Consider the following 57503-nt stretch of genomic DNA (forward strand, 5'->3'; position numbering starts at 1 on the left):
GGCTGCCGGAAAGCCCAAGCTGGTCGCCTTGATCGCCGTCGCTCGCAAGCTGCTCACAATCCTCAACGCCATGCTCAGGACCAAAACGCCATGGCAACCCGCTTGACAGCCAACACAGTCGCTCACCCCAACCCTCTCCCATCGAAGTCGGATTTATCCGACTTCGAAAGTTGAACATGCCCAACTCGGGTAAACCCGAGTTGGGTGGGAGAGGGAGCACACTTTTGTTGCAGGAAGAGCTCGAATCTAACTTCATCGCGCTTTAGCCCTTCCAGTGCAGCACGCAGATCAGCGTGAACAGCCGGCGGGCCGTTTCGAAATCGATCCGCACCTTGCCTTTCAACCGTTCCTGCAGGGTGCGCGAGCCTTCGTCGTGAATTCCACGCCGGCCCATGTCGATGGCCTCGATCTTGTCTGGGGTCGCGGTACGGATCGCCTCATAGTAACTGTCGCAGATCATGAAATAGTCCTTCACGATCCGCCGGAACGGCGTCAGCGACAACAAATGCGCCACGACCGGCGCGCCGTTCTCGTGGCGGATGTCGAAGACGAGGCGGTTGCCGGTGATGCTGATGTGCAGCGTGAACGGGCCGTCGTTGACGCCCTCGGGCGCGAACAGATTCTGCTCGATCAGGTCATAGATGGCGATCGCGCGCTCGTGCTCGATATCCGGCCCCGAACGTCCGATCGACTCCTCGTCGAGCGTCACCGCGACGATGCGGTTTTGCGTGTCGTCCCCTGGCGGCAGTTTGGTCATGACAGATTGAGGCGCAGTCCGATCGAACGCGCGTGCGCCTCGAGGCCCTCGGCCTCGCCCAGCGTCATGGCCGCCGGGCCGAGCGAGCGGAGCTGGTCGGGTCCGCATTTGAGCACCGAGGTGCGCTTCATGAAGTCGAGCACGCCAAGGCCGGATGAGAACCGCGCCGATCGCGCCGTCGGCAATACGTGGTTGGAGCCGCCGACATAATCGCCGATCGCTTCCGGGGTGTGGGGTCCGAGAAAGATCGCGCCGGCATTGCGGATTTGCTCCGCAAGCGATTCCGGGTCCGCCGTCATGATCTCCAGGTGCTCGGCGGCGATCGCATTCGCCAGTTCGATCGCCTCGCCGATAGTGTCAACCAGAATGACGGCGCCGAAATCGTTCCACGAGGCGCGCGCGATACGAGCGCGCGGCAGGAGCGAAAGTTGCACCTCGATCGCGCGCTCGACCTCACCCGCCAGCGCCGCATCGTCGGTGATCAGGATCGACTGGGCGTTGACGTCGTGCTCGGCCTGCGCCAGTAGATCGGCGGCGATCCAGTCTGCATTGGCGGTCCGATCGGCGATGACGAGCACCTCTGAAGGTCCGGCGATCATGTCGATGCCGACCTTGCCGAACACCAGCCGCTTGGCAGCCGCCACATAGGCATTGCCGGGCCCGACGATCTTGGCGACCGGCGCAATGGTCGCGGTACCGTAGGCGAGCGCCGCCACCGCCTGTGCGCCGCCGACGCGATAGATTTCGGATACGCCGCCAAGATGCGCCGCCGCGAGCACCAGCGGATTGAGCTTGCCGTCGGGCGAGGGCACCACCATCACCAGGCGGGGAACGCCGGCGACCTTGGCCGGCACCGCGTTCATCAGCACCGAGGACGGATAGGCGGCGGTGCCGCCGGGAACGTAAAGGCCGACCGATTCGATCGCGCTCCAGCGCCAGCCGAGCTCGACACCGAGCGCGTCGGTGAAGCGTTCGTCCTTCGGCAATTGCCTGCGGTGGAAAGTCTCGATCCGTTCGCGGGCAAGCTCAAGCGCCTCCATCGTCGTCCGGTCGCAAGCCTTCACCGCTGCCGCGATTTCGTCCGTGCCGATGCGCAGGTGCTGTGCATCGAGATCGAGCCGATCGAATTTGCCCGTCGCCTCGATCAACGCCCCATCGCCGCGCCTGGCGACATCCTCGACGATGGCGCGGGTGGCGGCCTCGATATCAGCGGCAACCTCGCGTTTCATCGCGAGGAATTCGGCAAATTCCCTGGTGAAGTCGGCGCTGTTTCTGTCCAGTCGAACAGGCATGGTGGCTTTCCGGCGGCGGTCCAAAGCATGATTCCGAAAGGCGGAACCGGTCTTCCCAAAAGACCATGCTTAGACAACAAATTAAAGCGCGATCGCGATTCGACGCAAAAACGAGCGCGCTTTGAGGGGCAAGGGCCCTCTGCTCAATGGCGCGACGGCCCATCGCCGTCAACCCTTCGATGGCTGCCGCTAACCGCCCCGCGCCGGCGGCGGCACGTCATTGCCGGAATCGCCGGCACCTAGTGGGAGTGGATTTGATATTCGCTACCCAATGTTAGAATCAGACCACCAGATCGTCGACGCCGAGGTCGCACAGCTCGCATTCCAGGCATTCGACATCCAGCCGCAGCGCCTCGCCGCGGCTGAACATCAGGACCGCGCTGCCGCCGGGCGCCTCGGCCGGGTGAAACTCGATCCCGACCAGTTCCAGCACCTTGTCCGGCGTCGCCAGATCGATATTGCGCGACTTGCAGGCCAGCACGCGATCAAAACGCAGGGCCGCGATCAGGCGGCGCGGCGAGGTTTCGCCGGCCAGCGTCTGTTCCCAGTCCAGCCGGTTCATGCCGATCACCAGCCGCTTCTCGCCCTGGCGCCAGACAATATCGGAGGTCTGGACGCGGGCGTCCTGTACATGGGTGGAAATGACCGCGAGGTCCTCGGTATCGAGGGCGATCAATTTGAGTTGGGGCGACACCGATCCGCCTGCATTTAGTGCGGCGAATTTGAAGTTCCTATCGGTATCGCGGCAGGTTCGTGACAGGAACTTCAAATTCAAGGCCGCTACTCAAATTAATAAGTTGCTAGAGCCTTTTCGGTTCTGATTGAATCAGAACCGAGGCTCTAATCTTTTGTTTTGACGCGCTTTCTTCACGCGAACCGGTATCCACTTCGCTCGAAAACGCTATAGAGCTCCTTTGAATCCGAGGTTCGCATCAGAGGTCGCCGCGATAGCTTGCGAACTTCGGAATCGGAGCTCTAGTCAGTCGCTGATGCGCTCGATGGAAGCGCCGCACGCCGACAACTTCTGCTCCAGCCGCTCAAATCCGCGGTCGAGGTGGTAGACGCGGTTGACCATGGTCTCGCCTTCGGCGGCGAGCCCGGCGATGACCAACGACACCGACGCGCGCAGGTCGGTCGCCATCACCGGCGCGCCGCGCAACTTTTCGATGCCGTGAATGGTGGCGGTTTCGCCGTCGAGCTGAATCCGCGCGCCGAAACGCGCCAGCTCCTGCACATGCATGAAACGATTCTCGAAGATCGTCTCGGTGATATGCGAGGAGCCCGTGGCGCAAACCATCAGCGCCATCAGCTGGGCCTGCAGGTCGGTGGGAAAGCCCGGAAACGGCGCGGTCGAAACCCGCACCGGATTGATGGCCGCACCGTTGCGGGCGACCCGGATGCCTTCGTTGTTGACGGTGACCTCGGCGCCGGCCTGCGACAGCACGTCGAGCGCGGATTGCAGAAGTTCCGCACGCGCGCCGCTGAGCAGGACGTCGCCCCCGGTCATCGCCACCGCCATCGCGTAGGTGCCGGTCTCGATGCGATCGGGAAGCACGGTGTGTCGCGCGCCGTGAAGCCTGCTCACGCCTTCGACCGTGATGCGGGGGGTACCGGCACCGTAGATGCGCGCGCCCATCTTGTTCAGGCAATCGGCGAGATCGAGGATTTCCGGCTCTTGCGCGGCGTTGGTGATGACGGTCGTGCCATTCGCAAGGCTTGCCGCCATCACGGCGACATGGGTGCCGCTGACCGTCACCTTGGGAAAGTCGATCGTTGCGCCCTTGAGACCTCCTGGCGCGCTTGCGACCACATAGCCGCCGTCGATGGCGATCTCGGCGCCGAGCTTTTCCAGCGCCAGGATCAGGAGATCGACCGGCCTCGTGCCGATGGCGCAGCCGCCGGGCAGCGAAACCCGTGCCTCGTGCATTCGCGCAAGCAACGGCGCGACCACCCAGAAACTGGCGCGCATCCGCGATACCAGCTCATAGGGCGCGGTGGTATCGATGATGTTGGCCGCCGAAATATGCAGGGTCTGGCCTTGATATTGCCGGTCGCCGGGCCGCTTTCCCACCGAGGTGATGTCGACGCCGTGATTGCCAAGAATGCGCTGCAGCTGGGCCACATCGGCGAGCCGCGGCACGTTGTCGAGGATAAGCGTCTCGTCGGTCAGGAGCGCCGCGATCATCAGCGGCAGCGCCGCGTTTTTAGCGCCTGAAATCGCAATGGTGCCGTTGAGCTTGTTGCCGCCGACGATGCGAATGCGATCCATGCCGAAACCTGCTCTTGCGATGCATAAAGTATTAGAGGAAGGCATTCTGCCCGCAAAAGCTTCGAAGTTTGCGGCTATTTGATGGGACTGACGGCAAAGGCGATTGATATTTCCACAGCGTGCTGGAATTGGCACAGGCCTGGCGTTAATCGCATCATGATCCCGACCCCGCCGGGGCCCGCGAATGGGCTTTCAAATCGAGCCATTATTCGCGCAAAGCACACCCTCCGCGATGGCTGCCAGGGAGGGTGAGATCGAAAGCGGTCTTACGCCGGGCGGAAGCGCCGCACCGCGCCGATAACCGCGATGACAAAAAATACCAGCACGAGGCCCTGGACGACGGCGAAGGGCGGCTCGCTCGGCGGCACGCTCGGGGCCAGCGCGTGCAGTGGGCCGATCTTGAGGAAGCTCTGGATGACCAGCACGAAGACGTTGAGATAAAGCGCGATCATCGCGGTCAGCGTATAGATCCAGCGCCACGCCCCCGAGAGCTTCATGCCATAAAGCGCGACACAGGCGATGGCGAGCATGACCAGCGAGACGATGCCGACCATGTGCGAGGGTAGCAGCTTGTCGAACGGAAACAGGAAGCCGGTGACGCTGGTCAGTATCGTGGAGAGCAGGAACAGCGCGGTCATGCCGGGCATTCGATGTGAGCCGAAAAGCCCGAACAGAACGATGAAGCCGGTCACAATTCCGATCAGGCTGATGATGACATGCACCATCGTGAAAGCAGACAGGCTCAACCCCAAGACCATGACGCGCTCCCCTCTTCGAATCTCTGACAAATGCTACGGCTGCCGCTCCAAAAAAGCTACACGTGCTGCTCGGAGCAGTGGCGCTCCGTGCGCGGGCATATCCTGATCCGCCACCGGATCATGCTCTAACGGCCAAGAAATTCGACGAGCTTGGGGATTACTTGGTCAGGGGCTTCTTCCATCAACCAGTGCCCCGATCCTTTGACGAGAACGCCTTCGACCTTCGTCGCCACCATCTTGCCCTGCTCGATCAAGAATGGTCCGCTGGCCCTCTCTCCCGAAAGAACCAGCACTGGCATGGTCAGCCTCGTCCTGGCAAAGCCGGCAAAGTCTTCGGCGTCTTTGGCAAAGGCGCGGAAGACCTCCATTCCGGCGGCCATGTGCCCCGGCTGCGCGTAGGCATTCGCATAGATTTCGCGGTCTTCTTCAGACACAGATTTCTGGGGATCGGCGGCGAAGTCGTTCCAGAAATGTTCGAGATAAGTCCGTTCGCGCCCTGTGACCAGCGCCAGTGGCGTCTTGCCGTAGAAATGGAAATGCCAGAGGTCGCGCAGCAGAAACACACTATTCCAGTCACCGACGCCCGGCAAAAATGCTTCTATAAGCACAAGCCGGTCTACGGCCTGCGGATATTGCGCGGCAAGTGCGTAGGCGACCATCAGCCCGATGTCGTGCCCCACCAGGCGAACCCGGTCGAGTTTGAGGCTGTTGAGAAGTGCATGGACATCTTGCGCCATGGCGGCCTTGGTATATCCGTCCGCAGGCGCCGCAGATTGACCAAAGCCGCGCAGATCCGGCGCAATCACGGTGTGTCTGCCCGAGAGTTCGGCGATTAACGGCCGCCACATATGGCTGGTTTGGGCAAAGCCATGCAGCAGTACGACGGGGTCGCCCCTGCCCGCGGCGAGATAATGCAGCCTGATCCCGTTAACGTCGGCGAAATTGCTTTCCATCTGGTGCTCCTTGCCGCGTTGAAAAAGGCGCTTTCAAACATAGCGCGGGATGAGACTCTTGCACGGAGTTTTCGCATCGGCCGATCCAAACGCGGGAGCATCGATTGGCACGGGCTCCGGGCGAGCGACATAACCGGCGCGGAGTCAAAGCGCGGGCTTTGCGGTATCGCCGAGATAGCCGTGCAGCGCGGCAACCACCTGGGCGCCTTCGCCGATCGCACCGCCAACCCGCTTGACCGACCCCGAACGCACGTCGCCGACGGCAAACACGCCCGGCACCGAGGTTTCGAGCGGCGAGGCGATGCGCGCTTCGCTGTTCTTGTCTGGCGCCCCCGTCACCACAAAGCCGGCGCGGTCGACCACAACCCCGCAACCCTCGAGCCAGCCGGTGGCGGGATCGGCGCCGACGAACAGAAACAGGTTGCGAACGTCCAGAAGGCTGTCTTCGCCGGAAAGGCGGCTGCGCCAGCGCACGCGCGTCAGCGAGCCGTCCTGGCCACCCTGAAGGCCAGTGACCTCGGCATTGAACATCAGCTCGATATTCGGCGCCGCCTCGATGCGCTCGATCAGGTAGCGCGACATGCTGGCGCCGAGTCCGCCGCCGCGGATCACCATATGAACCTTGCGGGCATGGCCGGAGAGGAAAACCGCGGCCTGACCGGCGGAGTTGCCGCCGCCGACCAGGACGACCTCCTGCTGGGCGCAAAGCCGCGCCTCGATCGGGGAAGCCCAGTACCAGACACCGCGGCCTTCGAAATCCGAAAGGTTTTCGATTTCGGGCCGCCGATAGCGCGCCCCGCTTGCGACCACGACCGATCGCGCCCGCAACACGTCCCCATTCTCGAGCTTGAGGCCGAAGGATCCGTCGGGGCGCGAACAATCCAGCGCGTGCACCTCGACCGGGATCATGATTTCCGCACCGAATTTCTGCGCCTGGTTGAAGGCGCGCGCGGTAAGGGCGTGGCCGGAAATTCCGGTCGGAAAGCCAAGGTAATTCTCGATCCTGGCGCTGGCGCCGGCCTGTCCGCCGAATGACCGCGTATCGCAAACCGCAACCGAAAGCCCTTCGGATGCGGCATAGACCGCGGTCGACAGCCCGGCGGGACCGCTGCCGACGACGGCCACGTCATAGACCTTGTCCTTCTGTAGCGCGCGCACCATGCCCATCGCGCGCGCGAGCTCTGATTCGCGTGGGTTACGAAGCACGGTGCCGTCGGTCGTGACGACAAGGGGGAAATCGGACTCCACGGGCGAATGGCGCGCGATCAAGGCGGCGGCCTCGCCGTCGGCAACCGGATCGAGCAATTGATGCGGATAGCCGTTGCGGGTGAGAAAACCCTGCAGCCGGACCACGCCGGCCGAATTCGACTGCCCGATCAGGACCGGCCCGCCGGCGCCGCCGCGGATCAGGCTGACCCGGCGAAGGATGAGCGCGCGCATGATGCGCTCGCCGAGATCGGCCTCGGCAATCAGGAGTGCGCGCAGACGCTCCGGCGGAATCAGCAGCGTCTCCACCTCGCCATCGGCGTTACAATCGACCAGCGCGTTGCGGCCGGAGAGTTGCCCAAGCTCGGCGAGAAACTGGCCCGGCCCGTGTTCGATGACAGGCGTGACGCGGCCGAGGCCGTCGCGGCGCGTGATCTCCACATGCCCGGACAACAACACGAACATGCCTGGACCGACCTTGCCGGTCTCGAAAAGTGCTTCACCATCGTTGAAGTTGCGAACCTCACCGAACCGGCGGATCCGGGCGATTTCGTCCGCCGTCAGCGTCGGAAAGGTCTGCTCATAGCGTGGAAATGCGATCTCTGCCGGCGCCTGCTTTTCCGCCTCGTCTGCCATCGATCCGCCCCAACAATTCACTCTCGCCTTCAGGGAAAGGCGGACATTCGAAGATATTCCGCGGCGAGCCAACAGGTCATTTGCCCGGGTGCTTTTTGCCCGATCCCTCGCTTGCGACGTCAGCAGAACTGGACGACGGGTTAGTGAAATCCTCCCGGCCCTTTGCTTGCGACTTTCTCCGCTTGAGATTTTCGCGCAGCGCCTGCTTCAGCCTTTCGTGGCGTAAGTCGCTCGCCGCCTTTCCGGATTTCTTATCCTCGTGATCCTTCATCGTCGACCCGTTCGAATACTGGAAACCCGATCGATCTGGCCCGATCCAGCCCGTTTCGTGGGCGCGTTCCTTGAGCCGCTCTTCTGCTTGCGCGCCTGCGGCCCTTGTGGCAAGGATCGGCCCGCCTTTGTGCGGCCTTTTTGGCCGATTCTCGTCTCAGAAAGCAGGCTGCCGTAGCTCAGTGGTAGAGCACTCCCTTGGTAAGGGAGAGGTCGACAGTTCAATCCTGTCCGGCAGCACCAGCCCGCAAGAAAAATCCCCGCGCCTGAACGAGACTTTGCACCGGGAACTCACGGGTGGTGCCATTCGAATCCCTTGCTCCGTCCCTGTCCAGCCCCGATCGCCACGCGGCAAAATCAAGGCTTCTTTCAGACCTCATTAAGCTTCACTTAAGTACAAAAAATCGTTATCAACCAATGGGTTGGGTTATCGGCAAGTGTGGCCGATGAGTGACAGCTTTTTACGCCAAAGCCGTTTAAGTGCGCGCCCTCAACGCAGAACGCGTCCGTCCTCGTAAGACTGAAAACACTCTGGAGTCCCAACCAATGAAGAAGTTCCTACTGGCAACTGTGGCCCTTGTCGCCCTCGGCGCGACAGTGCCAGCACTTGCAGCCGATCTTCCCGCCCGCCCCTACACCAAGGCGCCGGCCTACGTCGCCCCGCTCTACAACTGGACCGGCTTCTATGTCGGCGGCCACATCGGCGGCGCGTTCAGCGGTGACAACAATTTCGGTGGCCTGACCACGGGCAACAACGACAATGGCCGTTTCCTCGGCGGTCTGCAGTTCGGCGGCGACTATCAGTTCGCGCCCAACTGGGTCATCGGCGGCGAATTCCAGTACAGCTGGCTCGGCAGCAACAACAACGGCATCATCTTCCCGGGTGGCTTCCTCTACACCAATGACCAGCGCGCGCTCGGCTCGGTGACCGGCCGCATCGGTTACACTTGGGGTCCCGCCCTGCTCTACGTGAAGGGCGGCTATGCCTTCGCCGACAATGGCGAATCGCTGATCAACGGCGGCGGCGTTCCCGTCGCCTTCGCACTCACCGGCGATCGTCGCAACGGCTTCACGGTCGGCGCGGGCTTCGAATACCTGTTCACCCAGAACTGGTCGGCCAAGCTCGAGTATCAGTTCTACGACTTCGGCAGTTCAAGCTTCACGATCCCAACCCAACTGGCCCCATTCGGCAGCTTCCGCACCGACGACCACGTCGTGAAGGTTGGCCTGAATTATCGCTTCAACTGGGGCGGTCCGGTGGTTGCGAGGTACTGACTAGCCTCCCATCAGGCGAGTTTGAAAAGGCCGGCTCCAAGCCGGCCTTTTTGCTTTCCGCAAAGCACGACAAGCGCGCTCAGATCATTTTACCTTGCGCGCAGGCGCCTCAAATCCCGATTGTGTTCTGTGTGCCATACGCCGATAGTGATCTGAGAGCAGAAGCAGTTTCATCGGGCAATTTGCGATAGCCAGTGAAGGCGATGCACTCGAAGACACAAGCCGTCCAGTCCACGGTCGAGGCACTTCGTTACCCCTGGGAAAGTCATCCCGGGCCCGAACAGGTCGTGGAGGTGATGCCTGGCCTGTTGTGGGTGCGCCTGAACCTGCCGTTCCGCCTCAATCACGTGAACATCTACCTGCTCGCCGACGGTGACGGCTGGACCATGGTGGATTCCGGCTTCGGCAACGAGGAATCGATCGCCGCCTGGACCGCGCTGTTCGAAGGCCCGCTGGCTCATGTCAGGATCACGCGCCTGATCGTCACCCATTCGCATCCCGATCACGTGGGGCTGGCCGGCTGGGTGGTCGAGCGCTTCGAATGTCCATTGTTCATGTCGCAGGTCGAATATCTGCAGTCGGTCTATTTCCAGAACCGCGGCACCGAGGAGCGCAAACAGGCGCAGCGGCTGTTCTTCCGCCGCCACGGCATGGACGAGAGCCTGACCGACAAGCTCTTGGGCCGCGGCCAGGAATATCTGAAACGGGTTTCGATCCTGCCGCCCGCCTACCGCCGCATCTCGCATGGCGATGAGATTTCGATCGGCGCGCGGCGCTTCAAGGTCATCACCGGCGGCGGCCACGCGCTCGACCAGGTGATGCTCTATTGCGCCGCCGACAAGCTGTTCCTCTCCGCCGATCAGGTGCTGAGCAGGATTTCTCCCAATGTCAGCGTCTGGGCGGTCGAGCCCGACCAGAATTCGCTGGGAGAGTATCTGGCATCGCTTGCAAGCCTGACGACCACGCTACCCTACGACCTCCTGGTGCTGCCCGGCCATGGCGTGCCGTTCTACGGACTGAAGACGCGGATCAAGCAGCTCGCCGATCACCACGAAGAGCGTTGCCGGCGGATTGCGGAAGCGTGCCGGGACAGCTCGAAGACGTCAAAAGAACTGGTTCCGGTCGTGTTCCACAAGCACGATCTCGACGCCCATCAGATGGGCTTTGCCGCCGGCGAATTGATCGCGCATGTGAATTACATGCTGGTCGAAGGCCGTCTCACGGTCGAGGAGATCGACGGCGTGCTTCGCTTTCGCACGACGTGATGTGTTGAGCTTCGATTCGAACCGCGACGCCGGAACGACGGCAAGGAATTGAGGGAGCCGGACGCGCTGCTGCGTCTGATAGCCGGTCAGATTTCCTTGCGCGCGTCGCGGGCGACGGCTTCCAGACCCGCCAGGGCATACCTGAACATGTGACGCGCCAACGCCACCGCATCATCCGGCCCGAGTTTCAAGGCCGGCAGCGCGCGCGCCAGGTGGCGGCGGTCGGCGAGGATCAGCATGCAGATCGGCGCCATCAGGCTGACGCATCCACGCGCAACCGCCGGATGATCCTCCGGCAACTTCATCAGTTCGGCGATAAATTGCCGCAACAGACGCGCTCTCGGGAGGATCACCTTGTCCTTTGTCTCGAGCATTGCCGGCGAGGGCGCGACCAGTTCGCGGCCAAGTACGCGAAATTCCCATGATGAAGAAAGAGGCCCGGTCAGCGCTTCGGCGACCAAATCGAGAATCGCCTCGAGCTTGGCCTTTGGATCACTTTTTCCGGCCACCGCAGCCGCAATGGCGTCGGCCGAGAAGAGACGATTGCGAGCTTCCTCGAGCACCGCCACGTGCAGGCCTTCGATGCCGCCGAAATAATAGTTCACCGCCGCGGTGTTGGTGCCGGCCCGCTCGCATATTTCTTTCGCGGTGGTCCGGTCAAAACCTCTTTCTGCAAACTCTTGGCCTGCGGCCTCCAGCAATTGCAGCTGGGTCCTCTGCCGATCTTCGGCCGGTTTTGACGAGCTCGAGCGGCCGCGGTATGTCCCTCCCCGTTTCATCAGGTTTCGAACCCTCAACGTTTGCCTTTCCGTTGAAACTTTAATTTCAAATTCGGATTTGGCAAGCGTCGCGTAGCCTCACGCCTCGAGATTGAACAGCTTCGCGGCGGTGCGGCCGAGAATATCGGCCTTCTCCTCGTCGCTGAGCGAGGCGGACGCAAGGATGTGGTCGACGGGATTGAGCTGCCAGGGATAGGGATAGTCGCTGCCGAGCACGATCTGGCCGGCGCCGACCTGCGCGGCCAGATGGCGGATCGCCTCGGGGGTGAACACCAGCGAATCGAAATAGATCTGCTTGAGGTACTCCGAGGGTCGTTTCTTCAGCTTGACATCTGCAGTGCAGCCCTTGGGTCCCACCATGCAGGCGTGATCGGAACGATCGGCATAGGACGGCAGATAACCGCCGCCATGGGCCGCGATCACCTTCAGCCCGGGAAAGCGATCGAGCGTGCCCTCGAAGATCAGGTGCGACAGCGCGATCGTCGTGTCGAGCGGATTGCCGATGGTGTTGTCGAGCCAGCCATTGCCCGCGAAGCGCTTGTTCAGCTCGGGTATGCCGCGAGGATGGATGAAGAGCGGCACCCCCAGCTCTTCGGCCTTGGCCCAGACCGGATGGAATTTCTGGTCGGAGAAATCGACGCCGTTGACCGAGCCGCCGATCGCAGCCCCCTTCAGACCCTGTTTCCTCACCGCGGTCTCAAGTTCCTGCACCGCCCGATCGGGCGCCTGCAAGGTGAGCGAGGCAAACGCGGCGAAGCGGGTGGAATTGGCAGCGCAGAATTCGGCCAGCTTTTCGTTCTGGAGCTTTACGATTTGTGCGGCAACATCGCGTTCGCGGTTGTACCAGAATGGATTGATCGACAGGATCTCCATGTCGACCGCCTGGGCGTCCATGGCGGCGAGCCGCTGGGAAAGGTCGATATAGGTCTCCGTCGCGCCATTGATCGCGGAAACCTGCAGTTTGAATCCTTCTTCGCCGAGCAGCGCGCCCGCTTCGCGAAAATGGCAATGCGCGTGCACGTCAACGGTCTTGACCCGCTTTCCATTGACCGTGACCGGCAATTTCGCCCGCGAGTCCTGTTGGGCATGGGCGCTCTTCGAGAGGCCGCAGCTGCAAAACACAATTCCGGTCGCGGCAGCGGCCGCGCCCGCCTTCAAAAAATGACGGCGCGAGCTCATGGCGATTTCTAGCAAGGCGATTTCCCCCAAAGCTTTTTTTGATGTGGCGAGGTGGCTGTCGCCACGCGCGCCGGTTTTCCGAGCCGGCTGCGATCGCGGACAAGGTGGGGGCAGATCGTAGGACAGGGCAGCGGATGCCAGCAAGATGGCGCCGGGCGAGAAGCGCGCAGCCGCTCGCCGCTGGCGTGCGAATGCGGGCAATCGGCGATCGAGCCTCGCAGGCAAGAGCTCAAAATGCCGTCCGCGTATTGATCGAAATCAAATGGTGATCCGCGTTTGCAGCAACCCCCTGCCCCGTCGTTCACGCTTCCGCGAGCCAATTCCGGCTCGACATTAAACCTGGAAAAGTTCTAAAAAGGCACCGTCGCTCCGGCCTCTCCTGCCAGGTCCTTGCAATGGATTATAACAAATACTTCCACACCGCGCTCAACCGCCTGCATGAGGAGCGGCGTTACCGGATTTTTGCCGACCTCGAACGCATCGCCGGCCGCTTCCCCCACGCGGTGTGGCATTCGCCGAAAGGCAAGCGCAACGTCGTGATCTGGTGCTCCAACGACTATCTCGGCATGGGGCAGCACCCGAAAGTGGTGGGAGCGATGGTCGAGACCGCCACCCGTGTCGGCACCGGCGCTGGCGGCACCCGCAATATCGCGGGAACCCATCACCCGCTGGTGCAGCTCGAGCAGGAACTCGCCGATCTCCACGGCAAGGAAGCCGCCCTGCTGTTCACCTCGGGCTATATCTCCAACCAGACCGGGATTGCCACCATCGCCAAACTCATCCCGAACTGCCTGATCCTGTCGGATGGGCTTAATCACAATTCGATGATCGAGGGTATCCGCCAGTCCGGCTGCGAACGCATCGTGTTCCGCCACAGCGACACGGCGCATCTGGAGGGCTTGCTGCGCGCCGCGGGTCCGGATCGGCCGAAGCTGATCGCGTGCGAGAGCCTGTATTCCATGGACGGCGATATCGCACCGCTGGCCAGGATCTGCGATCTCGCCGAGCGATATGGCGCGATGACCTATGTCGACGAGGTTCATGCGGTCGGCATGTATGGCGCGCGCGGTGGCGGCATTGCCGAGCGCGACGGCGTCATGCACCGCATCGATGTTCTGGAAGGAACGCTGGCCAAAGCCTTCGGTTGTCTGGGCGGATATATCGCCGGACGCGCCGAGATGATCGACGCGGTGCGTTCCTATGCGCCCGGTTTCATCTTCACCACCGCACTGCCGCCGGCGATCTGCTCGGCTGCGACGGCTGCGATCCGGCACCTCAAGACCTCGAACTGGGAGCGTGAGCGTCACCAGGAGCGCGCCGCCCGCGTCAAGGCGATCCTGATCGCTGCCGGGCTGCCGGTGATGTCGAGCGACACCCACATCGTGCCGCTGTTCGTCGGCGACCCCGAAAAATGCAAGCACGCCTCCGATCTGCTGCTCGAAGAGCACCATATCTACATCCAGCCGATCAATTACCCGACGGTCGCCAAGGGTACCGAACGCCTGAGGATCACGCCGTCGCCCTATCATGACGACGCCCTGATCGATCAGCTCGCCGAGGCGCTGGTCCAGGTCTGGGAGCGGCTCGGCCTGCCGTTGAACCAGAAATCACTGGCCGCGGAATAACCTTAACCCGTCATCGGCTCGATCAGGCCCGACTCGAAGGCCGGCGTAACGTGCTTTGCCGGCGCCTTCCGGCTATACTCCCCTGCGCGGGATCTTTACGGAGCAAGCAGCGATGCTGCACGACTGGAGCGTGATCGCAGCCGCGTTCGCCTACATCGGCTTCCTGTTTTTGGTGGCAAGTTACGGCGACCGCCTGTCGCCGACGCAGCGCGGCCGCGCCAGCGCGCTGATCTATCCGCTATCGCTCGCGATCTATTGCACCTCCTGGACTTTCTTCGGCTCGGTCGGGTTCGCCAGCCGCACCAGCGTGGACTTCCTTGCGATCTATGTCGGTCCGATCCTGATGATCGGGGTTTGCACGCCCTTGCTGCGCCGCGTGATCAGGCTTGCGAAATCGCAAAACATCACCTCGATCGCCGATTTCATCGCCGCGCGCTACGGCAAGAGCCAGGCGGTCGCCGCATTCGTCGCGCTGATCGCCATCATCGGATCGATTCCCTATATCGCCCTCCAGCTCAAGGCGGTGGCCTCTTCGCTCGAGACCATTCTGAGCGAAGACGAGGCGTTTTCCTCAATTCCGATCATCGGTGACATTGCGCTGATCGTCACGCTGGCGATGGGAGCTTTCGCCGTGCTGTTCGGAACCCGCCAGGCGGACGCGACGGAACATCAGCACGGGTTGATGCTGGCGGTGGCCACCGAATCCACCATCAAACTGGTCGCCTTCCTCGCCGCCGGCGCATTCGTGACCTTCTGGATGTTCACGCCGGTCGAACTGGTCGAGCGGGCGATGAAGACGCCGGAAGCGGTACGTGCCATCGAGTACACGCCGTCGGTCGGCAGTTTCCTGACCATGGTGCTGCTGTCGTTTTGCGCGATCATGCTGCTGCCGCGCCAGTTTCACGTCAGTGTGGTCGAGAACTCCACCGACGCGGAGGTTGGCCGCGCGCGCTGGCTGTTTCCGTCTTACCTGGTGGCGATCAATCTGTTCGTGATTCCGATCGCACTCGCCGGACTGGTGTCGTTTCCGTTCGGCGCGGTGGACAGCGACATGTATGTGCTGGCGCTGCCGATGGAGGGAAACGGGCAGCTGCTCAGTATCTTCGTCTTTCTCGGCGGCCTGTCCGCGGCAACCGCGATGGTGATCGTCGAGTGCGTGGCGCTTTCCATCATGGTCTCGAACGACATTGTGACTCCGCTCGTCCTGCAGCGCGGACGCCAATCCCGTGCGGGACGGAATTTCGGCCGCTTTCTGCTCGGGGTTCGCCGCTTCGCGATTTTTGCCATCATGGCGATGGCCTATCTCTACTATCGCGCGCTGGGCAATGCCCAATTGGCGGCGATCGGCCTGTTGTCCTTCGCCGCCATCGCGCAGCTTGCGCCCGCGTTCTTCGGCGGCCTGTTTTGGCAGCGCGCAACCGCACGAGGCGCGATCGGCGGCATGCTGATCGGCTTTGCGATGTGGACTTACACCCTTTTCCTGCCGAGCTTTCTCGAAGGCACATCCGCCGGCCTCTTTTTGTTGCACCACGGCCCGTTCGGTGTCGAAGCCTTGCGGCCGCAAGCCCTGTTCGGCGCCGATCTGCCGCCGCTTCTTCACGGCGTACTCTGGTCGCTTTCGCTCAATCTTTTGACCTATGTCGTGCTCTCGCTCGCGCGCCAGCCGTCCTCGATCGAACGCCTGCAGGCGGACCTTTTCGTACCCCGCAGGCTGGCGCCGATGGCCCCGCCATTCAGGCGCTGGCGCACCACGGTGACGGTCCAGGACATTCAAAGCACGGTTGCGCAATATCTTGGGCCCGATCGCGCCCGCGATTCCTTCGACGCCTTCGCCGCCACCCACAACGTCCATCTCGACCTGGCGGCGCCGGCGGACTTCGAATTGCTGCAGCACGCCGAGCACCTGATCGCATCCTCGATCGGGGCCGCATCTTCGCGCCTCGTCATGTCGCTGCTGCTTCGCAAGCGCGCGGTCTCGGCCAAGGCGGCGCTCAAACTGCTCGACGATTCCCATGCCGCGCTGCATTTCAACCGCGAGATATTGCAGACCGCGCTCAACCACGTGCGGCAGGGCATCGCCGTGTTCGACCCGGACCTGCAGCTGATCTGCTCCAACCGGCAATTCGGCGAAATCCTCGGATTGCCGCCGCACCTGGTGCAGATCGGCATTCCCTTGACGGAGATTCTGGAATTCATGGCGTCGATCACGCCTCTGGCATCCGGCGGCGACAATGATCAGGTGACGGAGAAGCGGCTCGCCGCCTATACCGCGGAGGGCGAGCCCTATCTGGAGCGGCTGCCGGACCGCCATATGGTGATCGAGGTCCGCTCCAACCGGATGCCGGGCGGCGGACTGGTCATCACCTTCTCCGATGTCACGCCGTCCTTTGAGGCTGCCGAAGCGCTGGAGCGCGCCAATGCCACGCTGGAAAAACGCGTGCGGGATCGCACCGAGGAGCTGACGCGGCTGAATTCGGAATTGGCGCGCGCCAAAAGTGCTGCCGAAGACGCCAACGTCTCGAAAACACGTTTCCTGGCCGCGGCAAGCCACGACATCCTTCAGCCGCTGAACGCGGCGCGGCTCTATGTGACGAGCCTGGTCGAGCGCCAGAACGGCGGCGAGGACTCAAGGCTGGTGGAAAACATCGACGATTCGCTCGAGGCGATCGAGGAGATCCTCGGAGCACTTCTGGACATTTCAAGGTTAGATGCCGGCGCCATGACGACGGCGGTCACGAGCTTCAAGATCGGCGATCTGATGCGCTCGCTGGAGATCGAATTTGCGCCGATCGCACGCGCAAAGGGCCTGAAGCTTACCTTCGTGCCCTGCTCGCTGCCTGTGGAATCGGATCGCCTGCTGTTGCGTCGGCTGTTGCAGAACCTGATCTCCAACGCCATCAAATACACCCCGCGCGGGCGGGTCCTGGTCGGATGCCGGCGCCGCGGCCAGTCGCTGCGGATCGGGATCTACGACACCGGCGTCGGCATTCCGGTTCTCAAGCGCGGCGAAATCTTCAAGGAGTTTCACCGGCTGGAACAGGGCGCGCGGATCGCGCGCGGGCTAGGCCTCGGCCTGTCGATCGTCGAGCGGCTCGCGCGCGTCCTCAATCACGGCATCGCGCTTGATTCCAACGCCAGCGGCGGCTCGCTCTTCTCGGTGACCGTCCCCACCGCGAAGGACGTCAACCACACCGCCGCGGTGACCAGCGCAACGCCGCTTTCCAGGACGCCGATGAGCGGCTCGCTGATCGTGTGCATCGAAAACGACGCGGCGATCCTGGACGGGATGAAAACCCTGCTGACCGCCTGGAACGCCGAGGTTATCGCGGTAGCCGATCCCGAAGCCGCGATCGAGGCGATCGAGGCCGCTCGCAAGCGCGTCACCGGTCTGTTGGTGGACTATCATCTCGACCGCGGCAATGGAATCGCCGCGATCAGGGAGATTCGCCGCCGCTTCGGCAACAGTATTCCGGCGATCCTGATCACCGCCGACCGCAGCCCGCATGTGCGGGCGGCCGCGCGGGAGGAGAACGTCGCCGTGCTCAACAAGCCGGTGAAGCCGGCTTCGCTGCGCGCCCTGCTGGGGCAGTGGCGCACCCAGCAGATGGTGGCGGCCGAGTAGGCGTTCGAATTCCCGCCAAAGCTATTGCTGCGACGGCGTTCCCTGACGCCACTGGTCGCCGGCGATTTTGGCGGCCGCGATCACCGCCTGGGTGCGGCTTTCGACGCCGAGCTTTTGCAGGATCGCCGACACGTGCGCCTTGATCGTCGCCTCCGACACCCCAAGCTCGTAGGCAATCTGCTTGTTGAGAAGGCCTTCCGACAACATCATCAATACCCGGACCTGCTGCGGTGTCAGCGTTACGAGCCGGTCGCGAAGGCGCGCCAGCTCGGGATCGGTTGCCGATGACAGGTCGGTGTCGGGCGGAATCCAGACATCGCCGTCCATCACCTTCATGATGGCGTCGCGCAGCGTGTCGACCCCGAAACGTTTCGGAATGAAACCGGAAGCGCCGAAATCGAGCGACCTGCGGATCGTGCCGCCGTCGTCGCTGGCCGAGACGATTACCACCGGGATCGCCGGATATTGCGCGCGCAGATAGATCAGGCCGGAAAAGCCGGAGATTCCGGGCATGGTCAGATCGAGCAGGACCAGGTCGACATCGGAATCCTGCTCGAGCAAGGCGGTCAGTTCGTCAAACGATCCGGCTTCGTCGATCCTCGCCGAAGTCACGACACTTGCCACCGCCTGCCGCAGGGCATCGCGAAACAGCGGGTGGTCGTCGGCAATCACCAGGTGGGTATCGGCGGCGGCAGTCATCTACTTCTTTGCAAGAGGCTTGAGGTAGCGTTCCCGTGGCCTCTGGAAGCGAATTCTCCCCCGGTGAGCGAGCGCATGCAAGCGCACAATCCAGCCATGCGAAATACAGGTTAATCGGCGGCGTCTTTGTGCGCCGCAATAGGGCAAAAGCGCGCAGATGAGCGGTACCTGGACCACGCGGAACTACCGACGCGACGCGGCGCAGGGCCGAAAGTCTTATTGGGCGAGGTTTCACGGCGATGTTACCGTGACCGCAATCTCGTGCCCAACGCATGATCGGCGCGTGGGACGAGTTGGCGACAACGATTTCGGGGAGCGATCAACGATGTCAATAGCAGCGACAGCGGGCGAAATCCGCACCAGCGGTGGAATGACCGCCGCAGAGCGAAAGGTGATTTTCGCCTCCTCGTTGGGTACCGTGTTCGAGTGGTACGACTTCTACATCTACGGAACGCTCGGCGCTTTCCTTGCGAAATACTTTTTCTCCAACGTACCGCCAAACGTTGCCTTCATCTTTACCCTGCTCGCATTCGCGGCGGGCTTTGCGGTCCGGCCGTTCGGCGCCCTGATCTTCGGTCGTCTCGGCGACATGATCGGCCGCAAATATACCTTCCTGATCACCATGACGCTGATGGGCGTAGGCACCTTCTTTATCGGCCTGCTGCCCGGCTACGGCACCTGGGGCATCGCCGCCCCGATCGTGCTGATCGCCTTGCGCCTGGTGCAGGGCCTTGCGCTCGGCGGTGAGTACGGCGGTGCAGCAACCTACGTCGCCGAGCATGCGCCGAGGAACCAGCGCGGCTACTACACCTCCTGGATCCAGACCACCGCAACGCTTGGGCTGTTCCTGGCGCTGTTGCTCATCCTGGGCATTCGCACCGCGATGGGCGAGGAATCTTTCGGTGACTGGGGTTGGCGTATCCCGTTCCTTCTCTCCGGCATCCTCCTGATCGTCTCGATCTGGATCCGCCTGAGCCTGAACGAGTCGCCGGTTTTCCAGAAGATGAAGGATGAAGGCAAAACCTCGAAGCGGCCCCTGAGCGAAGCCTTTGGCGAATGGGCGAACGCCAAGATCGCAATCCTTGCGCTGCTCGGCGCCACCGCCGGCGAAGCCGTGGTGTGGTACGGCGGGCAGTTCTATGCGTTGTTTTTCCTGACCCAGACGCTGAAAGTGCCTGGCGTCCCCGCGCAGATCATGATCGTGGTGGCGCTGGCGCTCGGCACGCCGTTCTTTGTCTTCTTCGGCTGGCTTTCCGACAGGATCGGCCGCAAGCCGATCATCCTGGCCGGCTTCCTGCTCGCGGCGCTGACCTATTTCCCGATCTTCAAGGGCATCACCCACTTCGCCAATCCCAAGCTTGAGGCCGCTCTGGCGTCAGCGCCGGTGACGGTTATCGCCGATCCGTCCGAATGTTCGTTCCAGTTCAAGGCCACCGGCACCGAGAAATTCACCACCGGTTGCGACATCGCGACATCCTCTCTGGTGAACCTCTCGGTGAATTATCAAACCCAGAATGCAGCCAAGGGAACGCCGGCGCAGGTCAAGGTCGGCGAGCAGACGCTGAGTGCCACCGCGACAGACTTCGCCAAGTCGCTGGCGGCGGCCATCAAGAGCCACGGTTATCCGGCGTCGGCTGATCCCGCCGACATCAACTACGTGATGACCGTGTTGTTGCTGTGGGTGCTGGTGATCTACGTGACGCTGGTCTATGCGCCGATTGCGGCATGGCTGGTCGAACTGTTCCCGAGCCGCATCCGCTACAGCGGCATGTCGCTGCCCTATCACATCGGCAACGGCTGGTTCGGCGGCTTCCTGCCGGCGACCGTGTTCGCGATCGTCGCCTGGACCGGCAACATCTACTCGGGCCTCTGGTATCCGGTGGGTGTCGCCTTAATGAGCCTTGTTATCGGCTTCCTGTTCCTGCCTGAAACCAAGGACGTCGACATAACAACCAACTGAGTGGTAAAAGACAACAAAGGCGGATCGACAGCAAACCGGTCGCGGATCATTCCGCGGCCGGTTTCATTTTGGGTCTGAACCATTTGAGTTTGCCGCTCCGATATACTGGAGCACGATCTCGCGGCGATGCGGGCGCTGCCTGTGCTCGATCAGGTAGATCGCCTGCCAGGTTCCCAATGCGAGTTTTCCGTTGAGGACCGGGACTTGCAGCGAGGTCGTCGTCAGCAGGCTCTTGACATGAGCCGGCATGTCGTCGGGTCCTTCCGTATCGTGGGTCCATCCGGCGTCCTCCGGCGCAAGGCGATCGAGCGCGGTCGTCAGATCGTCGAGCACCGAGGGATCGGCGTTTTCCTGAATCGTGAGCGAGGCCGAGGTGTGGCGAACGAACAGCGTCACGACCCCCTCGACCGCAGCGGTCCCCGACACGAAGGATGCTATCTCGCGGGTCAGATCGACGAAGCCAGGTCCGGAAGTTTCGACGGCAAGCAGTGAGCTTGCGAGCGTATTGGCGCTGATCCTGGAATGGGCGGTGCGGGAGATGGATTTGGATGACCTCATGGCGATCTACCTGTCGTCATCACCGCGAACTCTGGCGACGACCCGCTGATTGACCGGTCGCGCGGTCAAATCCTGCCGTTAATGTCCTTCTGCACCCGGTTCGCCATCTCGATCAGACGCCGCCACGCCCGTTCAAGGAACGACATCACACGATCCATGTCGCGATCGCTCGGCAATGGAATTTCGAATTTGCGCTCACCCTCGTCGACCTTCGAATCAGGTTTCCGAAGCGAGTCCGATTTTGGCAAGGTCCCTTCGATCTTGCCGTTGACCGTGGCCTCGCGCGAGGCCAGTTCGGCCTTGAGCTTCTCCAGTTCGGTTTTTGTTTTGTCGATTTCCGTCTGAAGCCGGCCGATTTCCGCATCGAGCGCCGCGCGCTCGTCAGGTACGGCGTAACAGGCCCACCCTGTGCCCGGATTGTTGCAGGTTGAAACGGCGCCGGTGCGGGTATCCAGCCTGACCACGCCGTCGGCGACGGGCGACATCGTATACCGCCCGTTCTCGCTGTCGGGCAGCGATTGCGCGGCAACGCCGACCATTCCGCCAACAAACAACCCCGCAACGGCAATAGCGATTCTGGAAGGCGATGTCGCTGTGCTCATGGGATGCTCCGCCTTGAGGCCGAACCGGTGCTTGCTGCTTCTATCCTGCTCCGGCTCCTAGTGGTCCGATTCCGACATTCGCATCCCGTTTTCGCAGAGTCTGCGGCCAGGTGGGTAGCGAATGTCAAATCACTACACTAGACCTGCGAACGATAGGGTGGGCGACCCGTTTTCAACGCGTCGACCAGCAATTCGATGCGATCCTGCCCCCAGAATACCTCGCCGTCCAGCACATAGGCGGGGGAACCGAAGACGTCGGCCGAAAGCGCATCTTGTCGGTTCTGCTCATAAATCTTGCCGATCTCCTCGGTAGCTGAACGCTCCACCAATTGTTTCCCGGCAAGCCCGGAATCGTCGGCCAGCTTGATCAGCGTCGCGGCGTCCGCGAGATTGAGCTCCCCTTCCCATACCGCCGCAAAGGCACGGCGCAGGAACGGATCCGGATCGTGACCAGCCTCGATGGCGGCGAGCACCAGCCCATCGGCGAGCCGCGCGTTGAAGGGCCAGTTCGCGGGCTGCAGATGGAAATTCAGGCCGCGCTTGTCGCGCCAGCGCTGCAGTTCGACCATGCGATAGCGCTGCCGCACCGGGTGCCGCTTCAAGAGAGGCAGCCCGCCGGTTTCCGAGAACAGATCGACGAGCACCACGGGCTTGTGATTGACTTTGAGATCGTAGGTACTGACGACCTCCCGGAACAATTTGTGTCCGATATAGGCCCACGGGGATTGCAGCGAGAAATAGTAGTCGATCTGACGCGGCATGCGCTCTCCTGACTTCGACTCCAATCAATATCCCAACAGACCCGCCGGCACGATGCAAGGTCGATCGGCGGCGGTCCTCAAGTCTGACGCGCTGCGCGGAGGCACGCCAGAATGGGTTTTGGCAGTGCGCACGGAATCTTTGTGAAGCCGCAAGACGAGCTTTCGATCTTGCCCTGCGCGCGCACGCTTTCGAATGTGCGTGGGTTCCAGAACGGCCAGATCTGTTGCGCAGGCCAATCGCCACTCGAGGTTGAAATCTGCTGATCGCGCCTCTGGCTATTGCAGTGCCGCGACCGGCCCGCCGCCAGTCGGCGCTTATGCGAATAAACTTCAGAGAATCAACGAGCTAGAGGGCTGGGAGGCAATCTTGACTTGGTTAGGTGCGCTCAGTATGGTCCGCGCGGCTTTTAAGGGTGACGGGGCGCCGTTTCTATCGACCGCAAGCATCGTTTCGGGTCTCCGCAGCATGGCGCAGGGCACGAATGACAGCGAAGATGGAAGCGGCAACAAATCGTCCTCCGACGAAGCCGCGCGTTCCGCAAGGCTCGGAAGCCTGAATCAGCGGTTGTCCGAAATTCGGGACGGCCGAAGAACCAGGACTGACCAACCCGGTGATGGAAGTGGAGACGGCGCTGCCCGAGCTTCGGCGATCGCACGCGGTTTCCGGCTGTCTTCGGAGTTGGTCGCCGGCGTCGTCGTCGGAGCGCTGATTGGCTGGGGTTTCGACCGTTTGCTGTCGACGTCACCTTTCGGGCTCATCGTGTTCTTCCTGCTTGGCTTTGCGGCCGGCGTGCTGAACGTGGTCAGATCGGCGGGTGCCGGTCAGGACAGGACCGATCGCTGACGGAAAAGCCCGACGGTTTGATTGCAGAGCGCCGGCGTGGCCGGCAGTACGTAAGAGATGTCGCGCGGATGATCGATCCGATCCATCAATTCAACATCGACAAGATCTTCACGATCGGCCATATCGGCAATCAGGAGATCGCCTTCACCAATTCGTCGGCCTACATGTTCGGCACCGTCGCCCTGATCTCGCTCCTGATGATCGGCGCCGGGCGCAAGCTGGTGCCTGGCCGTTTTCAGTCGATGGCGGAAATCAGCTACGAGTTCGTCGCGAACACGCTTCGAAGCAACGCGGGCGCGGAAGGCATGAAGTTCTTCCCGCTGGTGTTCTCGCTTTTCATGTTCATCTGCGTTTCGAACATTGTCGGGATCATTCCGTACACCTTCACGATATCCAGCCACATCATCGTCACGGCCGCGCTGGCGCTGCTCGTATTCTTCACCGTGCTGATTTATGGCTTCTACAAAAACGGCCTGAAGTTCTTCAAGCTGTTCGTGCCTTCCGGCGTTCCGATAGTGATCCTGCCGCTGGTGGTGGCGATCGAGATCATCTCGTTCCTGTCTCGCCCGGTCTCGCACAGCGTGCGTCTGTTCGCCAACATGCTCGCCGGCCACATCACGCTGAAAGTGTTCGCAAGCTTCGTCACCATGCTGGGCGCGTTTGGCATTGCCGGCTGGTTCGGCGCCGTACTGCCTTTGGCCCTGACGGTGGCGTTGACCGCGCTGGAGTTGCTGGTCGCGTTTCTGCAGGCCTACGTCTTCGCCATCCTCACCTGCATCTATCTCAATGATGCTCTTCATCCGGGCCACTGATCCGGCCTCACAACCAAACCTCGAGAAGGAGTTCGTTTCATGGATCCGATTGCCGCGAAATACATTGGCGCTGGGATTGCCTGCATAGGCATGGGTGGCGCCGGCGCCGGCGTGGGCATCATCTTCGGCAACTATCTTGCAGCCGCGGTGCGCAATCCTTCGGCCGCGCAAGGCCAGTTCGGCAACCTGATTTTCGGCTTCGCGGTGACCGAAGCGCTCGGCATCTTCTCGCTGCTGGTCGCGCTGCTCCTGCTGTTTGCGCTCTAACTTCACCACCGACCTGGCCGATGAGACTTTCGGAAGTGAATGTCATTGGCCGAACAGGAGAAGAAACCTGTGGCTGAAAGTCATGGCGACGCCAAGGGCGCGACAGCCCACACCGAGGCAGATGGCGGCCACAAGGCCCCCTTCCCGCCGTTCGAGAGGAATACCTTCGCTTCCCAGCTGGTGTCGCTGCTGATTGCATTCGTCGCGCTGTATCTGATCGTCTCGCGCATCGCCTTGCCGCGCGTCGGCAAGACGATCGACGATCGTCAGAACAAGATCGAGGGCGACCTGGCCGAGGCACAGAAGCTGAAGGACGAATCCGACAATGCGCTGCGAGCCTATGAAACCGACCTGGCGGCGGCGCGCTCCCGCGCCCAGGCGATCGGTGCCGAGACCCGCGAGAAGCTGAACGCAGCGTCGGAAGCCGAGCGCAAGGCGCTGGAAGAGCGCTTGTCGCACAAACTGAATGAGGCCGAGAAAACCATAGCAGCCACGCGCCAGAAGGCGATGAGCAACGTCCGGGGCATTGCCGCCGATGCCGCTGCCGCCCTCGTGCAGCGGCTCATCGGCGTTGCGCCCGACGGCAAGTCGGTCGAGCGCGCCGTCGACTCGTCCTTGAAGGGATAACTCCGATGTTCGCCCAACCGGAATTCTGGGTCGCGGTCGCCTTCGTCATCCTGATGGGCCTGTTCGCCTATATGGGAGTTCACCGGACCATACTGACCACGCTCGACCATCGCAGCGAGCGCATCAGGTCCGAACTCGAAGACGCCCAACGTCTCAAGCAGGACGCTGCAAAACTGCTCGCCGAATACGAGGCGCGTCGCGCCACTGCGGAGCGCGAGGCGGCGGACATCGTCGCTTCGGCGAAGACGGAGGCCGAGCGGATCGCGGCCGAAGCCAAGGCCAAGATGGAGGACTTTGTCGCGCGGCGCACCAAGACCGCCGAGAACAAGATCGCGCTTGCGGAAGCCCAGGCACTCGCCGATGTGCGGGCGGCTGCCGCCGATGCGGCGGTCGCGGCCGCTTCCACCATCCTGTCGCAAACGGTGAAGGGTGAGCTCGCCGAAGACCTGCTGGCCAAGGGTATCACCGAAGCCCGTGAAAAACTGAACTGACGATCCTGGCCGCCTTCTACTTTCTCCGTGAAGGCTTCGGCTCCGGCGTGACCGCCTGCGGATCGAAGCCGATGTAAAAGATGTAGTTCTCGCTGGTGAGGCCGGGCAACATCGCATAGGTCAGATCTTCCCCGACGATGCTGAACGGGGCGTTTGTTTCCTCCGACATCGATACCGTGGTCCGGTAGACCTTGGTGGAGATGACCTTCTCGTTGACACCGGCCTGTACGACCGCGACACGGAGGGGGATTTCGACAGTCGCAGGCGCACCCGCCGGACCCGCGATGACGCGGCCCTGAACGCCGATCCGGGCGATGATCTGACCGGACGATCGCCTGCAGTCGCGCGCGGTCCGCGAAATGGTCGCCTGATAGCGCAGTTCGCTGGCTACTGGCTCCTTGCCGGGTGGTGCCACCGCGTAGGTCGAGGCTCCCGCGCGGATTTTCACGACCGGACAATCCAGTTCGGCGCCATCGGGCGCCGCGGCTAACTCGCCGGCCGCCTGCGATTTCCCGCCGAACAATTGACTGAACCTGTCGCCAATCGTGGGGAGGGGTTCGGCGGGAGCGGTCTGAGAGCTGAAGGGATTGTTGGTCGCGCCGCATGCCGATAGCAGTCCAGCCGCCAGAGCCAGTGCGAACGCGGCACGCCCTGTCCGACCAGCAACCCTCATCCGCCCGTCCAGCCTGACTCGTATCAATCCGGTTGTCCCCGCCAGAATTCGCCTGCTCCTGCAGCGCCTTGCAAGGGCGCGCGGCAGCTTATATCAGCGCAATGGCGGCAAACCCAAGGCGTGGGTCAGAAAACCCAAGACGCTCGCCGAATCAAGGTTAGCCGCGGAAATCTTCATGGAGCAAGCCAAACAGCAGGTGGTCCTGCCAAACCCCGTTGATGCATAGGTAGCGCCGCGCCAGGCCTTCGCGGGTAAAGCCGCACTTCTCCAGCACCCGGATCGACGGCGCATTGGTGGGGATGCAGGCGGCTTCGACGCGGTGCAGGTTGAGTTCGCCGAACAGCACAGGCAACAGCACGCGCAACGCCGCGGTCATGTGGCCGCGATGCGCATAGGGCTCGCCGACCCAGTAGCCGATCGTGCCGGCCTGGACGATACCGCGGCGAACATTGGCGAGGGTCACGCCGCCGATCATCGCTCCGTCGGACTCCCGGAACACGATGAACGGGTAGGATCTGTCGGCTGCAATATCCTCCGCATAGCGGCGCAAGCGCCGGCGAAAGCCGGCGCGGGTGAGATCGTCCGACGGCCAGATCGGCTCCCACGGCGTCAGATAATTCCTGCTGGTTTCGCGCAGATGCGCCCACTGCAGGAAATCCGACATCTGTGGGGCACGCAGCAGCAGGCCACTGCCGCGCGGGGCAAGCGCGGCCGGGCCGCTTGATGGCAATCGAAACAGGGCCATGCGTCAAATTCCCCGATCCTTGAACCTTCAGCCGGTCGTCCCTCTGCTCTGACAATCGCAAAATTACTCGTTCCGGAGCCAATGCGACGCCAATCTCGGACCAAGAGTTGGCAGTCTTCAATGAAGGCGCGCCTTGGCCTTCGACTGGGTCAATCCTTCCGCAAAAGCGACCGCCGTGTCCAGCCCCCTTCCGCTGCCAAGGGCCACCACCGCCGGCCGGCTGCGCGATAAAAGGGCGCGCGCGGCGTTCCGCGTCGATTCCACGCTCACGGCATCGATCCTTGCCACCAGCTCCTCGACGGTCAACGGGCGGCCATAGGCCAGCACATGGCGCGCAAGCTGTTCGGCGCGGGAGCTGCAGCTCTCGAGCGCCATCAGCAGTCCTGCCTTCATCTGTGCCTTGGCGCGCGCGATCTCGGTATCAGTCAAGGTCTCGACGGCCTCATTGATCACATCGACGATCACTTCCATCATCTCGGGCGCGTCGCCGGGGTCGGTGCCCGTGTAGAGCCCGAACAGTCCGGTATCGGCATATGGCGCATGGAAGGTGTAGATCGAATAGCAAAGGCCGCGTTTCTCACGAACTTCCTGGAACAGCCGCGACGACATTCCGCCGCCGAGCGTATTGGTAAACACCTGCAGGGAAAACAGCGACAGATCGGTCTGCGGCACCCCTTCGAGCGCCAGCGTCAGATGCGCTTGTTCGAGTTCACGATGCACCACACGCGAGCCGCCCTTGCCGAACATCGCCGGCTGCGGCTTCGGCGCAGGCGCGTTGTTGAAGCGTGCAAATCGTGCCTCGGCCTCTTCAACCACCCGCCTGTGATCGACGGCGCCGGCTGCCGCGACCACCATATCCGGACCCCGGTAATGCGTCGAAAGGTAACCGCGCAGCATCTCGCGGTTGAAGGTCTTCAACGTCTTTGCCGTTCCGAGCAAGGAACGACCCATGGGCTGATCCGGATAACACAGTTCGTTGAGATGCTCGAACACGACGTCATCGGGCGTATCCTGCGCCGCGCCGATCTCCTGCACGATCACGCTTTTCTCGCGCTCCAGCTCGTCCGGCACGAAAGAGGGATCGGTAAGAATGTCCGAGAGCACGTCGAGCGCGAGCGGCACATCGGCCTTCATGACGCGCGCATAATAGGCCGTGGTCTCGGTCGAGGTGCCGGCGTTGAGATCGCCGCCGACTGCCTCGATCTCCTCCACAATCTCGCGCGAGGTGCGCCGCGTCGTGCCCTTGAACGCCATATGTTCAAGCAGATGCGAGATGCCGTGTTCGTTGGGCCGTTCGTCCCGGCCGCCGACGCCGGCCCAAACTCCGAGCGCCGCGGTCTCCAGATGAGGCATGGTATCGGTGATGACGGTAAGGCCGGAGGGAAGCTTGGTAACGTCAACGCTCATCCGGCAACTCCTGGTACGGTGGATTTGACATGCGCCACTGTGGTTTCCTGCTGCGACCTCTGCGAATTCAGACCCGGGACACCAGCTTTGCGGCGCGGCTGACCGACTGCACGAAACGCGCGACTTCCGCGCGATCGTTTTTCATCACTTCGATGCGCTCGGGCCTGGTCATCAAACCCGCAAGCCATGGCGGCAGCTCCGGCCGAACGCCGCAGGCCGCCTCCACGGCATCGGGAAATTTCGCCGCATGCGCCGTCGACAGCACGATATTGGGGATTTTCGAAACCGGCGTGTCCCGGTCGGCCACCGCCAGCGCCACCGCGGTGTGGGGATCGACGAGATCCCCGGCTTCGCGCCAGACCGCGCGGATCGCGGCGCTGGTTTCGGTCTCATCGGCGCGGCCGGCGTCGAATTCCTCCCGGATCGCCGCCAGCACGGAATCGGGAAGCACGAAGCGGCCCGACTGCCTGAGCGATTCCATCAGGCGGCGGACGACGCTTGCGTCGCGGCCGCTCGCCTCGAACAGCAGCCGTTCGAAATTCGACGAGACCTGGATGTCCATCGATGGCGAGGTGGAGGCGTGAACCTCTCGCACCTCATAGATGCCGGTCTTGAGCGTGCGCGGCAGGATATCGTTGACGTTGGCGGCGATCCGCAGCCACCTGACCGGCAAGCCCATCCGCTTGGCGACGAAGCCGGCAAAAATATCGCCGAAATTGCCGGTAGGCACGGTGAAATCCACCCGCCGCGCCGGCGCCCCCAGCGCCACGGCGGACGTGAAGTAATAGACGACCTGAGCCACGATCCGTGCCCAGTTGATCGAGTTCACCCCTGAGAGAGCGACCGCGTCGCGAAAACCATGATCGTTGAACAGCTCCTTCACGATCGCCTGGCAATCGTCGAAGGTACCTTCGATCGCGAGCGCATGAACATTGCCGGCGCCGGTCGTGGTCATCATTCTGCGCTGAACGTCGGAAATCCGTCCGTGCGGAAACAGGACGATCAGATCGACATTGTCGAGCCCGGCAAAGGCCTCGACCGCGGCGCCGCCGGTGTCACCCGATGTTGCGACCACGATGGTGGTGCGCTGCGCCCGCCGCGCCAGCACGTGATCCATCAGCCGCGAGATCAACTGCATGGCGACGTCCTTGAACGCGAGCGTCGGACCGTGGAACAGCTCCAGCAGGAATTGGTTGGGACCGGCCTGGTCAAGCGGAACCACCGCGGGGTGGCGGAACGTGGCGTAGGCCTCATTGGCCATGCAGCCGAGATCGGCATCGGAAATCTCGCCGCCGACGAAGGGGCTGATCACATCGACCGCGACTTCCCAATAGGGACGACCGAAAAAATCCGCGATCGCCTGCGGCGAAAGCTGGGGCCAGGCTTCGGGCACGTAAAGACCGCCGTCGCGGGCAAGCCCGGTCAGCATCACGTCACAGAAGGAAAGGACCTCAGCCTCTCCCCGCGTCGAGACGTATCGCGTCAAAACCTGCCCTCCAAAGGCTCCGACGTTCTGTCAAGCCTTTGATCTGAATAAATAATATCCTTTGCCAGAGGCAAAGCCGCGCGGCACCATAGAGCGTTTTCCGGCGAAGTGGAAACCGCTTCTTCTTCACCTTCTCGAAAGACAGGCGCAGTTCGGTCGCTTCCGCAACCCGTAACGCTAGCGAAAATCGATCCGGCCGGCCCTGATCGCGACGCAACGGCGCCCACCCGGCCCGCCTCTGCGGTTGCTTCGGACGCGGTTCACCGCGCCAGCCGTGAAGCCTCGCGGAAAGCGGCTCATCAGCCAACCCTGGGAGTGTGCAATGGATGCCAGACCATCTCTAATTGACGAGGGTCATGGTGAGATAGCAATGTTCAATCAAGGCGCCATCAGCGCGAACAAAGGGAAAGTTCATGTCTCGGCAAAATGGAACCAGAGTGCTGGTCGAAAAGATCGAGGACGCCATTGAGCAGGCCGAGGATCTTGGATTGGCGTTTGTTGCCGGGATATTGATGATGGCGCGTCTGGAAGCCATGCAAACAGATTTGATGACTACACCGGACGCGCAGACGAAAGGCGTCGGTGACGGCCGGGGCCGCAGCAAATAAGACAGCGACCGTCTGTCGGCCAGGCCCGCCCGCCCCTCACCCTGGGTGGCGGCGCCACCACGCCAGAAATGCAATCACGACGGCCGCGGCCAGTGCGAACCAGGTGATGGCGTATTGCAGGTGATCGTCTTTCAGACGCACCTGAAGCGGACCCGGTTTCGGAATGCCGCCTGGCGGCACCGGCTGCTCCAGATCGACATAGAACGGCGCCACCTCGCCCCAGCCGAGCGACGTGGCCATCGCCAGATGATCGCGGGCGAACCACAATCGCTTGGCGGGATTTTCCGCAGGGGTCAAAAGGCCCTCGGTTTCGGCAAAGCGGATGTAACCGGTCATTGTCACCGGCTCGCCGGTGACGAGCGGTTTCACCGCGCGATCCTCAAGGCCCCGGTCCTGCATCGTGTTCTGCACAAAGCCGGCATTCACCACGACGGTTTCGCCGCTCGCCAGCCGCGCCGGCATGAAGGCCCAGGTGCCAGGGCCCGAAATATCGTCGCGCACGGCTGAGCCGGAGCTGTACACCATGGCATCGCGGGCGGATGTAAAGCTCGCCTTGAAATCTACGCGGCGGAACTCATCCTTTTCCGGCCTCAACGCATTCCACTGCGAAGGCAGTGGAAGCGCTTCGGGCGCGGCAGCGAGCCGCTCGGTCAACGCCGCGATCAACGCGTGCTTCTCGAGGCGGCGCTGCAACTGCCACAGGCCAAGCGCCGTGAACACCGCCACCATCGCAAGCGTGAAAACGCCGAAGCCGAGGCGTCGCCGTCCGGCTGCCGTCATTTCGGTTCCAGGCGGCCCGGCTCGGCCTTGTGGTGGAACTGCAGCGCGACCAGAAGCGCTTTCATCGATCGCAAAGGCAACAATGTGGTGGCCAGAATCAGCGGCAGCCACAGCACCGCGTGAAGCCAGAACGGCGGCTGATATTTGACCTCCACGATCAGCGCACAAGCGACGACGACCGCGCCGGCAAGCATGATGATGAAGATGGCGGGTCCGTCGCCGGTATCGATAAACGCGTAGTCCAATCCGCAGGCGTCACATTTCGGCCGGAGCGTGAGGAAGCCGGCGAAGAGCTTGCCCTTGCCGCAGCGTGGACATTTGCAGCCAAGCCCGCGCAGCGCGCTTTGCAAAAGCGTCGGCGTCACGAACGGATGACTGTCGGATTGGTTCATAACAGGTGATTTTATCACAGGGAAAGGGCGGCACGGCTTTTCACAACCGAAATGGTGCAAACAAAAAGGGCGGCTCCTGGCCGCCCTTTGCATTCTGACCTGTGACCGGCTACTCCACGCCGACCCTGCCGCCGCCAGTGCCCCAAACGTAGATGCAGGCGAACAGGAACAGCCAGACCACGTCGACGAAATGCCAGTACCAGGCTGCGAACTCGAAGCCGAGATGCTGCTTGGGCGTAAAGTGGCCGGCATAGGCACGAGCAAGGCACACGATCAGGAAGATAGTGCCGATCAGAACGTGGAAGCCGTGGAAGCCGGTCGCCATGAAGAAGGTCGCGCCATAGACGTTGCCTGAAAACGCGAAAGCGGCATGCGCATATTCATAGGCCTGCACGCAGGTAAAGCTCGCTCCCAGCAGGATCGTGAGTATCAAACCGTATTTCAGGCCCTGGCGATCGTTCTCCAAAAGCGCGTGATGCGCCCAGGTCACGGTGGTGCCGGAGGTCAACAGCAGCAGGGTGTTGAGCAGCGGAAGATGCCAGGGATCGAAGGCCTCGATGCCCTTGGGCGGCCAGGTGCCGGGCACGTTGCAGGCGCCTGCCGCCGTGCCGGCGCCGCAGCCGAAGATCGCGTCGCGCGCCGCATGCACCGCATCCGCGGGAAACAGCGCCGAGTTGAAGAAGGCCCAGAACCAGGCAACGAAGAACATCACCTCGGAGGCGATGAACAGGATCATGCCATAGCGGTGGCTGATCTGCACCACACGGGTGTGATCGCCCTTGTACTGGGCCTCCCGGATCACATCCATCCACCAGCTCGCCATGGTGTAGAGCACGCCGATGGTACCCAGGCCGGAAATGACCGGCGCCAGCGCAAACATGTGGTGCATCCAGCTGATCGCACCGACCGCCATGACGAAGACCGAAACCGAGCCGACGATCGGCCAGGGGCTCGGATCGACGAGGTGGTAATCGTGATGCTTGACTTGCGCCGTAGCCATTTTGCGGTCTCTCCGTTAGCGGTGCCTGTTCGGCACCTTCGTCTCAAAAATCAGATCTCGGGCGGTGTCGATCAGAGGATTTGCTTCGAAGCGCCTCACAGGTTGCCCTTGGGTTTGTCCGCCTCGCCCGCGGCAAGCGGCTTCGCCGCCGGATCTCGCAGGGGGTAGAAGGTATAGGAAAGCGTGATGCTGTTCAGCCCGTCATTATCGCTGTCCTCGACGATCGACGGGTCGACATAGAACACCACGGGCATTTCGCGTTTCTCACCAGCTGCCATGGTCTGCTCGGTGAAACAGAAACAGTTTATCTTCTGGAAATACGCGCCGACCGTGAGCGGCGCCACGTTATAGGCGGCCTGTCCGGTCGTGGTTCGCGCCGATTGGTTGGTCACGGTGTAGAACACGGTGACCACTTCGCCGATCCTGACTTCGATTTCGGTCTGTTCGGGCGCGAACTTCCATGGCAGTCCGCCCGCGACGTTGGAATCGAAACGTACCACGATCCTGCGCGCCAGCGGCCCACCTGAAGGCGCCGATGTCGCCACCTGCGTCGTGCCGTTGAAGCCGGTGGCCCGGCAAAACCAGTTGTAGAAAGGTACGGCCGCATAAGAAGCGCCGATCATCAAAACCACCACCAGGCCGCACACCGCTGCGACCAGCGCGTCGCGCGTCACTCCGCTGCGCAAGGCCGTCTTGCGGCTCGCGGCGGGCATCTCGCGTCGGGTCGGCTCGTTGGTCATCGCTACATCGGCCGCATCAGGACGGCCGGCCCCTTGACCATGGTGACCGCGAAAAACAGTACGACAAGCACGCCGAGCGCGAGCGCAATGGCGATCGAGCGCTCACGGCGGCTCTTCTTCTGTGCCTCGGTGAGGACAATTCCGTCTGGCTCCCGCTTGTCGTCCATTGTCATTGCCATGCGCCTCCTACCAGATCGACGACGCAACCGCGCGGGCGACGACCTCGATCAGCAACGTCGCAAACAGCGCGAACAGATAAAATATCGAAAACGCGAACAGCCGCCGCGTCACCCGCGACGCCTCGCGGCCTTGGCGCAGCCGGTAGACGTTGATTGCGAAGGCCAGCATCGCGGCGCCGAGAAGCAGCGAAGTCACGCCGTAAACGGCGTCGAAATAACCGAGCGGCCATGGCGCAACAGCGACCGCGGCCAGCACGATCGAATACAGCAGGATCTGCAGCCGCGTTGCATCGGGGCCGGCGACCACGGGCAGCATCGGCACGCCCGCGCGGGCGTAATCGTCGCTGCGGAACAGCGCCAGCGCCCAGAAATGCGGCGGGGTCCAGAAGAAGATGATCAGGAACAACAACAGCGGCTCGACCGAGAGCGACCCGGTCGCCGCGGCCCATCCCACCACCGGCGGCAAGGCGCCGGCGGCGCCGCCGATCACGATGTTCTGCGCGGTCCGGCGCTTGAGCACCATGGTATAGATCACGACGTAAAAGAAGATCGTGAACGCAAGCAAGGCGCCCGCGATCCAGTTGACGAGAATGCCGAGCGTCATCACCGAGAAAAACGCGAGCGTCATGCCGAAGGCCAGGGCCTCCTGCGGCGCGACGCGTCCGCGCGGGATCGGCCGGTTCGCGGTGCGCGACATCTTGGCGTCGATGTCGCTTTCGTACCACATGTTCAGTGCGCCTGCGGCGCCGGCACCGACCGCGATGCAAAGAAGCGACGTGAATGCCATCACCGGATGGACGTGAACCGGCGCGATCACAAGTCCGACCAGCGCGGTGAAGACCACCAGCGACATCACCCGCGGCTTGAGAAGCGCGATGTAATCGGCAACATCGGCTTCCGAAATCCGCGGCGATAGTTCCAGGGCGTTGTGATCGACAACCGACAAGATCGTTCTCGCTTCTTCTTGAAGAGCGCAGCGCGCCAAACGCGCTGCGCGCCTCGTCACTGCACGCGCGGCAGGACCTCGAACTGGTGGAACGGCGGCGGTGAAGGCAGCGTCCATTCCAGTGTGGTCGCACCTGCGCCCCACGGATTGTTGGCGGCCTGCTGCTTGCGCACGAACGCGTCGACGACACCGTAGACGAAGATCAGCACGCCGAAACCGGAAATATACGAGCCGATCGACGATACCAAATTCCAGCCGGCGAAGGCGTCGGGATAGTCAACGTAGCGGCGCGGCATGCCGGAAAGACCGAGGAAGTGCTGTGGGAAGAACACCAGGTTGACGCCGATAAAGGTGAACCAGAAGTGCGCCTTGCCGATGGTCTCGTTGTACATGTAGCCCGTCATTTTCGGGAACCAGTAGTACCAGCCGGCAAAGATCGCGAACACCGCGCCCAGCGACAGCACGTAGTGGAAGTGCGCCACTACGTAGTAGGTGTCCTGCAACACGCGGTCGACGCCGGCATTGGCAAGCACCACGCCGGTCACGCCGCCGATGGTGAACAGGAAGATGAAGCCGATCGCCCACAGCATCGGCGTCTTGAACTCGATCGAGCCGCCCCACATCGTGGCGATCCAGGAGAAGATCTTCACCCCGGTCGGCACCGCGATCACCATGGTGGCGGCGACGAAATAGGCCTGCGTCGCCGACGACATGCCGACCGTGTACATGTGGTGCGCCCACACGACGAAGCCGATGCCGCCGATCGCCACCATCGCGTAAGCCATGCCGAGATAGCCGAACACGGGTTTGCGCGAGAAGGTCGAGACGATCTGGCTGATCATGCCGAAGCCGGGCAGGATCAGGATGTAGACCTCGGGATGGCCGAAGAACCAGAACAGGTGCTGGAACAGCACCGGATCGCCGCCGCCTTCGGCAGAGAAAAACGTGGTGCCGAAATTGCGGTCGGTCAGCAGCATGGTGATCGCACCCGCAAGCACCGGCAGCGACAAAAGCAGCAGAAACACGGTGACCAGGATCGACCACACGAACAGCGGCATCTTGTGCAGCGTCATGCCGGGCGCGCGCATGTTGAAGATCGTGGTGATGAAGTTGATGGCGCCGAGAATAGAGGAGGCGCCGGCCAGATGCAGCGAAAGGATCGCGAAATCGACCGCCGGTCCCGGATGGCCCGAGGTCGACAGCGGTGCATACAGCGTCCAGCCCGTTCCCGGACCGAGAGCGCCGGGCTCGCCTTCCATGAAGCAGGAGATGATGAGCAAGGCAAAGGATGCCGGCAAAAGCCAGAACGAGATATTGTTCATGCGCGGGAAGGCCATGTCCGGCGCGCCGATCATCAACGGCACGAACCAGTTGCCGAAGCCGCCGATCATCGCCGGCATCACCATGAAAAAGATCATGATCAGACCGTGTGAGGTCACGAACACGTCGTAGAGGTGGGTTTCGTGGAAGAACTGGATGCCCGGGTACATCAGCTCGGCGCGGATCGCGATCGACAGCGCGGCGCCGATGATTCCGGCGATGACCGCAAACACCAGGTACATCGTGCCGATGTCCTTGTGGTTCGTCGAATAAACGTAGCGCCGCCATCCGGTCGGGTGATCGTGCGCGTGATCGTCATGGGCGCTGTGAGCTGCGGTGGTTGCCATTTTCAAATCCTGCCTTGCAATCCTTCAAAAGACCTTCTCGGTCGGCTCGCCCCTGTCATTTGCGACGGCGCCTGAAGCCCTGGAAAATCCTGGTGCCTGCTGCGCCCAAGTGCTTACTGCGCCGCTGCGCCCGCCGAAGCGAGCGCATTCGCCGGGTTGGCGGCAAATTTCTTCTTTGCAGTCTCGACCCAGGCTGCAAATTCCTGGTCGCTCACGACCCTGACGGCGATCGGCATGAAGGAGTGATCCTTGCCGCACAATTCCGAGCACTGGCCGTAGAACATGCCGGTCTTGGTCGCCTTGAACCAGGTTTCGTTCAACCGTCCGGGGATGGCGTCGATCTTGATACCGAAAGCCGGCACCGCGAAGGAGTGGATCACATCCGCACCCGTGGTCTGCACACGGATTACCTTGTTGACCGGCACCACCATTTCGTTGTCGACACCGAGCAGTCGGGGCTGCTTGTCCTGAGCCAGGAGCGAATCGAATTCGAATTTTCCGTTGTCCGGATAGGCGTAGCTCCAGTACCACTGCTTGCCGGTGGCCTTGACGGTCAGATCGGCCTTGGGAAGGTCGAGTTGCAGGAATAAAAGCCTGAAGGACGGGATCGAAATCCCGACCAGGATCAGCACCGGAATAAGCGTCCAGGCCACTTCGATCAGGGTGTTATGCGTGGTCCTGGAGGGTACCGGGTTGGCGCGGGCATTGAACCTGACGACGACGGTGACCAACAGCGCCAGAACGAACAGCGTGATGAGGGTAATGACGACCAGAAGCCCGTTATGGAACGCCGTGATGAAATCCATCACCTCGGTCGCCGATCCCTGCAGCCTCATCTCCCACGGCGCCGGTTGCCCCAATTCGGCGAACGCCGATCCGCATGTGACCGATGCAACGCCTGCCACCGCCAACGCCAGCAATCGCCGGCCCATTTGGCCCATCGACATCTTCATGCCGCTCGTGCTCCCTTGATAATTCCCAAAAGCATTTCCGCCGGATAGCGAACAATGCTGGACGATCCGCCCCTGACGGCCCGTCAGGTACTTCGGAAGTACGCGGGCCAGATCGTCGAAATCCAGCCTCTCAAACCATAATTCGCGCCCTCTCGCAATGCAGTCGTGAGCCGGAAACAGCGCGTTGGCCTCCATTCGGCGAATGTCACCTTTTCGAAAAGAATCAGGCAAAAGCAACCGCCGGGCGGCTGGCGTGGCTTGACAGGCGCTTTACCCGATGTAGGCACGGGCGAGGCGCTCCCGAGGAGCCCGATTCGCGACCTGGGAAACGGCTGATGCCGACGCGGAATCGCCTTTAAGTGGTCCGATTCTGGCGCTCGCATTCGGTTAGCCTGCGAGAATTTCAGGAAACAGGGACCACTTGCAAATACAAGATACTAGTGTCCTGATTCCGAAGTTCGCATCATTTTGCAGCGACACCGTTTGCGAACTTCGGAATCGGAAGGACACTAGCAAGTCATTGTTTCTAGTGTGGCTTTGGTTCAGAAGTCCGCATGACGAACTCGCGAGCTGCAATGATGCGGACTTCTGAACCGCCACACTGGTGGAGTTTGGGATTTGACATGACCAGCTTGCAGCCAGACAGGCAGCAGGTCTCGGCTTCACTGCAATGGCCGCGTCATGTCGTCCTAAAGTCTATTCTCGACGGGCGGGCCTACCCATACTACCCAAGGAAACAATCACGGGACCGACCCTGATGGCGCCTTCGAAACACCGGGCAAATTGCCTCCATCCAACCCGACAGCACTGGGTGGGCTACGCTCTCGCGCTACTGTTCTGGCTGGGCCTGACGACGGCGGCGGGCGCCCAGGGCGCGGTGAGGTCGGTTCACGGCGACTGGCAAATCCGCTGCGACACCCCGCCGGGCGCGCAAGCCGAGCAATGCGCCCTGATTCAGAGCGTGGTAGCCGAGGACCGCTCCAATGCCGGGCTCACGGTCATCGTGCTCAAGACCGCTGACCAGAAAAGCAGGCTGATGCGGGTGGTCGCGCCGCTCGGCGTGCTCTTGCCTTCCGGACTGGGCTTGAAGCTCGACAATGTCGACGTCGGCCGCGCCGGGTTCGTCAGATGTCTGCCCAATGGTTGCGTGGCCGAGGTGGTGATGGATGACAAGCTGCTGGGACAGCTGCGGACCGCGAAGACGGCAACCTTCATTATTTTCGAGACCCCTGAAGAGGGCATCGGATTCCCGCTCAGTTTGAACGGCTTGGGCGAAGGATACGACAAGTTGCCGTGAGGCAATGTGCCTCGCTGGGTGATCGCCTCAAAGACCTCCCTTTTTCACCAGTCGCAACTATCTTGGAGACATCTTCACAAGCCCTGCAGCGCGCCCCGAAACCGCGGGTTACGGCGATGTAAGGCGATCGCTTGGCGGCTTTCTGCTTAACTCGCCAAGCCCATTTCAAGATGGGTTCCCCCTCGGCGGAATGAAAAGAAAAACTTGGAGCACTTGATGACCCCCCCGACCTCGCTTCTCGACCGAGCCAATCTCGACCGCAATTCCGTCCGCGATCAGCTCGGCCGCGGGCTTTCAGGCGCCGACGACGGCGAATTGTTCCTGGAGTACAGCCAAACCGAAGCGCTGATGTTCGACAATGGCCGGCTCAAGCAGGCGACCTATGACACCTCCCAGGGTTTTGGGCTGCGTGCGGTAAAGGACGATGCCGTCGGTTATGCGCATTCCTCCGATGTCTCCCTGCCCGCCTTGATCCGCGCAGCCGACGCAGTTGCGGCCGTCCGTGGTGGCTACAGTGGAACTTTCGCGGCGGCGCCGGCGCACACCAATGTGCGGCTCTATGGCGACGAAAATCCACTGGATGCGCCCGGTTTTGAATCCAAGGTGAAACTGCTGGCCGAAATAGACGCCTATGTGCGCGACAAGGACCCGCGGGTGCGCCAGGTGACGGTCAGCCTGGGCGCCACCTGGCAGGTGGTCGAGATCCTGCGCCCGGACGGTGAGAGCTACCGCGACATCCGCCCACTGGTGCGGGTCAACATTTCCGTGGTCGCAGGCCAGGGTGATCGCCAGGAAAGCGGCAGCAAGGGGTACGGCGGCCGCGAGGGCTATGCCCGTTTCATCGACACCAAGGCTTGGCGCGAGGCCGCCGACGGCGCGATCCGCGAGGCACTGGTCAACCTCGAATCGGTTCCGGCACCGGCCGGCGAAATGGATGTCGTGCTCGGGGCCGGCTGGCCTGGCGTGATGTTGCATGAAGCCGTCGGCCACGGGCTCGAGGGCGACTTCAACCGCAAGAAGACGTCGGCTTTCGCCGGGCTCATGGGCCGGCAGGTAGCGGCCAAGGGTGTCACGGTGGTTGATGACGGCACGCTGGCCGCGCGCCGCGGGTCATTGTCGATCGATGACGAGGGCACGCCGACCAACCGTACGGTGCTGATCGAGGACGGCATCCTCGTCGGCTACATGCAGGACCGCCAGAATGCCAGGCTGATGAACATGAAGCCGACCGGCAATGGCCGCCGCCAGGGTTATGCGCATGTGCCGATGCCGCGCATGACGAACACCTACATGCTGGCGGGCCATCGCGATCCCGCCGAAATCATCGCCTCGGTCAAAAACGGCGTCTACGCCGCCAATTTTGGCGGGGGCCAGGTCGACATCACCTCGGGCAAATATGTGTTCCAATGCACCGAGGCCTACAAGATCGAAAATGGCAAGGTCGGTGCGCCTCTGAAGGGCGCGATGCTGATCGGCAACGGGCCGACCGACCTGCACCGGATCACCATGATCGGCAACGATCTCGCGCTCGACACCGGTATCGGCACCTGCGGCAAGCACGGCCAGGGCGTGCCGGTCGGCGTCGGCCAGCCGACGCTGCGGATGGAGCGCATTACGGTCGGAGGAACCGGCGGATGAGCGTCAATCGGGAAGCCATCGGCGCAAAGGCGCGGAGCTGGGCGGTGCCGGTCGTACAGTTCCTGGCGGCGATATTGATCGTGTTCGTTGCCAAGGGCGCGATCGCGGAACCGTTCTACGTGCCGTCGGGCTCGATGGAGCCGACGCTATTGATCGGCGACGCCCTGCTGGCGTCGAAATACCCCTATGGCTATGGCACCGCCTCGCTGCCGATCCAGATCAACCTGAGCGAAACCGGACGCGTGTTCGGCGAGACGCCCAAGCGCGGCGATGTCGTGGTGTTTCGCTGGCCCGGCGACAGCTCGCAGGCCTGGGTGAAACGCGTGGTCGGGCTGCCCGGCGATCGCATCCAGATGCGCCAGGGCCAACTGTTCATCAACGATCGCCCCGCGTCGCTGAGACCCGACGGCATCGGCGAAGCCGAAGACGAAAGCGGCAGCAGCGAGCCCGCTTATCGCTTCATCGAGACTTTGCCGGGCGGCGTGCGCCACGCGATCTTCAAGCTTCGCGACAATGGCCGGCTCGACAACACGCCCGAGGTGAGGGTGCCGCCGGACCATCTGTTCGTGCTCGGCGACAACCGCGACAATTCCGCCGACAGCCGCGTCCCGGTTCGCGAAGGCGGCGTCGGGTTGCTGCCTGTCGACAATCTGATCGGGCGCGCGGATGCGGTGATCGGATCCTGGGATCTGGGCATCCGCCGGCAACCGGTGTGGACATGGCTGTCCGGTTTCCGGCTGGCGCGATTCTTTACCTCGGTGCGTTGAGGCGGACCGCACCTTCGCTCGTGGCGCGGATTTGACATTTGCCCGTAACAGCGAATTCGCGATGCAAATCTCAGAATCGGAAGATTAGCTGCAGCACGCGCTTTTGCCGTCCCGCTGGACCGGCGGGCAAGGCACCGTGCCGTAGGAGCAGAATACGCAGCAGTCGCCCGCTTTGGGTTTCAGTTTTTTGCCACAGCCCTTGCAGAGGTAGAAAAACTGGCAGGCATCGAGCGGCATGGTCTCGACGGCCTCAAAACCGCAGGCGGGGCAAGTCAGTTTCGATTCGAGCCGCATCGCCACTCCCGAAATCCCGCTAGAAATAGGTCGTCAAGTCGGTCAGCCACTGCGGCGAAGCTGCGACCAAGGCGGCCTCCAGCCTCTTGTCGGCGCCGCTAATGTTCGCAACGCCGATCACGATGAAGGCCGCGCCGAGCAGGCTCTTGCCGAGCTTTCCGGCCGACATCAGGCCATCGCGAGCGCGCATTAGGGTCGCGCGCGACAGAAGTCCGAACAGGACCAGCGGCAGTGCCGCACCGACGCCAAAGATCGCCATGGTCAGCGTCACCCTCGGCAGGTCCTGTCCCTGTGAAGCCAGAAGCGACGCAGCACCGAGCGTCGGGCCGACGCAAGGCGACCAGACCGCCCCGAGCAGGAGGCCGATCGCGAATTGCCCTGCGAGCCCGGACGCCGCGAAATTCCCGAATCGCCGGTCAGCCCAGTTCGACACCGGTCCCCCCGCCACCGCAAGCCGCGCCTGCCAGGAGGGAACCATCAGAACCGCGCCGAGCATTACCATGATCGCTGCCGCGGCCAGGCGAAACGTGCCGGCATCGATGCCGAGGCCGAATCCCGCCAAGGCGAGCAGGAGGCCGAGCCCCGTGAACGACAAAGCGAGGCCTCCGGCCACGGCGAACGCACCCAGCGGATGGGCGGTCACCGCGGCCGCCAGCACGATCGGTACCAAGGGCAACACGCAGGGCGACAGGATCGACAGAAGGCCGGCGACGAACGCCAGGGCGAGCGTGGTCACCGGGATCAGAGGCTCTGGTCGAGAAGTGCCGCGATCGAGGCTTCCCTGGTATCGCCGACCGAGCGGCCTTGCTCCCTGGCTCCCTTGAAGACAATCAGCGTCGACTGCATCTGGGCGCCAAACTCTTTGACCACCGGTTTCATCGCATCGAAATCGACGCGGAAAATCTTCAGGTCCTTGAATTTCGGATCCGCGGTCAGCTTCTCGAGAATCGGATTCTGCGCCTTGCAGGTCGGACACCAGTCGGCGTGGATTTCGACCAGGATGGGGCTGCCCTGTTCCTGCGCCGCCTTGAAGGCTTCGGCCGAGAATGGGACAGCTCTGTTGGCCCAGGCGGGCGCAAGGGTCAACACCAAGGCTGCCGTAACAATCGCCCCGTTAAGAAACCTGCGCGTTAACATCGTCGTGAGCTCCTGTTCTGACTTCGCGCTCCCAAAAATCGGGCCATCACGGCCGACCGCTTGTGGGCGCAACCCGGTTACGATCCGGATGCTGCGGATGTTACCTCACGACGCCCGAGGTGAAGCCCGGCTTGCGTCGGGGCGGCTTGATGTCTTTCTTCAAAAAACAGTGAGCATCTCTGCCGATGTATCCGGGTCGGGCAAAGGTCCAGGCCCGGCATCTGTTGTCGGCCGCGCAAGCCGCCTTGCAGATCTCGTCGCCGTCGCCGCGCTTGAGTTCGAAGCTGCGGTAATCGCCGCCATAGCGGTCGATCGAGGTTTCGACCCCGCTGTTGCGCGGTTCGACCACGCCTGCGCCGCGCACGCCGGAAACACAGCAATCGTCGGAAGCCCGCGCCGGGACGCTGTTCTTCAGCCAGCAAAGCGCATTTCTGGAGATGTCGCTCGGATAGTTGAAGCTCCACGCCCGGCAGCGCCGGTCGCGCTCACACAGCAGCGCGCACTCGGCCGGATCGCCCGATGGCACCACCACATTCATGTAATCGCCACCCGGCCGATCAAAATTGGCCTGGGCGAAGGCCGATTCCGTGGCCGTTGCAGCTGCAACAAAACCGAGCGTCATCAAACACGCCCGGAGCAGGCGGCCTACCCACATTCGCGATGCTTTCAAGTAATCGGACTTAACGGACTTAACCGCATTTCGCGGCCTGGTACCGCACGATCTGAAGTCCCTGCAGTGCAAGTCGCGAGTTCTCCCCCAGGGACTTCAGGTCGATAAACGGTACTAGAATCTTTGAATTACGAATGCCGGTGACTTTCCGGAGTTCGTGAAAAGGTGCTGCTGAGAAGGAGCACGAACTTCGGAAAGCGGGCATTCGCCATTTGATCGCCGCGAACCTGTACGGCAGATGAACGGCGGAATCCGGCCATTCAAGCCGACGGCTGGCAGGAAATGTTATCGGACCCAATCAGTTGCAGCTAGAACGCGTATTCATCATAGGCCGGTTCTACCGAGCCACGCCAAGGACCATGAAACTTCGCGAGCATTTCCTCGGCAGGGGTGTGTCCGCAATCGACGATCCGGTCCAGCGGCTCTAGATGACGCGTCTCGTCGCGTCCGGAGTGATCGATATGGCCGCGCCGGCGCAGGCCGGCATGCGACAGCGCAAGGCACTCCTTGGCGATTTCGAACAGATAACGGTCCCTGATCCTTGCCTTGAAGCCAAGCCGCGGCACGTCATCACGCAGCAACTGACGCTCGCACGCGCTCCAGGTTCTGACCATGTCCCACGCGCCATCGAGGCTGAGATCGTCGTACAAAAGTCCGACCCAGAACGCGGGCAAGGCCGGAAGCCGCCCCCACGGCGCGCCGTCGGCGCCGCGCATTTCCAGATAACGCTTCAGCCGTACTTCCGGAAAAATCGTCGAGAGGTGGTTGGCCCAGTCCGACAGCGTCGGACGCTCGCCGGGAAGCGCCGGATTTTTTCCCTCGAAGAAATCGCGGAACGATGATCCCGCTACATCGATATAGGTTTCCCCGCGCTTGACGAAATACATCGGGACGTCGAGCGCGTAGTCGACCCAGCGCTCGAACCCCATGCCGTCCTCGAAAACGAAAGGAAGCATCCCGGCCCGCGCATTATCGGTATCGCGCCAGATTTCGGAGCGGAACGACAGCAGCCCGTTAGGCTTGCCTTCGGTGAAGGGCGAATTGGCAAACAGCGCGGTCGCGACCGGCTGCAGGGCCAGCGACACGCGGAGCTTCTTGACCATGTCGGCTTCGGAGGAGAAGTCGAGATTGGTCTGCACGGTACAGGTGCGATACATCATGTCGAGGCCGTAACGGCCGACCTTCGGCATGTAGTTGGTCATGATCTTGTAGCGCCCCTTCGGCATCATCGGAATCTCGGCGCGCGACCACGACGGCGTCATGCCGAGCCCGAGAAATCCGATCCCCAGGGGGGTTGCGATTTCGCGCACCTGGGCGAGGTGCGCCATCAATTCGCTCTGTGTCTGATGCACGGTTTCGACCGGGGCGCCCGACAATTCGAATTGTCCCCCCGGCTCCAGCGAAATCGCGCCGCCGCCGGTGACGTCGTAAAGCCCGATGATATTGCCGCGCTCCATGATCGGTTCCCAGCCGAGCAGGAGCTTCATGCCTTCCAGCAGCGCACCGATGCCGCGCGCGCCCTCATAAGGCACCGGACGATGCCCGGCCAGCGTGAAAGGCGTCTTCTCGTGTTCGGTGCCGATCCGGAATTCGGAAGGCGGCTTCACGCCCGCTTCCAGCCACGCGATGAGTTCGGCGCGCGACTGCAGCGGCGTCATATCGATCTGGTCACGCGCCATGCAGGTACCGGATGCGGAGCGTTTCGACCAAACGCGTGCGGCGGCTAGTGTCCCGGTTCTGACATTCGTATCGTATCGCGGCGGGTTCGTTTACGAATGTCAGAACCAAAGGGACACCAGGTAAATATAGGATTCTGGTGTGGTTTTGGATTTGACATTCGCCTTTGAGGACTCGCGGCGATACTGAAGCGAATGTCAAATCCTCCACACTAGGACATCCGCAAACCCGGTGGTCCGCGGATGTGAGAGGTGAGGAGAATATCATCGAGCTGGCGCGCCGTCTCTTGCGGCAAGCGATGGCGCCTCGCCGCACGAGCAGCCCAGCCGGTCGAGCAGGGAGCATAGCTTTACGGCATCGGCGTCGGACAGTTTCGAGCCGACATGCTTTTCGATCGCTGCGGAATAGGCGCCCCACATCTTCTTCTGCAGTTCACGTCCGGCCTCGGTGATCTCGACGAACTGGCCGCGTTTGTCGATCTTGCACTCGCGGCGCGCCGCCAATTGCTCGTCGACCAGCCGGTCGATCAGCCGCGAGGTCGAGTATTGCGGCAGCAGCATCTGTTTTTCGAGTTCCACGGGGCGCAATTCGCCCGATGGCGCGCGCGACAGTTCGAGCAGCGCGTCGTACCAGGCCAGCGGCGGAAACCCCGCCTTTTTCAAGTCTTGCTCGACGGCGTTGAGCACCCGGGTCTGGACTCGCATCAGGCGAATCCAGGCGGCGGTTGCCTCGCTCGACGGTTTGCGTTTCATGGCGGCTTCCATAGATGACGGGAAGGAGTGTAGCGCACTTAATGCAGCTGCATCAATGTTGACTATTCATGCAAATGCATTTAGTTACTGCATCGTCCGTTTGACATGACCCAGGGGAAGGAATTTCCGATGAAGCTCTACTACGCGCCTGGAGCCTGCTCGCTGTCGCCCCATATTTCCCTTCTGGAAGCCGGCCTGCCGTACGATCTGGTCAAGGTCGATCTGGGCGCCAAGAAGCTGGAGAATGGCGACGACTATCTGAGGGTCAATCCCAAGGGCCAGGTGCCGGCGCTTGTCCTCGACAGCGGCGAGATCGTGACCGAAGGTCCCGTGATTTTGCAGATGATTGCCGACAAGGTACCGGCCAAGCACCTCGCACGCGCCCGCGACAGCGCTGAGCGCTACAAGCTGCAGGAATGGTTGAACTTCATCACGGCGGAATTGCACAAGAGCATCGGCCCGCTGTTCAGTTCGGCGCTTTCCGACGACGCCAAGGCCTTCTTCAAGAACCGCGCGACGGGCAAGTTCAGGTTTATCGATGGCAAGCTCGCCGGTCACGACTATCTGATGGGCAAGCAGTTCACGGTCGCCGACGGCTATCTGTACGTCATGCTGAGATGGGCCGAAGCGTTGAAATTCGATCTTTCAGAGATGCCGAACCTCCTGGCCTATAAGGCCCGCGTCGCGGCGCGTCCCAAGGTGCAGGAAGCGCTCATCAAGGAAGGCCTCGTTAAGGCGGCATAGATCTGCCGGTCATTCCGGGGCGATGCAGAGCATCGAACCCGGAATCTCGAGATTCCGGGTCTGGTGCTAACGCACCATCCCGGAATGACGGCCAATCTTACGCCGCAGCCTGCTTCTTCGGCGGGAAGCGGCCGTAGAAGGTTTCACCCTTTTCCACCATCTCGATCAGGAGTTTTGGCGGGGTGAAGCGCGAGCCATATTTGGCCTCGAGCTTGCGGCACAGCTCGACGAACTTCTTCGTCCCCATGAAATCGATATAGGACAGCGTGCCGCCGGTGAACGGCGCAAAGCCGAAACCGAGGATCGAACCGACATCAGCCTCGCGCGGATCGGTGATGACGTGATCCTCCACGGTGCGCGCGGCTTCCACCGCCTGCACCACAAGGAAACGCTGCTTCAGCTCCTCGACATCGAGCGTATCCGGATCAAGGTGCTTCGGCTGCAGGCTGCTCAACAGCGGCCACAGGCTCTTCTGGCCCTTGCCCTTCTCCGGATAGTCGTAAAAGCCCTTGCCGTTCTTGCGGCCGAAGCGGCCTTGCTTCTCGACCATCTCGATCATCAGCTTCTTCTGCGCCTGGTCGACGGCATTCGCACCGAGATCAGCTTCGGTCGCCTTCATGATCTTGAGCACAAGGTCGAGCGCCACTTCGTCCGATAGTGACAACGGCCCGACCGGCATGCCTGCCATCTTGGCAGCGTTCTCGATCATGGCCGGCGGCACGCCTTCCATCAGCATTTCGAGACCCTCGGCCGTGAAGCGCAGCACGCAACGGTTGGCGAAGAAACCACGGGAATCATTGACCACGATCGGCGTCTTGCCGATCTGGCGCACGTAATCAAGCGCCGTGGCAAGCGCGACGTCGCCGGTGTTTCGGCCGACGATGATTTCCACCAGCATCATCTTCTCGACCGGCGAGAAGAAATGGATGCCGATGAATTTCTTCTGATCCTTGAATTCCTCGGCGAGCGAATTGATCGGCAGCGTCGAGGTGTTGGAGGCGAAGATCGCATCGTTCCTGACGAGCGGCTGCGCCTTGGCATAGGTCTCGGCCTTGACCTTTCTGTCCTCGAATACGGCTTCGATGATCAGATCGCAATCCTTCAACACGGCGTAATCCGCAGTCGCAGTGATGCGGGAGAGGATGGCGTCGCGGTCGGCTTCCCTGGCGCGGCCCTTTTTGATCAGATCGTCGATTACCGATCTGGCGTGGGCCTTGCCCTTGTCGGCGCTTTCCTGGTCGCGATCGATCAGCACCACGTCGATGCCGGCGCGCGCCGAAACGTAGCCGACGCTGGCGCCCATGAAGCCGGCACCGATGACGGCGAGCTTTTTGACCTTGGTCGGCGGCACGTTCTGCGGACGCCGCGCGCCCTTGTTCAATTCCTGCATCGACAGGAAGAGAGAGCGGATCATCGCGGCCGCTTCCTTGCTGCGCAGGATTTGCGCGAAGTAGCGCGACTCGACGCGAAGCGCGGCGTCGATCGGCAGCTGCAGGCCTTCGTAGACGCATTGCATGATCGCGCGCGCCGCCGGGTAATTGTCGAAGGTCTCGCGGCGGTAGATCGCGTTCCCTGCCGGGAACATCATCATGCCGTTCTTGGAGTAAACCGGACCACCCGGCAGCTTGAATCCTTTCTCGTCCCAGGGCGCCACAGCCTTGCCGCCGCCCTTGATCCAGTCCTTGGCGGCCTTGATGAGGTCGCTTGCCGGCACCACGGCGTCGATCAGCTTCAAGGCCTTGGCCCTGTCAAGCGCGACCGCCTCGCCCTTGAGGAGCATCTGCATCGCGTCCTGCGGCGGCACGATGCGCGGCACCCGCTGCGTGCCGCCGGCGCCGGGGAAAAGCCCGACCTTGATCTCGGGCAATCCCAGACGCGTCTTCGGATTTTCGGCGGCGACGCGATAATGGCACGACAGCGTCAGTTCAAACGCGCCGCCGAGCGCCAGCCCGTTGATCGCAGCGACCCACGGTTTGCCGCTCGTCTCGATGGCGCGAAACACCAGCGAGGATTTGCGGCTTTGGTCGAACAGCATCTGATTGGCCGCGACCTCGCCCTTGGCCTTGAAGAGATCGGCATAGCGGCGGTTCATGCCTTCCAGCATCGACAGGTCGGCGCCAGCCGAAAACACCTCCTTGCCGGAGGTGACGACAACGCCCTCGACGGCGGCGTCATTGGACGTCTGCTGCACGATCTCCTCGAGCTCGATAATCGAGGTCTCGTCGAGCACGTTCATCGAACGGCCGGGGATGTCCCACGTGACCAGCGCAATGCCGTCGGCATCGTTCTCAACCTTGAAATTCCTGAAGGCCATTTGTCGCTCCCTTCGATCACTGCGTAGGGTGGGCAAAGGCGCTCTTCGCGCCGTGCCCAGCATCTATCGGCTTGTTATCTGGATCGGTGGGCACGCTTCGCTTTGCCCACCCTACCGCCTAAACTCTTTCGATGATCGTGGCGGTTCCCATGCCGCCGCCGATGCATAGCGTGACCAAGGCGGTCGACTTGTTGCTGCGCTCGAGTTCATCGAGCACGGTTCCCAGAATCATCGCGCCGGTTGCGCCGAGCGGATGGCCGAGCGCGATAGCCCCGCCATTGACGTTGATCTTGTCGTTGTCGATCTCGAAAGCCTGGATGTAGCGCAAAACCACAGAGGCGAACGCCTCGTTCAATTCGAACAGGTCGATGTCGGATTTCTTCATGCCTGAGCGTTCGAACAGCTTTTCAGTCACATCGACCGGACCTGTGAGCATCATCGCAGGCTCCGAGCCGATATTGGTGAAGGCGCGGATTTTGGCGCGCGGCTTCAGGCCGTGCTTGACGCCGGCCTCCTTGCTGCCAAGCAGGACGGCGGCGGCACCATCGACGATGCCGGAGGAATTGCCGGCGTGATGGACATAGTTGATCCGTTCGATCTCGGGATGGGACTGGATCGCCACCGCATCGAAGCCGCCCATCTGCGCGACGGTGACAAATGAAGGCTGCAGCTGCGCAAGCGACTGCATCGTCGTGGTGGGACGCATGTGTTCGTCCTTGGCAAGAATCGTCAGCCCGTTGACGTCCTTGACCGGGATTACCGATTTGTCGAAGCGCCGCTCCTCCCAGGCCTTGCCGGCGCGTTGCTGGCTCTGCACCGCATAGGCGTCGACATCGTCGCGCGAAAAGCCGTACTTGGTCGCGATCAGGTCGGCGGAGACGCCCTGCGGCATGAAATAGGCCGGCACCGCGATCGAGGGATCCATCGGCCAGGCACCGCCGGAAGACCCGATGCCGACCCGGCTCATGGACTCAGCGCCGCCGCCGATGGCAAGCTCATGCTGTCCGCTCATGATCTGCGCTGCGGCAAAATTCACGGCATCAAGGCCGGAAGCGCAGAAGCGGCTGATCTGCACGCCCGGGACGGACTGACCGAGCCCGGCCTTGAGCGCGGCGAAGCGTGCGATGTCGGAGCCGGCCTCGCCGACCGGATCGACCACGCCGAGCACCACGTCATCGACGACGTCCTCGGCCAGATTGTTGCGCTCCTTGAGCGCCTTTAGCGGTGCGGTCGCCAGCGCCAGCGCGGTCACCTCGTGCAGCGCGCCGTCGGGCTTGCCGCGGCCGCGCGGCGTGCGAACGTGATCGTAGATATATGCCTCAGGCATGACGCCCTCCTGGTATGAGGATCATAATTTTATACCGTCTGGAAGCAGGCCCCGAATTCCTTGGCAGCCCGCCAGAAAGATTTGCTCCGCTCAGAAGGCTTCGGCAGCCAATTCCATCATGGTCGCGCTTCCGCTCTGGATGCGCGCCAGATGCGCCGATGTTTCCGGCAGCACCCGTTCTATGAAAAACCGGCCCGTCACCAGCTTGGTCGTCAGATAGGGCGTCGCGCCACCGCCCGCAATCTTGTCATGGGTGACCTTGGCCATTTTCGCCCACATGTAGCCGAGCGTGACAAGGCCAAACATCTGCAGGTAGTCGGTCGCGGCCGCACCGGCATTGTCCGGTTTCATCATGGCGTTCTGCATCAGCCAGGTGGTGGCCTGCTGCAAATGGCCGAGTGCGGCGGAGAGCGGCGTGACAAAGGGCTTCATGGCCTCGTTGGCGCCGTGCTCCTTTGCAAAGGAGGCGACCTCGTTGAAAAAGGACATCACGGCTCGGCCACCATCGCGCGGCAATTTGCGTCCGACCAGATCGAGTGCCTGAATACCGTTGGCGCCCTCGTAGATCATCGCGATGCGCGCATCGCGCACGAACTGCTCCATGCCCTGCTCGGCGATGTAGCCGTGACCACCGTAAATCTGCTGCGCGGAAACCGCATTGGCAAAGCCGGTGTCGGTGAGAAAGCCTTTCATGACCGGCGTCATAAGACCCATGTGATCGTCCGCCTCCTGGCGGTCCTTGGGATCGCTGGAGCGGTGGGCGACGTCGCTCTTCAACGCCGTCCACACCACCATCGCCCGCGCCGCCTCGTTGAAGGCACGGATGGTGAGCAAGGTACGCCGCACGTCCGGATGCACGATGATCGGATCGGCCGGCTTGTCCGGCGCCTTGGCTCCCGAGAGCGAGCGGCCCTGCAGGCGGTCGCGGGCGTAGGCAGCGGCGTTCTGATAGGCCACCTCCGACTGCGCCAGGCCCTGCACCGCCACGCCGAGCCGCGCCTCGTTCATCATCACGAACATGCCTTGCATGCCCTTGTTTTCCTCGCCGATCAGCCAGCCGGTGGCGCCGTCGTAGTTCATGACGCAGGTGGAATTGCCGTGAATGCCCATCTTGTGTTCGATCGAACCGCAGGTCACGCCATTGCGCGCACCCAGCGATCCGTCGGGTTTGATGAGAAACTTCGGCACCACGAACAGCGAGATGCCCTTGATGCCGCTTGGCGCGCCTTCGATCCGCGCCAGCACCAGGTGGATGATGTTTTCGGTAAGGTCGTGCTCGCCGGCGGAAATGAAAATCTTGGTCCCGGTGATCTTGTAGCTGCCGTCGCCCTGCTTGACCGCCTTGGTGCGCAACAGGCCAAGATCGGTGCCGCATTGCGGCTCGGTGAGATTCATGGTGCCGGTCCATTCGCCGGCGACCATCTTCGGCACGAACATCGCCTTTTGTTCAGCGCTGCCATGCACGATCAGCGCCGCGGTCGCGCCCATGGTGAGGCCGCCATACATCGCAAACGCCATGTTCGCCGAACACTGGAATTCGTTGACGGCCTGGCTGAGGGTTATCGGCAGTCCCTGCCCGCCATATTCGGTGGGCGCCGAGAGCCCGAGCCAGCCACCCTCGGCTACCTGTTTGAATGCTTCCTTGAAACCCTTCGGCGTTGTCACGCTGCCGTCCGCCTGACGGGCGCAGCCCTCGAGATCGCCGACCCGGTTGAGCGGCTGGAGCACCTCTTCGCTCAGCTTGGCCGCCTCTCCCAGAACCGCTTCGCGCACGTCGGCGGAAGCATCGCTGAAGCCGGGAAGATTGTCGTAGCGATCGATCTGAAAAACATCGTTGAGCAGGAAATTCACATCTTCCAGGGGAGCTTTGTAGATCGGCATGGCAGTCCTCTTCCCGTGCGAGCCATTCGTTTATGAAAGATTTGGCCATCCAGCAATCGCCGGCTTGACCAACGGCATCACAATAAGCACGCCGCTGGCCCGAGCGGCCAAATTGACCCGCCGGACAACTTTCCGCGCGAGCCGTCCGATTCCTTAACCGGTTTTTTACCGTAACACGAAAAAGTCGAAGTCAGAGGCAGACGCCCCGCACGAATTTCGATTGTCTCGCATCCGGGACGCGCGGGGAGGCTGAAGGCGCAAGTAGCGCGCCGGATTCGAACCGGGCCAGACCATGAATTCGCGCGTATCCTGGAGTAATGAAGGCATCGATCCGTCCGTCCGGGAAAGGGCCGAAGCCGCCGCCCGCCGCGCCGGCATGTCGCTGAACGACTGGATCAATTCCACCCTTGGCGATTCTACCGCTGGGAATTTTCGCGATCCCCACGATCAATCAACGGGCGCCCGGGAGCGCCGCGACGTCGCCGACATTCACCAGCGCCTTGACACGATCGCCCGCCAGATCGACCAGATTTCGCAGGGAAGGCCTCGAAACGACGGCTCGCGTCCTGAGGTTCCCGCCTCGGAATCACCCGTCGCCCGGCAGCTGAACGACGCCATCGCGCGCCTCGATGCACGGCTTGCGCAGATTACCGACCCGGCCTCGGGCCGCCAGCAGGTCCAGCAGAGGGAGCGCCAGACCGAAATGGTCGAGCGCGCGGCCGGTCAGGTCTATCGCCCCTCCCCTCCGCTAAGCCCGGCTTCGCTTGATTTCGCCGTCGCCGAAATCGCCGTGCGCCAGAATGAGTTCGACAGCGCCCCGCCCGCGCGGCAAGCGCCGCCGACGGCCCCGCCCGCCACCCCGACGGCGGCCCCACCTTCGGCACCCCCGACCCCTGCAGGACCCGATTTCTCGTCGCTGGAGCGTCATCTTCTCAAGATCACCAGCCAGATCGAGGCGCTGCAACGTCCCGATCACATCGACCAGTCGATTGCCGCTTTCCGCCGCGAATTGTCGGAAATTCGGCTGGCGATCACCGAGGCGATGCCGCGCCGGGCCATCGAATCGATCGAAAACGAGATTCGCTCGCTGGCACGCCGTATCGACGATACCCGCCAGAGCGGGATCGACAGCCAGGCGCTCGCCGGCATCGAACGCGCATTGAGCGAAATTCGCGAAGCATTGCGCTCGCTGACCCCGGCCGAACAACTGGCCGGCTACGACGAGGCGATCCGCAATCTCACCGCCAAGCTTGATCAGATCCTGCGCGCCAACGACGATCCGTCCACGATCCATCAGCTCGAAAGTGCGATCGCAGCGCTTCGCGCCATCGTCGCCAATGTCGCCTCCAACGATGCACTGGCGCGGCTCAGCGAGGATGTGCACGTCCTGTCGTCCAAGGTCGATCAGCTTGCGCGCGCCGACGACCATGCTGATTCATTCGCGATCCTCGAACAGCGCCTCGCTGCGCTGACGACCTCGCTCGAGAGCCGCGAGCAGCGCACCCTCGTTCAGGAAAATTCGGAACTCATCGAGAGCGCGTTGCAGGCCCTATCCGACCGTCTCGACCGCATCGCGGTCGGCAACGACAACGCATCCGCCCTCGCCCATCTCGAACAACGCGTCAGCTATTTGCTTGAGCGGCTGGAGGCCACCGCCGATCACCGCTCCGGCAATCTGGTGCGGGTCGAGGAAGGTCTGCAAGACATCCTGCACCAACTCGAGCGCCAGCATGCGAGTATGACGGCATTCGCCGCAACCGGCCGAAACGAACCGGCTGCTTCGGACAGCGGGCTTGCCGATCTCGTCAAGCGCGAATTGTCCGACATCCGATTCAGCCAGGCCGAGACCGACCGCCATACGCAGGATTCGCTCGAAGCCGTCCACAATGCGCTCGGTCATGTGGTCGATCGCCTGACGATGATCGAGGGCGATCTGCGCACGGCACGCGTCCAGACGCCCGCAACCCAGTCGGAAGCGCCATCGGCGGCTGAATATGTCCCGCCGCCCGCTGTCGCATTTGACGCGGCTCCGGCGTCGGCGGCCGACGCCCCGACGCAGACGGACCCGCCAGCGGTCGCGATGGTGCCGCAACCCGGACCTGAATTGCCCAATCCGGCGGCAATGCAGGAGCATTTCGACGCCGCTCCGCGCGAATTGCATTCGGCATCGAGCGCGGTGACGACTGCAGCGATCGTACCACGGAGTATCAGCGAAATTCTGGAGCCGCATGCGACGGCCTCGCGCGCTGCGATCGAGCCGGCGTTGCCGCCGGATCATCCGCTCGAGCCGGGAACCCGGCCCTCGGGGCGGGCGGCTTCGCCTTCGGAGCGCATCGCCGCATCCGAGAGCGCGATCAGCGAAATTCCGGCGGCTCCGCGCGAGCCCGTCAGCACGTCAAGTTTCATCGCCGCGGCCCGGCGCGCAGCCCAGGCCGCAGCAGCAGCGCCGCCGGCCGAGAAGGCCGGCCGCGGCGCGGCGAAGGCAACCGGCGGCGGCCAGACCAAGGGTTCCGCGATCACCTCCAAGATCCGCTCGCTGCTCGTCGGTGCGAGCGTGGTCGTGATCGTGCTCGGCACCTTCAGGATGGCGATGATCCTGCTTGATTCCAGCGGCATTCCGCCCGTGATGGAGAATTCGAGCGAACCACAGTCTTCGGCGATACCTTCCGGCAATGACGGCGCCGGCTCCGCCATGCCGGCGCAGGTCGCCCCCTCGATGACCGCGCCAACCCCGATCGGAAGGCAGTCGTTCAACAACTACACACCCGACCCGGCCGATGGCATCGCGTCCGTTGCCATCCCGCAGAACATTGCGGTGCCCTCCGCTTCGTCGGCAAACGATGTGACGGGTACGCTGCAGGTTCTGGACATCACGCCAACCAGGAACAAGCTTGCCACGATACCGATTCCGCCGTCGGAGCGGCTGCCGGAGGCGATCGGCGGTCCGATCCTGCGTGCGGCGGCCCTGAAGGGAGATCCCTCCGCAGCCTATGAAATCGGCCTGCGTTTCGCGGAAGGAACGGGGCTGGCTGCAAACTACGACGAAGCCGCGAAGTGGTTCGACCGTGCGGCCCAGGCCGGCGTGGTGCCTGCGATCTTCCGGCTCGGGACCTTCTACGAAAAGGGCCTCGCCGTGAAGAAGGACGTCGATATCGCCCGGCGTTATTACGTGCAGGCCGCGGGCCGCGGCAATGCCAAGGCGATGCACAACCTTGCCGTGCTGGATGCCGACGGCGGCGGCAAGGGCGCCAATTACGACAGCGCGGTGCAGTCGTTCCGCAAGGCCGCCGATCGAGGGATTGCTGACAGCCAGTACAACCTCGGCATCCTTTATGCCCGCGGCATCGGCGTCGAACAGAACCTCGCCGAATCCTACAAATGGTTCAGCCTGGCCGCTGCCCAGGGCGACGTGGATGCCGGCAACAAGCGCGACGACGTCGCCAGGCGGCTCGACGCCCAGTCGCTGGCGGCGGCAAGACTCGCGATCCAGACTTTCACGCCGGAGCCCCAGCCCGAGGATGCCGTCAATGTGGCGGCACCCGCGGGTGGATGGGACTCGGCGCCGGCACAGGCCGCGCCTGCAAAATCCGCGGTCAAGCCGATGGCGAGCAAGCGCGCCGCCGTTGCGCCTTGAGGCGTTTTCCACACCTCCATCCTCGACTGGCGGTTTTCGCTCGCCATGCAGCGCGCGCCAATCGCCAGCATCAAGATCATGCGTACACGGAAAGATGATGCAGCTTGCGACACCTCTCGTGTCGTCTGCATATACCTTGCCGGGGAAGCAAGCTAGACAGGGCGCCAACGGCTGTTGAGGCCTGGATCATGATGCGATTAAGTGGAATCGCATCATGATCTCATCGCCTTTTTGAGCATGATCTCCGCGCAAACGCGTCCCGCGTTTGTTAGCTAAGGGAAAGCCGGTATCCACTTTGCGCTAACGCGGCCCTTCGGGTCCGGATCATGCTCTAAAGGTCAGCCAAGGGGTTCGCATTGCCGATTGACGACCGTCCAAACGATCCAGGTCACTTTCGCAATCTGCCGACGGGTCCGTGGGTGGCGCCGCAGGGCGCTTTGGAAAGTCGCTCTCCGGCACCACAACCCTTGGCCGCCGGTAAAAGGCGACGATCGATCTGGTCGGTCGCGATCTTTGTCATTTTAGTCTCCACTATCGCCATCCGTGCCTATCGGGACCTGTCGCGGCCCGAAGCCTGGGATTACTGGAAGGAATCCTGGCTCTCACCGAGCATGACCTCTTCCTTGATCGCCAAGGCCGATCTCGACGGCACCGGTCGCGCCAGGACGGTGTTGGCCGTCAGCGGAACGATCGGCGCGGCAAGCGCGAGCTGGTTGCGCGAGCGACTCGAGGAGGCCCATCTCCGGGATGGTGATGCGATTTTGCTGTCTTCTCCCGGCGGCAATCTGGATCAGGCCCTGATCATGGGCGAGATCATTCGCTCGCGCTCCCTCGCCACGGCCGTGGGCGTCACTGATGCTTCAGGCCGGGTGACGCGTTCATTCTGCGCCAGCGCCTGCGTGCTGGTTTATGCCGGCGGCAAGCCCCGCTACGGCATCGAAGGCTCGGCGCTCGGCGTGCACCGGTTTGTGGCCACTATGCCCGGCCGCGATCCGGTTGCGGAAGCCCAGCGAACCACGGGAATGGTGCTGAGCTACATGACAAGGATGGGCATTTCCTCGTCCGTCGTGGAGGCCATGTCCGAAACCAGGGACGTCCGCTGGCTTGGTTCCAGGGAAGCTTCCACAATGAATCTCATCACCGACCCCGTCGGCAGGCCTTGATAGCCTCGCGCCTCGACCCTTCGTTGCCCGTTAATCTGAATCGTTCACCACGCCAAAAAGCGGCTGGCTGAGAGCGACAAAAAAACAGCCCGAGCGAATAATCTTTAGTCCCTACGGCCGGCGATTTCGGCTATGCAAAGACGCGGCGTTCAATCCGCATTCACAAAAGAAGCCATGCCCTGAGCGGTTTCGGCCAGCCCTGGTGGAGTAGATTTGACATTCGCTACCATCTAACCGCGAGTGCGAGAAGCGAATGTCAAATCCACAACTCCACTAGAATTTAATATTTGTTAGTGGTCCTTTGAATTCTAACATTCGCAAAGTGGCCGCTGAGAAGGGACGCGAATGTTAGAATTGGACCACTAACGCCTCATTTCCGAAGCGACTTTGCGTGCAACTCTATCTTCCGATCGCCGACATTCCGGTCAATATCTTCCTCATCCTCGCGATGGGGGCGGCGGTAGGATTCGTCTCGGGGATGTTCGGCATCGGCGGCGGCTTCCTGATGACCCCGCTGTTGATCTTCATCGGGATTGCGCCCGCGGTCGCGGTCGCCTCGGTCGCGAGCCATATTGCGGCCTCCTCCTTCTCGGGCGCGATCGCCTATTGGCGCCGCCGCGCCATCGACCCGGCGTTGGCGATGGTGCTCTTGAGCGGCGGCACGATCGGCACCGCACTCGGGGTGTGGACCTTCACGCTGCTGCGTTCGCTCGGTCAGCTCGACCTCATGATTGCGCTGTCCTACGTCGTGCTGCTCACCACTGTGGGCGGAGTGATGTTCTGGGAAGGCTTGCGTTCGATGCTGCGCGTGCGGCGCGGTGTCGTCGTCCCGCTGCGCCGTTCAGGCAGCCACGTCTGGATCCACGGGTTGCCGATGAAGATGCGCTTCAAGCGCTCCAAAATCTATCTGTCGGTGATCCCGATTGTCGTCGTCGGCATGGTCATCGGCTTTATCGGCGCAGTGATGGGTATCGGCGGCGGCTTCATCCTGATTCCGATCATGATCTATCTGTTGCGGGTTCCGACCTCCACCGTGATCGGCACCTCGATGGTACTGACGCTTGTCACCATGGTGTTCGCCACCATGCTGCACGCAGTCACCAACCACCTCGTCGACGCCGTGCT

The 57503-nt window shown here is 62.4% G+C and carries 53 protein-coding genes, 1 tRNA gene and 1 pseudogene (1 of these 55 running past the window's edge); 20 read left to right on the top strand and 35 right to left on the bottom strand.

The window, feature by feature from the left end:
* Nucleotides 1-106: pseudogene (locus tag VNX23_RS05840) on the top strand (IS110 family transposase); the annotation flags it as partial.
* A 156-nt stretch (nt 107-262) separates the two neighbouring features.
* Here the strand turns inward: VNX23_RS05840 and VNX23_RS05845 are convergent.
* The 8 genes from VNX23_RS05845 to VNX23_RS05880 all read right to left on the bottom strand — a co-directional run bounded on the left by VNX23_RS05845 (nt 263) and on the right by VNX23_RS05880 (nt 8142).
* Nucleotides 263-757, bottom strand: coding sequence for a UPF0262 family protein (locus VNX23_RS05845; RefSeq protein ID WP_325628238.1), 495 nt, complete (start codon nt 755-757; stop codon nt 263-265).
* Nucleotides 754-2049: a histidinol dehydrogenase gene (hisD, locus tag VNX23_RS05850; protein ID WP_325628239.1), complete on the bottom strand. Its 1296-nt coding sequence runs from the start codon at nt 2047-2049 to the stop codon at nt 754-756. Before hisD ends, VNX23_RS05845 begins: the two co-directional genes overlap by 4 nt.
* A gap of 280 nt (nt 2050-2329) precedes the next feature.
* The gene (locus VNX23_RS05855; protein WP_325628291.1) at nt 2330-2743 is read right to left on the bottom strand and encodes a DUF2948 family protein; all 414 of its coding nucleotides are present in this window, start codon (nt 2741-2743) and stop codon (nt 2330-2332) included.
* Nucleotides 2744-3028: 285 nt separating this feature from the next.
* The gene (gene murA, locus VNX23_RS05860) at nt 3029-4318 is read right to left on the bottom strand and encodes a UDP-N-acetylglucosamine 1-carboxyvinyltransferase (protein ID WP_325628240.1); all 1290 of its coding nucleotides are present in this window, start codon (nt 4316-4318) and stop codon (nt 3029-3031) included.
* Nucleotides 4319-4584: 266 nt separating this feature from the next.
* Nucleotides 4585-5076 carry a hypothetical protein gene (locus tag VNX23_RS05865; protein WP_325628241.1) on the bottom strand — a complete coding sequence of 164 codons (492 nt, stop codon included), beginning with the start codon at nt 5074-5076 and terminating at the stop codon, nt 4585-4587.
* 125 nt (nt 5077-5201) lie between these two features.
* Complete coding sequence (locus tag VNX23_RS05870; RefSeq protein WP_325628242.1) at nt 5202-6029, bottom strand: alpha/beta hydrolase; 828 nt, start codon at nt 6027-6029, stop codon at nt 5202-5204.
* Nucleotides 6030-6173: 144 nt separating this feature from the next.
* A complete protein-coding gene (locus VNX23_RS05875; protein WP_325628243.1) occupies nt 6174-7871 on the bottom strand; it encodes an FAD-dependent oxidoreductase in 1698 nt (565 codons plus the stop codon).
* A 76-nt stretch (nt 7872-7947) separates the two neighbouring features.
* Nucleotides 7948-8142, bottom strand: coding sequence for a hypothetical protein (locus VNX23_RS05880; RefSeq protein WP_325628244.1), 195 nt, complete (start codon nt 8140-8142; stop codon nt 7948-7950).
* Nucleotides 8143-8309: 167 nt separating this feature from the next.
* On the opposite strand from VNX23_RS05880, the gene VNX23_RS05885 reads away from it, so the two are divergent.
* From VNX23_RS05885 to VNX23_RS05895, 3 genes are all read left to right on the top strand, one after another.
* Nucleotides 8310-8384, top strand: a tRNA-Thr gene (locus VNX23_RS05885).
* Nucleotides 8385-8687: 303 nt separating this feature from the next.
* Entirely contained in the window at nt 8688-9416 is a 729-nt protein-coding gene (locus tag VNX23_RS05890) for an outer membrane protein (RefSeq protein ID WP_325628245.1), read from the top strand.
* 203 nt (nt 9417-9619) lie between these two features.
* Nucleotides 9620-10681: an MBL fold metallo-hydrolase gene (locus VNX23_RS05895; RefSeq protein ID WP_325628246.1), complete on the top strand. Its 1062-nt coding sequence runs from the start codon at nt 9620-9622 to the stop codon at nt 10679-10681.
* Between the two features lie 86 nt (nt 10682-10767).
* On the opposite strand, the gene VNX23_RS05900 is transcribed toward VNX23_RS05895, so the two are convergent.
* Both VNX23_RS05900 and VNX23_RS05905 read right to left on the bottom strand, forming a co-directional pair.
* Nucleotides 10768-11460 carry a TetR/AcrR family transcriptional regulator gene (locus VNX23_RS05900; RefSeq protein ID WP_325628247.1) on the bottom strand — a complete coding sequence of 231 codons (693 nt, stop codon included), beginning with the start codon at nt 11458-11460 and terminating at the stop codon, nt 10768-10770.
* A 78-nt stretch (nt 11461-11538) separates the two neighbouring features.
* The gene (locus VNX23_RS05905; RefSeq protein ID WP_325628248.1) at nt 11539-12639 is read right to left on the bottom strand and encodes an amidohydrolase family protein; all 1101 of its coding nucleotides are present in this window, start codon (nt 12637-12639) and stop codon (nt 11539-11541) included.
* A 395-nt stretch (nt 12640-13034) separates the two neighbouring features.
* Between VNX23_RS05905 and hemA the strand changes: the two genes are divergently transcribed.
* Together hemA and VNX23_RS05915 are read left to right on the top strand one after the other, a co-directional pair.
* Nucleotides 13035-14264, top strand: a complete 1230-nt coding sequence (hemA, locus tag VNX23_RS05910; protein ID WP_325628249.1) for a 5-aminolevulinate synthase — start codon at nt 13035-13037, stop codon at nt 14262-14264.
* 112 nt (nt 14265-14376) lie between these two features.
* Entirely contained in the window at nt 14377-17886 is a 3510-nt protein-coding gene (locus VNX23_RS05915; protein ID WP_325628250.1) for a hybrid sensor histidine kinase/response regulator, read from the top strand.
* 21 nt (nt 17887-17907) lie between these two features.
* Here the strand turns inward: VNX23_RS05915 and VNX23_RS05920 are convergent, their stop codons facing one another.
* Nucleotides 17908-18585 carry a response regulator transcription factor gene (locus tag VNX23_RS05920; protein ID WP_325628251.1) on the bottom strand — a complete coding sequence of 226 codons (678 nt, stop codon included), beginning with the start codon at nt 18583-18585 and terminating at the stop codon, nt 17908-17910.
* 325 nt (nt 18586-18910) lie between these two features.
* On the opposite strand from VNX23_RS05920, the gene VNX23_RS05925 reads away from it, so the two are divergent.
* Nucleotides 18911-20545 (top strand): MFS transporter, encoded by a 1635-nt coding sequence (locus VNX23_RS05925; RefSeq protein WP_325628252.1) that lies wholly within the window; start codon nt 18911-18913, stop codon nt 20543-20545.
* 63 nt (nt 20546-20608) lie between these two features.
* Here the strand turns inward: VNX23_RS05925 and VNX23_RS05930 are convergent, their stop codons facing one another.
* The 3 genes from VNX23_RS05930 to VNX23_RS05940 form a co-directional block, all read right to left on the bottom strand.
* On the bottom strand, nt 20609-21103 hold the full coding sequence (locus VNX23_RS05930) for a secondary thiamine-phosphate synthase enzyme YjbQ (protein WP_325628253.1): 495 nt from the start codon (nt 21101-21103) through the stop codon (nt 20609-20611).
* A gap of 65 nt (nt 21104-21168) precedes the next feature.
* A complete protein-coding gene (locus tag VNX23_RS05935) occupies nt 21169-21705 on the bottom strand; it encodes a hypothetical protein (RefSeq protein WP_325628254.1) in 537 nt (178 codons plus the stop codon).
* Between the two features lie 137 nt (nt 21706-21842).
* Entirely contained in the window at nt 21843-22466 is a 624-nt protein-coding gene (locus tag VNX23_RS05940) for a 2-hydroxychromene-2-carboxylate isomerase (RefSeq protein ID WP_325628255.1), read from the bottom strand.
* A gap of 466 nt (nt 22467-22932) precedes the next feature.
* Here VNX23_RS05940 and VNX23_RS05945 point away from each other — a divergent pair, with 466 nt between their 5' ends.
* The 5 genes from VNX23_RS05945 to VNX23_RS05965 all read left to right on the top strand — a co-directional run bounded on the left by VNX23_RS05945 (nt 22933) and on the right by VNX23_RS05965 (nt 25507).
* Nucleotides 22933-23310 (top strand): AtpZ/AtpI family protein, encoded by a 378-nt coding sequence (locus tag VNX23_RS05945; RefSeq protein ID WP_325628292.1) that lies wholly within the window; start codon nt 22933-22935, stop codon nt 23308-23310.
* Between the two features lie 68 nt (nt 23311-23378).
* Nucleotides 23379-24122, top strand: a complete 744-nt coding sequence (locus VNX23_RS05950) for a F0F1 ATP synthase subunit A (protein WP_325628256.1) — start codon at nt 23379-23381, stop codon at nt 24120-24122.
* A gap of 39 nt (nt 24123-24161) precedes the next feature.
* Nucleotides 24162-24389, top strand: a complete 228-nt coding sequence (locus VNX23_RS05955; RefSeq protein ID WP_325628257.1) for a F0F1 ATP synthase subunit C — start codon at nt 24162-24164, stop codon at nt 24387-24389.
* Nucleotides 24390-24458: 69 nt separating this feature from the next.
* Nucleotides 24459-25016: a F0F1 ATP synthase subunit B' gene (locus tag VNX23_RS05960; RefSeq protein ID WP_325628293.1), complete on the top strand. Its 558-nt coding sequence runs from the start codon at nt 24459-24461 to the stop codon at nt 25014-25016.
* A gap of 5 nt (nt 25017-25021) precedes the next feature.
* Entirely contained in the window at nt 25022-25507 is a 486-nt protein-coding gene (locus VNX23_RS05965) for an ATP F0F1 synthase subunit B (RefSeq protein ID WP_325628258.1), read from the top strand.
* 16 nt (nt 25508-25523) lie between these two features.
* Here the strand turns inward: VNX23_RS05965 and VNX23_RS05970 are convergent, their stop codons facing one another.
* The 4 genes from VNX23_RS05970 to thrC all read right to left on the bottom strand — a co-directional run bounded on the left by VNX23_RS05970 (nt 25524) and on the right by thrC (nt 29818).
* A complete protein-coding gene (locus tag VNX23_RS05970) occupies nt 25524-26180 on the bottom strand; it encodes a hypothetical protein (RefSeq protein ID WP_325628259.1) in 657 nt (218 codons plus the stop codon).
* A 157-nt stretch (nt 26181-26337) separates the two neighbouring features.
* Complete coding sequence (locus VNX23_RS05975) at nt 26338-26925, bottom strand: GNAT family protein (protein ID WP_325628260.1); 588 nt, start codon at nt 26923-26925, stop codon at nt 26338-26340.
* A 117-nt stretch (nt 26926-27042) separates the two neighbouring features.
* Entirely contained in the window at nt 27043-28332 is a 1290-nt protein-coding gene (locus tag VNX23_RS05980; RefSeq protein ID WP_325628261.1) for a pitrilysin family protein, read from the bottom strand.
* 67 nt (nt 28333-28399) lie between these two features.
* On the bottom strand, nt 28400-29818 hold the full coding sequence (gene thrC / locus VNX23_RS05985) for a threonine synthase (protein WP_325628262.1): 1419 nt from the start codon (nt 29816-29818) through the stop codon (nt 28400-28402).
* Between the two features lie 437 nt (nt 29819-30255).
* On the opposite strand from thrC, the gene VNX23_RS05990 reads away from it, so the two are divergent.
* Entirely contained in the window at nt 30256-30426 is a 171-nt protein-coding gene (locus VNX23_RS05990; RefSeq protein WP_325628263.1) for a hypothetical protein, read from the top strand.
* Nucleotides 30427-30462: 36 nt separating this feature from the next.
* On the opposite strand, the gene VNX23_RS05995 is transcribed toward VNX23_RS05990, so the two are convergent.
* The 8 genes from VNX23_RS05995 to coxB form a co-directional block, all read right to left on the bottom strand.
* Nucleotides 30463-31206 carry an SURF1 family protein gene (locus VNX23_RS05995; RefSeq protein WP_325628264.1) on the bottom strand — a complete coding sequence of 248 codons (744 nt, stop codon included), beginning with the start codon at nt 31204-31206 and terminating at the stop codon, nt 30463-30465.
* Nucleotides 31203-31598: a DUF983 domain-containing protein gene (locus VNX23_RS06000; RefSeq protein WP_325628265.1), complete on the bottom strand. Its 396-nt coding sequence runs from the start codon at nt 31596-31598 to the stop codon at nt 31203-31205. Before VNX23_RS06000 ends, VNX23_RS05995 begins: the two co-directional genes overlap by 4 nt.
* Before the next feature lie 109 nt (nt 31599-31707).
* Nucleotides 31708-32598, bottom strand: coding sequence for a cytochrome c oxidase subunit 3 (locus VNX23_RS06005; protein WP_325628266.1), 891 nt, complete (start codon nt 32596-32598; stop codon nt 31708-31710).
* Nucleotides 32599-32693: 95 nt separating this feature from the next.
* Nucleotides 32694-33338 (bottom strand): cytochrome c oxidase assembly protein, encoded by a 645-nt coding sequence (locus VNX23_RS06010; RefSeq protein WP_414642951.1) that lies wholly within the window; start codon nt 33336-33338, stop codon nt 32694-32696.
* Nucleotides 33339-33340: 2 nt separating this feature from the next.
* Nucleotides 33341-33517, bottom strand: coding sequence for a CoxF protein (locus tag VNX23_RS06015; protein WP_414642952.1), 177 nt, complete (start codon nt 33515-33517; stop codon nt 33341-33343).
* 7 nt (nt 33518-33524) lie between these two features.
* On the bottom strand, nt 33525-34463 hold the full coding sequence (locus VNX23_RS06020; RefSeq protein WP_325628267.1) for a heme o synthase: 939 nt from the start codon (nt 34461-34463) through the stop codon (nt 33525-33527).
* A gap of 56 nt (nt 34464-34519) precedes the next feature.
* Nucleotides 34520-36130 (bottom strand): cytochrome c oxidase subunit I, encoded by a 1611-nt coding sequence (gene ctaD, locus VNX23_RS06025; RefSeq protein WP_325628268.1) that lies wholly within the window; start codon nt 36128-36130, stop codon nt 34520-34522.
* A 113-nt stretch (nt 36131-36243) separates the two neighbouring features.
* A complete protein-coding gene (gene coxB, locus VNX23_RS06030; RefSeq protein ID WP_325628269.1) occupies nt 36244-37083 on the bottom strand; it encodes a cytochrome c oxidase subunit II in 840 nt (279 codons plus the stop codon).
* Between the two features lie 757 nt (nt 37084-37840).
* Between coxB and VNX23_RS06035 the strand changes: the two genes are divergently transcribed.
* From VNX23_RS06035 to lepB, 3 genes are all read left to right on the top strand, one after another.
* Nucleotides 37841-38380: an invasion associated locus B family protein gene (locus tag VNX23_RS06035; RefSeq protein ID WP_325628270.1), complete on the top strand. Its 540-nt coding sequence runs from the start codon at nt 37841-37843 to the stop codon at nt 38378-38380.
* A gap of 216 nt (nt 38381-38596) precedes the next feature.
* On the top strand, nt 38597-40018 hold the full coding sequence (gene tldD, locus VNX23_RS06040) for a metalloprotease TldD (RefSeq protein ID WP_325628271.1): 1422 nt from the start codon (nt 38597-38599) through the stop codon (nt 40016-40018).
* Nucleotides 40015-40785, top strand: coding sequence for a signal peptidase I (gene lepB, locus VNX23_RS06045; RefSeq protein WP_325628272.1), 771 nt, complete (start codon nt 40015-40017; stop codon nt 40783-40785). The genes tldD and lepB overlap by 4 nt, the downstream gene beginning before the upstream one ends.
* Before the next feature lie 84 nt (nt 40786-40869).
* Here the strand turns inward: lepB and VNX23_RS06050 are convergent, their stop codons facing one another.
* From VNX23_RS06050 to VNX23_RS06075, 6 genes are all read right to left on the bottom strand, one after another.
* The gene (locus VNX23_RS06050) at nt 40870-41079 is read right to left on the bottom strand and encodes a GDCCVxC domain-containing (seleno)protein (RefSeq protein WP_325628273.1); all 210 of its coding nucleotides are present in this window, start codon (nt 41077-41079) and stop codon (nt 40870-40872) included.
* Nucleotides 41080-41098: 19 nt separating this feature from the next.
* Nucleotides 41099-41815 (bottom strand): cytochrome c biogenesis CcdA family protein, encoded by a 717-nt coding sequence (locus VNX23_RS06055; protein ID WP_325628274.1) that lies wholly within the window; start codon nt 41813-41815, stop codon nt 41099-41101.
* A gap of 5 nt (nt 41816-41820) precedes the next feature.
* Entirely contained in the window at nt 41821-42216 is a 396-nt protein-coding gene (locus VNX23_RS06060) for a thioredoxin family protein (RefSeq protein WP_325628275.1), read from the bottom strand.
* A 100-nt stretch (nt 42217-42316) separates the two neighbouring features.
* A complete protein-coding gene (locus VNX23_RS06065; RefSeq protein WP_325628276.1) occupies nt 42317-42838 on the bottom strand; it encodes a PAN domain-containing protein in 522 nt (173 codons plus the stop codon).
* 356 nt (nt 42839-43194) lie between these two features.
* Complete coding sequence (locus tag VNX23_RS06070; RefSeq protein ID WP_325628277.1) at nt 43195-44565, bottom strand: glutamate--cysteine ligase; 1371 nt, start codon at nt 44563-44565, stop codon at nt 43195-43197.
* A 261-nt stretch (nt 44566-44826) separates the two neighbouring features.
* A complete protein-coding gene (locus VNX23_RS06075) occupies nt 44827-45315 on the bottom strand; it encodes a MarR family winged helix-turn-helix transcriptional regulator (RefSeq protein ID WP_325628278.1) in 489 nt (162 codons plus the stop codon).
* A 129-nt stretch (nt 45316-45444) separates the two neighbouring features.
* Between VNX23_RS06075 and gstA the strand changes: the two genes are divergently transcribed.
* Nucleotides 45445-46059 (top strand): glutathione transferase GstA, encoded by a 615-nt coding sequence (gene gstA / locus VNX23_RS06080; RefSeq protein ID WP_325628279.1) that lies wholly within the window; start codon nt 45445-45447, stop codon nt 46057-46059.
* 97 nt (nt 46060-46156) lie between these two features.
* On the opposite strand, the gene VNX23_RS06085 is transcribed toward gstA, so the two are convergent.
* From VNX23_RS06085 to VNX23_RS06095, 3 genes are all read right to left on the bottom strand, one after another.
* Nucleotides 46157-48373: a 3-hydroxyacyl-CoA dehydrogenase NAD-binding domain-containing protein gene (locus VNX23_RS06085; RefSeq protein ID WP_325628280.1), complete on the bottom strand. Its 2217-nt coding sequence runs from the start codon at nt 48371-48373 to the stop codon at nt 46157-46159.
* A 118-nt stretch (nt 48374-48491) separates the two neighbouring features.
* Nucleotides 48492-49700, bottom strand: coding sequence for an acetyl-CoA C-acetyltransferase (locus tag VNX23_RS06090; protein WP_325628281.1), 1209 nt, complete (start codon nt 49698-49700; stop codon nt 48492-48494).
* 90 nt (nt 49701-49790) lie between these two features.
* A complete protein-coding gene (locus VNX23_RS06095; RefSeq protein ID WP_325628282.1) occupies nt 49791-51581 on the bottom strand; it encodes an acyl-CoA dehydrogenase C-terminal domain-containing protein in 1791 nt (596 codons plus the stop codon).
* A 292-nt stretch (nt 51582-51873) separates the two neighbouring features.
* Here VNX23_RS06095 and VNX23_RS06100 point away from each other — a divergent pair, with 292 nt between their 5' ends.
* From VNX23_RS06100 to VNX23_RS06110, 3 genes are all read left to right on the top strand, one after another.
* On the top strand, nt 51874-55215 hold the full coding sequence (locus VNX23_RS06100) for a hypothetical protein (RefSeq protein ID WP_325628283.1): 3342 nt from the start codon (nt 51874-51876) through the stop codon (nt 55213-55215).
* 467 nt (nt 55216-55682) lie between these two features.
* Nucleotides 55683-56378 carry a hypothetical protein gene (locus tag VNX23_RS06105; RefSeq protein ID WP_325628284.1) on the top strand — a complete coding sequence of 232 codons (696 nt, stop codon included), beginning with the start codon at nt 55683-55685 and terminating at the stop codon, nt 56376-56378.
* Between the two features lie 391 nt (nt 56379-56769).
* Nucleotides 56770-57503, top strand: the 5' portion of a protein-coding gene (locus VNX23_RS06110) for a sulfite exporter TauE/SafE family protein (protein WP_325628285.1). 193 nt of this gene lie beyond the right edge of the window; 734 of the gene's 927 nt are visible here — the first part of the coding sequence; it begins with the start codon at nt 56770-56772; its stop codon lies off the right edge, out of view.

It is taken from the genome of Bradyrhizobium sp. (genome assembly GCF_035570375.1).
Classification (GTDB): Bacteria; Pseudomonadota; Alphaproteobacteria; order Rhizobiales; family Xanthobacteraceae; genus Bradyrhizobium.

Coding starts and splice junctions, on each gene's coding strand:
- VNX23_RS05915 (WP_325628250.1), top strand. CDS start 14,377: ATGCTGCACGACTGGAGCGTGATCGCAGCCGCGTTCGCCTACATCGGC.
- VNX23_RS05870 (WP_325628242.1), bottom strand. CDS start 6,029: ATGGAAAGCAATTTCGCCGACGTTAACGGGATCAGGCTGCATTATCTC.
- VNX23_RS06000 (WP_325628265.1), bottom strand. CDS start 31,598: ATGAACCAATCCGACAGTCATCCGTTCGTGACGCCGACGCTTTTGCAA.
- tldD (WP_325628271.1), top strand. CDS start 38,597: ATGACCCCCCCGACCTCGCTTCTCGACCGAGCCAATCTCGACCGCAAT.
- ctaD (WP_325628268.1), bottom strand. CDS start 36,130: ATGGCAACCACCGCAGCTCACAGCGCCCATGACGATCACGCGCACGAT.
- VNX23_RS05965 (WP_325628258.1), top strand. CDS start 25,022: ATGTTCGCCCAACCGGAATTCTGGGTCGCGGTCGCCTTCGTCATCCTG.
- coxB (WP_325628269.1), bottom strand. CDS start 37,083: ATGAAGATGTCGATGGGCCAAATGGGCCGGCGATTGCTGGCGTTGGCG.
- VNX23_RS05980 (WP_325628261.1), bottom strand. CDS start 28,332: ATGAGCGTTGACGTTACCAAGCTTCCCTCCGGCCTTACCGTCATCACC.
- VNX23_RS05970 (WP_325628259.1), bottom strand. CDS start 26,180: ATGAGGGTTGCTGGTCGGACAGGGCGTGCCGCGTTCGCACTGGCTCTG.
- VNX23_RS06010 (WP_414642951.1), bottom strand. CDS start 33,338: ATGACCAACGAGCCGACCCGACGCGAGATGCCCGCCGCGAGCCGCAAG.
- VNX23_RS05975 (WP_325628260.1), bottom strand. CDS start 26,925: ATGGCCCTGTTTCGATTGCCATCAAGCGGCCCGGCCGCGCTTGCCCCG.
- VNX23_RS05905 (WP_325628248.1), bottom strand. CDS start 12,639: ATGAGCTCGCGCCGTCATTTTTTGAAGGCGGGCGCGGCCGCTGCCGCG.
- VNX23_RS06035 (WP_325628270.1), top strand. CDS start 37,841: ATGGCGCCTTCGAAACACCGGGCAAATTGCCTCCATCCAACCCGACAG.
- lepB (WP_325628272.1), top strand. CDS start 40,015: ATGAGCGTCAATCGGGAAGCCATCGGCGCAAAGGCGCGGAGCTGGGCG.
- hemA (WP_325628249.1), top strand. CDS start 13,035: ATGGATTATAACAAATACTTCCACACCGCGCTCAACCGCCTGCATGAG.
- VNX23_RS05925 (WP_325628252.1), top strand. CDS start 18,911: ATGTCAATAGCAGCGACAGCGGGCGAAATCCGCACCAGCGGTGGAATG.
- VNX23_RS05895 (WP_325628246.1), top strand. CDS start 9,620: ATGCACTCGAAGACACAAGCCGTCCAGTCCACGGTCGAGGCACTTCGT.
- VNX23_RS05920 (WP_325628251.1), bottom strand. CDS start 18,585: ATGACTGCCGCCGCCGATACCCACCTGGTGATTGCCGACGACCACCCG.
- VNX23_RS06005 (WP_325628266.1), bottom strand. CDS start 32,598: ATGGCTACGGCGCAAGTCAAGCATCACGATTACCACCTCGTCGATCCG.
- VNX23_RS05930 (WP_325628253.1), bottom strand. CDS start 21,103: ATGAGGTCATCCAAATCCATCTCCCGCACCGCCCATTCCAGGATCAGC.
- VNX23_RS06050 (WP_325628273.1), bottom strand. CDS start 41,079: ATGCGGCTCGAATCGAAACTGACTTGCCCCGCCTGCGGTTTTGAGGCC.
- VNX23_RS05950 (WP_325628256.1), top strand. CDS start 23,379: ATGATCGATCCGATCCATCAATTCAACATCGACAAGATCTTCACGATC.
- gstA (WP_325628279.1), top strand. CDS start 45,445: ATGAAGCTCTACTACGCGCCTGGAGCCTGCTCGCTGTCGCCCCATATT.
- VNX23_RS05865 (WP_325628241.1), bottom strand. CDS start 5,076: ATGGTCTTGGGGTTGAGCCTGTCTGCTTTCACGATGGTGCATGTCATC.
- VNX23_RS05995 (WP_325628264.1), bottom strand. CDS start 31,206: ATGACGGCAGCCGGACGGCGACGCCTCGGCTTCGGCGTTTTCACGCTT.
- VNX23_RS05945 (WP_325628292.1), top strand. CDS start 22,933: ATGGCGCAGGGCACGAATGACAGCGAAGATGGAAGCGGCAACAAATCG.
- VNX23_RS05935 (WP_325628254.1), bottom strand. CDS start 21,705: ATGAGCACAGCGACATCGCCTTCCAGAATCGCTATTGCCGTTGCGGGG.
- VNX23_RS06095 (WP_325628282.1), bottom strand. CDS start 51,581: ATGCCGATCTACAAAGCTCCCCTGGAAGATGTGAATTTCCTGCTCAAC.
- VNX23_RS05890 (WP_325628245.1), top strand. CDS start 8,688: ATGAAGAAGTTCCTACTGGCAACTGTGGCCCTTGTCGCCCTCGGCGCG.
- VNX23_RS06060 (WP_325628275.1), bottom strand. CDS start 42,216: ATGTTAACGCGCAGGTTTCTTAACGGGGCGATTGTTACGGCAGCCTTG.
- VNX23_RS05875 (WP_325628243.1), bottom strand. CDS start 7,871: ATGGCAGACGAGGCGGAAAAGCAGGCGCCGGCAGAGATCGCATTTCCA.
- VNX23_RS06070 (WP_325628277.1), bottom strand. CDS start 44,565: ATGGCGCGTGACCAGATCGATATGACGCCGCTGCAGTCGCGCGCCGAA.
- VNX23_RS06015 (WP_414642952.1), bottom strand. CDS start 33,517: ATGGCAATGACAATGGACGACAAGCGGGAGCCAGACGGAATTGTCCTC.
- VNX23_RS05955 (WP_325628257.1), top strand. CDS start 24,162: ATGGATCCGATTGCCGCGAAATACATTGGCGCTGGGATTGCCTGCATA.
- VNX23_RS06085 (WP_325628280.1), bottom strand. CDS start 48,373: ATGGCCTTCAGGAATTTCAAGGTTGAGAACGATGCCGACGGCATTGCG.
- VNX23_RS06075 (WP_325628278.1), bottom strand. CDS start 45,315: ATGAAACGCAAACCGTCGAGCGAGGCAACCGCCGCCTGGATTCGCCTG.
- VNX23_RS05880 (WP_325628244.1), bottom strand. CDS start 8,142: ATGAAGGATCACGAGGATAAGAAATCCGGAAAGGCGGCGAGCGACTTA.
- VNX23_RS05845 (WP_325628238.1), bottom strand. CDS start 757: ATGACCAAACTGCCGCCAGGGGACGACACGCAAAACCGCATCGTCGCG.
- VNX23_RS05900 (WP_325628247.1), bottom strand. CDS start 11,460: ATGAAACGGGGAGGGACATACCGCGGCCGCTCGAGCTCGTCAAAACCG.
- VNX23_RS05940 (WP_325628255.1), bottom strand. CDS start 22,466: ATGCCGCGTCAGATCGACTACTATTTCTCGCTGCAATCCCCGTGGGCC.
- VNX23_RS06100 (WP_325628283.1), top strand. CDS start 51,874: ATGAATTCGCGCGTATCCTGGAGTAATGAAGGCATCGATCCGTCCGTC.
- VNX23_RS06090 (WP_325628281.1), bottom strand. CDS start 49,700: ATGCCTGAGGCATATATCTACGATCACGTTCGCACGCCGCGCGGCCGC.
- murA (WP_325628240.1), bottom strand. CDS start 4,318: ATGGATCGCATTCGCATCGTCGGCGGCAACAAGCTCAACGGCACCATT.
- VNX23_RS06065 (WP_325628276.1), bottom strand. CDS start 42,838: ATGACGCTCGGTTTTGTTGCAGCTGCAACGGCCACGGAATCGGCCTTC.
- hisD (WP_325628239.1), bottom strand. CDS start 2,049: ATGCCTGTTCGACTGGACAGAAACAGCGCCGACTTCACCAGGGAATTT.